Origin of the sequence: Thalassorhabdomicrobium marinisediminis, from assembly GCF_003072065.1 — a bacterium.
GTDB classification, from domain to species: domain Bacteria; phylum Pseudomonadota; class Alphaproteobacteria; order Rhodobacterales; family Rhodobacteraceae; genus Octadecabacter; species Octadecabacter marinisediminis.
The window spans coordinates 56,592-111,957 of record NZ_QCYG01000004.1; the positions used below are offsets into that span (position 1 = coordinate 56,592).

Annotated in this window: 60 protein-coding genes, 1 tRNA gene and 1 other RNA gene (2 of these 62 only partly in view); 41 read left to right on the forward strand and 21 right to left on the reverse strand. The window is 64.3% G+C overall.

The window, feature by feature from the left end:
- Both DC363_RS06725 and DC363_RS06730 read left to right on the forward strand, forming a co-directional pair.
- Positions 1-467: the 3' portion of an ATP-binding cassette domain-containing protein gene (locus DC363_RS06725; protein WP_108640375.1), read on the forward strand. The gene continues 298 nt to the left of window position 1, outside the view; 467 of the gene's 765 nt are visible here — the last part of the coding sequence; its start codon lies beyond the left edge, outside the window; its stop codon occupies positions 465-467.
- Entirely contained in the window at positions 464-1,258 is a 795-nt protein-coding gene (locus DC363_RS06730; protein ID WP_108640376.1) for a metal ABC transporter permease, read from the forward strand. The genes DC363_RS06725 and DC363_RS06730 overlap by 4 nt, the downstream gene beginning before the upstream one ends.
- Here DC363_RS06730 and dtd read toward each other — a convergent pair.
- From dtd to DC363_RS06765, 8 genes are all read right to left on the reverse strand, one after another.
- On the reverse strand, positions 1,255-1,695 hold the full coding sequence (dtd, locus tag DC363_RS06735; RefSeq protein WP_108640377.1) for a D-aminoacyl-tRNA deacylase: 441 nt from the start codon (positions 1,693-1,695) through the stop codon (positions 1,255-1,257). The two genes, DC363_RS06730 and dtd, sit on opposite strands and share 4 nt — an antisense overlap.
- A 55-nt stretch (positions 1,696-1,750) precedes the next feature.
- Positions 1,751-2,872 carry a TFIIB-type zinc ribbon-containing protein gene (locus DC363_RS06740; RefSeq protein WP_196778388.1) on the reverse strand — a complete coding sequence of 374 codons (1,122 nt, stop codon included), beginning with the start codon at positions 2,870-2,872 and terminating at the stop codon, positions 1,751-1,753.
- A 131-nt stretch (positions 2,873-3,003) separates the two neighbouring features.
- The gene (locus tag DC363_RS06745; RefSeq protein ID WP_108640378.1) at positions 3,004-4,107 is read right to left on the reverse strand and encodes an SPFH domain-containing protein; all 1,104 of its coding nucleotides are present in this window, start codon (positions 4,105-4,107) and stop codon (positions 3,004-3,006) included.
- A 45-nt stretch (positions 4,108-4,152) separates the two neighbouring features.
- The gene (locus DC363_RS06750; protein WP_241962946.1) at positions 4,153-5,130 is read right to left on the reverse strand and encodes a DUF2927 domain-containing protein; all 978 of its coding nucleotides are present in this window, start codon (positions 5,128-5,130) and stop codon (positions 4,153-4,155) included.
- 3 nt (positions 5,131-5,133) lie between these two features.
- Positions 5,134-6,333, reverse strand: a complete 1,200-nt coding sequence (locus tag DC363_RS06755; RefSeq protein WP_108640379.1) for a toxic anion resistance protein — start codon at positions 6,331-6,333, stop codon at positions 5,134-5,136.
- 21 nt (positions 6,334-6,354) lie between these two features.
- Positions 6,355-7,230: a 5-bromo-4-chloroindolyl phosphate hydrolysis family protein gene (locus DC363_RS06760; protein WP_108640639.1), complete on the reverse strand. Its 876-nt coding sequence runs from the start codon at positions 7,228-7,230 to the stop codon at positions 6,355-6,357.
- A gap of 2 nt (positions 7,231-7,232) precedes the next feature.
- Positions 7,233-7,415, reverse strand: coding sequence for a hypothetical protein (locus tag DC363_RS16670; RefSeq protein WP_146180757.1), 183 nt, complete (start codon positions 7,413-7,415; stop codon positions 7,233-7,235).
- A 188-nt stretch (positions 7,416-7,603) separates the two neighbouring features.
- Positions 7,604-8,443, reverse strand: a complete 840-nt coding sequence (locus DC363_RS06765; protein ID WP_108640380.1) for a pseudouridine synthase — start codon at positions 8,441-8,443, stop codon at positions 7,604-7,606.
- A 159-nt stretch (positions 8,444-8,602) separates the two neighbouring features.
- On the opposite strand from DC363_RS06765, the gene DC363_RS06770 reads away from it, so the two are divergent.
- Positions 8,603-9,052 carry a nucleoside deaminase gene (locus tag DC363_RS06770; RefSeq protein ID WP_108640381.1) on the forward strand — a complete coding sequence of 150 codons (450 nt, stop codon included), beginning with the start codon at positions 8,603-8,605 and terminating at the stop codon, positions 9,050-9,052.
- A gap of 11 nt (positions 9,053-9,063) precedes the next feature.
- Here DC363_RS06770 and DC363_RS06775 read toward each other — a convergent pair whose 3' ends face one another.
- Complete coding sequence (locus tag DC363_RS06775; RefSeq protein ID WP_108640382.1) at positions 9,064-9,747, reverse strand: metal-dependent hydrolase; 684 nt, start codon at positions 9,745-9,747, stop codon at positions 9,064-9,066.
- Between the two features lie 134 nt (positions 9,748-9,881).
- Between DC363_RS06775 and gatC the strand changes: the two genes are divergently transcribed.
- The 7 genes from gatC to rpmG all read left to right on the forward strand — a co-directional run bounded on the left by gatC (position 9,882) and on the right by rpmG (position 15,053).
- A complete protein-coding gene (gene gatC, locus DC363_RS06780) occupies positions 9,882-10,169 on the forward strand; it encodes an Asp-tRNA(Asn)/Glu-tRNA(Gln) amidotransferase subunit GatC (RefSeq protein WP_108640383.1) in 288 nt (95 codons plus the stop codon).
- Complete coding sequence (gene gatA / locus DC363_RS06785; RefSeq protein WP_108640384.1) at positions 10,169-11,650, forward strand: Asp-tRNA(Asn)/Glu-tRNA(Gln) amidotransferase subunit GatA; 1,482 nt, start codon at positions 10,169-10,171, stop codon at positions 11,648-11,650. The genes gatC and gatA overlap by 1 nt, the downstream gene beginning before the upstream one ends.
- A 60-nt stretch (positions 11,651-11,710) precedes the next feature.
- A complete protein-coding gene (locus DC363_RS06790; protein WP_108640385.1) occupies positions 11,711-12,472 on the forward strand; it encodes a hypothetical protein in 762 nt (253 codons plus the stop codon).
- Between the two features lie 5 nt (positions 12,473-12,477).
- Complete coding sequence (locus DC363_RS06795) at positions 12,478-13,155, forward strand: N-acetylmuramoyl-L-alanine amidase (RefSeq protein ID WP_108640386.1); 678 nt, start codon at positions 12,478-12,480, stop codon at positions 13,153-13,155.
- Positions 13,156-13,166: 11 nt separating this feature from the next.
- Positions 13,167-13,576: RNase P RNA component class A (rnpB, locus tag DC363_RS06800), an RNA gene on the forward strand.
- 177 nt (positions 13,577-13,753) lie between these two features.
- Positions 13,754-14,785 carry an L-glyceraldehyde 3-phosphate reductase gene (gene mgrA, locus DC363_RS06805; RefSeq protein WP_108640387.1) on the forward strand — a complete coding sequence of 344 codons (1,032 nt, stop codon included), beginning with the start codon at positions 13,754-13,756 and terminating at the stop codon, positions 14,783-14,785.
- Positions 14,786-14,885: 100 nt separating this feature from the next.
- A complete protein-coding gene (gene rpmG, locus DC363_RS06810; RefSeq protein WP_048597310.1) occupies positions 14,886-15,053 on the forward strand; it encodes a 50S ribosomal protein L33 in 168 nt (55 codons plus the stop codon).
- 203 nt (positions 15,054-15,256) lie between these two features.
- Here rpmG and DC363_RS06815 read toward each other — a convergent pair whose 3' ends face one another.
- A complete protein-coding gene (locus tag DC363_RS06815; protein ID WP_108640388.1) occupies positions 15,257-16,033 on the reverse strand; it encodes a Bax inhibitor-1/YccA family protein in 777 nt (258 codons plus the stop codon).
- A 160-nt stretch (positions 16,034-16,193) separates the two neighbouring features.
- Positions 16,194-16,388 (reverse strand): YjiS-like domain-containing protein, encoded by a 195-nt coding sequence (locus tag DC363_RS06820; protein WP_108640389.1) that lies wholly within the window; start codon positions 16,386-16,388, stop codon positions 16,194-16,196.
- A 114-nt stretch (positions 16,389-16,502) separates the two neighbouring features.
- Between DC363_RS06820 and DC363_RS06825 the strand changes: the two genes are divergently transcribed.
- On the forward strand, positions 16,503-17,387 hold the full coding sequence (locus tag DC363_RS06825) for a LysR family transcriptional regulator (RefSeq protein ID WP_108640390.1): 885 nt from the start codon (positions 16,503-16,505) through the stop codon (positions 17,385-17,387).
- On the opposite strand, the gene DC363_RS06830 is transcribed toward DC363_RS06825, so the two are convergent.
- On the reverse strand, positions 17,384-18,340 hold the full coding sequence (locus DC363_RS06830) for an NADPH:quinone oxidoreductase family protein (RefSeq protein ID WP_108640640.1): 957 nt from the start codon (positions 18,338-18,340) through the stop codon (positions 17,384-17,386). The genes DC363_RS06825 and DC363_RS06830 overlap by 4 nt on opposite strands.
- Positions 18,341-18,615: 275 nt before the next feature.
- Here DC363_RS06830 and DC363_RS06835 point away from each other — a divergent pair, with 275 nt between their 5' ends.
- The 4 genes from DC363_RS06835 (at position 18,616) to DC363_RS06850 (ending at position 21,935) form a co-directional block, all read left to right on the forward strand.
- Entirely contained in the window at positions 18,616-18,984 is a 369-nt protein-coding gene (locus DC363_RS06835) for a helix-turn-helix domain-containing protein (protein ID WP_108640391.1), read from the forward strand.
- 116 nt (positions 18,985-19,100) lie between these two features.
- A complete protein-coding gene (gene hisN / locus DC363_RS06840) occupies positions 19,101-19,913 on the forward strand; it encodes a histidinol-phosphatase (RefSeq protein ID WP_241962947.1) in 813 nt (270 codons plus the stop codon).
- Positions 19,914-20,097: 184 nt separating this feature from the next.
- Positions 20,098-21,444 (forward strand): 8-oxoguanine deaminase, encoded by a 1,347-nt coding sequence (locus DC363_RS06845; protein ID WP_108640392.1) that lies wholly within the window; start codon positions 20,098-20,100, stop codon positions 21,442-21,444.
- Between the two features lie 26 nt (positions 21,445-21,470).
- Complete coding sequence (locus tag DC363_RS06850) at positions 21,471-21,935, forward strand: CAP domain-containing protein (RefSeq protein ID WP_108640393.1); 465 nt, start codon at positions 21,471-21,473, stop codon at positions 21,933-21,935.
- Here the strand turns inward: DC363_RS06850 and guaD are convergent.
- Positions 21,932-23,224 carry a guanine deaminase gene (guaD, locus tag DC363_RS06855; RefSeq protein WP_108640394.1) on the reverse strand — a complete coding sequence of 431 codons (1,293 nt, stop codon included), beginning with the start codon at positions 23,222-23,224 and terminating at the stop codon, positions 21,932-21,934. The genes DC363_RS06850 and guaD overlap by 4 nt on opposite strands.
- Before the next feature lie 108 nt (positions 23,225-23,332).
- Between guaD and mgtE the strand changes: the two genes are divergently transcribed.
- From mgtE to DC363_RS06875, 4 genes are all read left to right on the forward strand, one after another.
- Positions 23,333-24,709 carry a magnesium transporter gene (gene mgtE / locus DC363_RS06860; protein ID WP_108640395.1) on the forward strand — a complete coding sequence of 459 codons (1,377 nt, stop codon included), beginning with the start codon at positions 23,333-23,335 and terminating at the stop codon, positions 24,707-24,709.
- Positions 24,706-25,260, forward strand: a complete 555-nt coding sequence (locus tag DC363_RS06865) for a 5-formyltetrahydrofolate cyclo-ligase (RefSeq protein WP_108640396.1) — start codon at positions 24,706-24,708, stop codon at positions 25,258-25,260. The genes mgtE and DC363_RS06865 overlap by 4 nt, the downstream gene beginning before the upstream one ends.
- Positions 25,261-25,362: 102 nt before the next feature.
- Positions 25,363-26,178 carry a TIGR00282 family metallophosphoesterase gene (locus DC363_RS06870; RefSeq protein WP_108640397.1) on the forward strand — a complete coding sequence of 272 codons (816 nt, stop codon included), beginning with the start codon at positions 25,363-25,365 and terminating at the stop codon, positions 26,176-26,178.
- Between the two features lie 92 nt (positions 26,179-26,270).
- Entirely contained in the window at positions 26,271-28,052 is a 1,782-nt protein-coding gene (locus DC363_RS06875; RefSeq protein ID WP_108640398.1) for an SLC13 family permease, read from the forward strand.
- Positions 28,053-28,062: 10 nt separating this feature from the next.
- Here DC363_RS06875 and DC363_RS06880 read toward each other — a convergent pair whose 3' ends face one another.
- Complete coding sequence (locus DC363_RS06880) at positions 28,063-28,797, reverse strand: glutamine amidotransferase (RefSeq protein WP_108640399.1); 735 nt, start codon at positions 28,795-28,797, stop codon at positions 28,063-28,065.
- 171 nt (positions 28,798-28,968) lie between these two features.
- Between DC363_RS06880 and DC363_RS06885 the strand changes: the two genes are divergently transcribed.
- The 9 genes from DC363_RS06885 to ribD all read left to right on the forward strand — a co-directional run bounded on the left by DC363_RS06885 (position 28,969) and on the right by ribD (position 39,453).
- Positions 28,969-29,724 carry a YebC/PmpR family DNA-binding transcriptional regulator gene (locus DC363_RS06885; RefSeq protein ID WP_108640400.1) on the forward strand — a complete coding sequence of 252 codons (756 nt, stop codon included), beginning with the start codon at positions 28,969-28,971 and terminating at the stop codon, positions 29,722-29,724.
- A gap of 99 nt (positions 29,725-29,823) precedes the next feature.
- Positions 29,824-30,429: a LysE/ArgO family amino acid transporter gene (locus DC363_RS06890; RefSeq protein ID WP_196778389.1), complete on the forward strand. Its 606-nt coding sequence runs from the start codon at positions 29,824-29,826 to the stop codon at positions 30,427-30,429.
- Positions 30,430-30,446: 17 nt separating this feature from the next.
- Positions 30,447-31,343 (forward strand): DMT family transporter, encoded by an 897-nt coding sequence (locus tag DC363_RS06895; RefSeq protein ID WP_108640401.1) that lies wholly within the window; start codon positions 30,447-30,449, stop codon positions 31,341-31,343.
- Positions 31,344-31,379: 36 nt separating this feature from the next.
- Positions 31,380-33,350 carry a DNA primase gene (gene dnaG, locus DC363_RS06900; RefSeq protein WP_108640402.1) on the forward strand — a complete coding sequence of 657 codons (1,971 nt, stop codon included), beginning with the start codon at positions 31,380-31,382 and terminating at the stop codon, positions 33,348-33,350.
- A 164-nt stretch (positions 33,351-33,514) separates the two neighbouring features.
- Positions 33,515-35,488: an RNA polymerase sigma factor RpoD gene (gene rpoD / locus DC363_RS06905; protein ID WP_108640403.1), complete on the forward strand. Its 1,974-nt coding sequence runs from the start codon at positions 33,515-33,517 to the stop codon at positions 35,486-35,488.
- Between the two features lie 277 nt (positions 35,489-35,765).
- Positions 35,766-36,164, forward strand: coding sequence for a secondary thiamine-phosphate synthase enzyme YjbQ (locus DC363_RS06910; RefSeq protein ID WP_108640404.1), 399 nt, complete (start codon positions 35,766-35,768; stop codon positions 36,162-36,164).
- Positions 36,161-37,702 carry a zinc-binding metallopeptidase family protein gene (locus DC363_RS06915; protein ID WP_108640405.1) on the forward strand — a complete coding sequence of 514 codons (1,542 nt, stop codon included), beginning with the start codon at positions 36,161-36,163 and terminating at the stop codon, positions 37,700-37,702. The genes DC363_RS06910 and DC363_RS06915 overlap by 4 nt, the downstream gene beginning before the upstream one ends.
- Positions 37,703-37,903: 201 nt before the next feature.
- A complete protein-coding gene (nrdR, locus tag DC363_RS06920; RefSeq protein ID WP_108640406.1) occupies positions 37,904-38,371 on the forward strand; it encodes a transcriptional regulator NrdR in 468 nt (155 codons plus the stop codon).
- Positions 38,372-38,394: 23 nt separating this feature from the next.
- Complete coding sequence (gene ribD, locus DC363_RS06925) at positions 38,395-39,453, forward strand: bifunctional diaminohydroxyphosphoribosylaminopyrimidine deaminase/5-amino-6-(5-phosphoribosylamino)uracil reductase RibD (protein ID WP_108640643.1); 1,059 nt, start codon at positions 38,395-38,397, stop codon at positions 39,451-39,453.
- Here the strand turns inward: ribD and DC363_RS06930 are convergent.
- The 3 genes from DC363_RS06930 to DC363_RS06940 form a co-directional block, all read right to left on the reverse strand.
- The gene (locus DC363_RS06930) at positions 39,450-41,480 is read right to left on the reverse strand and encodes a capsular polysaccharide biosynthesis protein (RefSeq protein WP_108640407.1); all 2,031 of its coding nucleotides are present in this window, start codon (positions 41,478-41,480) and stop codon (positions 39,450-39,452) included. The two genes, ribD and DC363_RS06930, sit on opposite strands and share 4 nt — an antisense overlap.
- 9 nt (positions 41,481-41,489) lie before the next feature.
- A complete protein-coding gene (locus DC363_RS06935; RefSeq protein WP_108640408.1) occupies positions 41,490-42,623 on the reverse strand; it encodes a polysaccharide biosynthesis/export family protein in 1,134 nt (377 codons plus the stop codon).
- A gap of 173 nt (positions 42,624-42,796) precedes the next feature.
- Positions 42,797-44,083: a capsule biosynthesis protein gene (locus DC363_RS06940; RefSeq protein ID WP_108640409.1), complete on the reverse strand. Its 1,287-nt coding sequence runs from the start codon at positions 44,081-44,083 to the stop codon at positions 42,797-42,799.
- 179 nt (positions 44,084-44,262) lie between these two features.
- On the opposite strand from DC363_RS06940, the gene DC363_RS06945 reads away from it, so the two are divergent.
- From DC363_RS06945 to DC363_RS06975, 7 genes are all read left to right on the forward strand, one after another.
- On the forward strand, positions 44,263-44,859 hold the full coding sequence (locus DC363_RS06945) for a riboflavin synthase (RefSeq protein WP_108640410.1): 597 nt from the start codon (positions 44,263-44,265) through the stop codon (positions 44,857-44,859).
- Entirely contained in the window at positions 44,856-45,086 is a 231-nt protein-coding gene (locus DC363_RS06950; RefSeq protein WP_108640411.1) for a hypothetical protein, read from the forward strand. The genes DC363_RS06945 and DC363_RS06950 overlap by 4 nt, the downstream gene beginning before the upstream one ends.
- A gap of 90 nt (positions 45,087-45,176) precedes the next feature.
- On the forward strand, positions 45,177-46,307 hold the full coding sequence (gene ribB, locus DC363_RS06955; protein WP_108640412.1) for a 3,4-dihydroxy-2-butanone-4-phosphate synthase: 1,131 nt from the start codon (positions 45,177-45,179) through the stop codon (positions 46,305-46,307).
- Positions 46,307-46,846 carry a 6,7-dimethyl-8-ribityllumazine synthase gene (locus DC363_RS06960; protein ID WP_108640413.1) on the forward strand — a complete coding sequence of 180 codons (540 nt, stop codon included), beginning with the start codon at positions 46,307-46,309 and terminating at the stop codon, positions 46,844-46,846. The genes ribB and DC363_RS06960 overlap by 1 nt, the downstream gene beginning before the upstream one ends.
- On the forward strand, positions 46,843-47,325 hold the full coding sequence (nusB, locus tag DC363_RS06965) for a transcription antitermination factor NusB (RefSeq protein WP_108640414.1): 483 nt from the start codon (positions 46,843-46,845) through the stop codon (positions 47,323-47,325). Before DC363_RS06960 ends, nusB begins: the two co-directional genes overlap by 4 nt.
- A gap of 70 nt (positions 47,326-47,395) precedes the next feature.
- Positions 47,396-47,722 carry a hypothetical protein gene (locus tag DC363_RS06970; RefSeq protein ID WP_108640415.1) on the forward strand — a complete coding sequence of 109 codons (327 nt, stop codon included), beginning with the start codon at positions 47,396-47,398 and terminating at the stop codon, positions 47,720-47,722.
- A 326-nt stretch (positions 47,723-48,048) separates the two neighbouring features.
- Positions 48,049-48,528 (forward strand): MmcB family DNA repair protein, encoded by a 480-nt coding sequence (locus tag DC363_RS06975; RefSeq protein ID WP_108640416.1) that lies wholly within the window; start codon positions 48,049-48,051, stop codon positions 48,526-48,528.
- A gap of 192 nt (positions 48,529-48,720) precedes the next feature.
- Here the strand turns inward: DC363_RS06975 and DC363_RS06980 are convergent, their stop codons facing one another.
- Positions 48,721-48,912 (reverse strand): DUF6324 family protein, encoded by a 192-nt coding sequence (locus DC363_RS06980; RefSeq protein WP_108640417.1) that lies wholly within the window; start codon positions 48,910-48,912, stop codon positions 48,721-48,723.
- 179 nt (positions 48,913-49,091) lie between these two features.
- Here DC363_RS06980 and DC363_RS06985 point away from each other — a divergent pair.
- From DC363_RS06985 to DC363_RS07010, 6 genes are all read left to right on the forward strand, one after another.
- Positions 49,092-49,168: transfer RNA gene (locus tag DC363_RS06985), tRNA-His, on the forward strand.
- Positions 49,169-49,212: 44 nt separating this feature from the next.
- Positions 49,213-50,238, forward strand: coding sequence for an AbrB family transcriptional regulator (locus DC363_RS06990; protein ID WP_241962948.1), 1,026 nt, complete (start codon positions 49,213-49,215; stop codon positions 50,236-50,238).
- A gap of 83 nt (positions 50,239-50,321) precedes the next feature.
- A complete protein-coding gene (locus DC363_RS06995; RefSeq protein WP_108640419.1) occupies positions 50,322-51,356 on the forward strand; it encodes an RluA family pseudouridine synthase in 1,035 nt (344 codons plus the stop codon).
- A gap of 233 nt (positions 51,357-51,589) precedes the next feature.
- Positions 51,590-52,486 carry an RNA polymerase sigma factor RpoH gene (gene rpoH, locus DC363_RS07000; protein ID WP_108640420.1) on the forward strand — a complete coding sequence of 299 codons (897 nt, stop codon included), beginning with the start codon at positions 51,590-51,592 and terminating at the stop codon, positions 52,484-52,486.
- Between the two features lie 122 nt (positions 52,487-52,608).
- Complete coding sequence (locus tag DC363_RS07005; RefSeq protein ID WP_108640421.1) at positions 52,609-52,923, forward strand: DUF4389 domain-containing protein; 315 nt, start codon at positions 52,609-52,611, stop codon at positions 52,921-52,923.
- Positions 52,923-53,192, forward strand: a complete 270-nt coding sequence (locus DC363_RS07010; protein ID WP_108640422.1) for a DksA/TraR family C4-type zinc finger protein — start codon at positions 52,923-52,925, stop codon at positions 53,190-53,192. Before DC363_RS07005 ends, DC363_RS07010 begins: the two co-directional genes overlap by 1 nt.
- On the opposite strand, the gene DC363_RS07015 is transcribed toward DC363_RS07010, so the two are convergent.
- The 3 genes in view from DC363_RS07015 to DC363_RS07025 are tightly spaced (at most 58 nt apart) and all read right to left on the reverse strand, a layout consistent with a single transcriptional unit that may run on beyond the window.
- Complete coding sequence (locus DC363_RS07015) at positions 53,193-53,426, reverse strand: hypothetical protein (RefSeq protein ID WP_241962949.1); 234 nt, start codon at positions 53,424-53,426, stop codon at positions 53,193-53,195.
- A gap of 4 nt (positions 53,427-53,430) precedes the next feature.
- Positions 53,431-55,269, reverse strand: a complete 1,839-nt coding sequence (locus tag DC363_RS07020) for a M3 family oligoendopeptidase (RefSeq protein WP_108640423.1) — start codon at positions 55,267-55,269, stop codon at positions 53,431-53,433.
- Between the two features lie 58 nt (positions 55,270-55,327).
- On the reverse strand, positions 55,328-55,366 hold the final stretch of the coding sequence (locus DC363_RS07025) for an ATP-dependent DNA ligase (RefSeq protein WP_108640424.1). Its footprint extends 1,551 nt past the window's final position; only the last 39 of its 1,590 coding nucleotides appear in the window; its start codon lies beyond the right edge, outside the window — the gene reads right to left on this strand; the stop codon is at positions 55,328-55,330.

Here is a 55,366-nt window from a genome sequence, read left to right on the forward strand (position 1 = left end):
CGCGGGCCGCTTTGGCGCGCACCGGGGTCGAAGCTCTGGAGCAGCGCCAGCTTGCGGGCCTCTCGGGGGGGCAGTTGCAACGGGTGCTGCTGGCGCGGGCCATCCTGAACGCGCCGCACCTGCTGGTGCTGGATGAGCCGACGCAGGGGTTGGATCAACCGGCGTCTGCGTCCTTTTACCGGCTGATCGAAGCGCTGCGCGATGAGATGGGCTGCGCAGTGCTGATGGTCAGTCACGAATTGCACGTTGTGATGTCGGCCACGGACCGGGTGATCTGTCTCAACGGGCACATCTGCTGCGAAGGCACGCCCGATGTGGTCACCGCTGCGCCCGCCTACCGCGAGCTGTTCGGCACGGGGACAGGCGGGGCGCTGGCGCTGTATCGGCACGAGCATGACCACGCGCACGATCATCCCCATGGGCACGCGGACGCCCCCTGCCACGATCACGGAGACCACGGCGCATGAGCTTGCTGGACGATTTCATGGTGCGCGCGGTGCTGGCTGCCGTGGGCACGGCGCTGGCCTGCGGCGCGCTGGGCTGTTTCGTGGTCTGGCGGCGCATGGCCTATTTCGGCGATGCGACGGCTCATGCCGCCATTCTGGGCGTAGCACTGGCGCTTGCGTTCTCGGTCTGGGTGCCGCTGGGCGTTCTGATCGTGGCGCTGGCGATGGGGGTGCTGGTGGGCACCTATGCCAGTGACACGATCACGCCGGACAGTCTTTTGGGGGTCCTGTCGCACAGTGCGTTGGCGCTGGGGCTGGTGACGGTCTCTCTCTTGCCGCAGGCGCGGGTGAACCTTGACGCCTATCTGTTCGGGGACATTCTGGTGGTCCGGCCGCTGGACCTTGCGGTGATCTGGATCGGGGCGGCGGTGGTTCTGGGCCTGCTGGCGTGGCGCTGGCAGGCGCTGCTGGCGGAGGTGCTGTCAGGCGATCTTGCCTATGCCTCGGGGTTGAACCCGAAGCGCGACCGGTTGATGCTCACGCTGTTGATCGCCGCCGTGGTGGCCGTGTCGATCAAGGTCGTCGGGGCCTTGCTGATCACGGCGATGCTGGTGATCCCGGCTGCCGCCGCGCGGCTCATCGCCCGGGGGCCCGAAGCGATGGCGGCTTTGGCCACCCTGATCGGCATCGCGGCCGCTATCGGCGGGTTGTTCGCGGCGCGGACGCTGGGCACCCCGGCAGGGCCGTCGATTATTTGCGGTGCAGCTGCGTTGTTTCTGGTGATGTCGATGGTCGCGCGGCTGCGCGGTTAGGTATCGGTGTCCAGCCAGATCGTGACGGGGCCGTCGTTCACAAGGCTCACCGCCATGTCGGCGCCGAACCGACCGGTCTGGGTCGGGACATGCTTGCCAAGTTCGGCGGCGAAGGCTTCATAAAGACGTTCGCCCTCGGCCGGGGCGGCGGCCGCAGAAAAGCCGGGGCGGTTGCCGCGTGACGTGTCGGCGGCCAGCGTGAACTGGCTGATGACCAGAGCTTCGCCGCCTATGTCCACAAGCGAGCGGTTCATGCGGCCTTCATCGTCCTTGAAGATGCGCAGTTTGGAGATTTTCGCGGCGAGTTTGGCGGGCAGCGCGTCCCCGTCGCCCTGCATTGCGCAGACCAGAACCAGAACGCCCGGGCCGCATTGCCCGACCAGCGCGCCATCCACATGCACCTGCGCCTGCGTGACCCGTTGGATCAGCGCCCTCATGCCCGGACCCCTGTCGCACCGCGCTGCAAGACGCGGGCTTTGTCGACGGTTCGGGTCATTGGCTGTTCGCCATGACGAACCCGACCGCACCGGCGACGATCAGCCCGAGGATCACGGCAAAAGCGATCTTGACCGCCGAGTAGGGGCGTTCGCCCTGCACCAGTCCCGTGCGCCCGTTGACGACGAAGCGGTAGGTCTTGCCCTGATATTTGTAAGCCGCCATCCAGACCGGCAGGAGCACGTGCTTGAAGGTGAGCGTGCCGATCCGCGTGTCGACCGAGGCCACGCGCTGGGTGTCGCCGCCGATGTCGAACTTCACGTCACGATGAATGATCTGGTCCATCTTCACGCGGGCCTCCTTGAAGGCCTCTTCCAGCTCGACCTGATAGCCTTCGGCGCGGAAGCCGGCGAGAAATTCCGGCTGATAGGGCTCCATCGCCGAGAGGTCCCAAGGCTCGAGCGCGTCGGTGTATTGTTTGGGCAGGCTGTGTGAGCCGAGGACAAGCACATCGTCAAAGAACCGCGCCACGCGTCCGGTCACGCTGCGCCAGCGGGTCTTGCGCACGCGGACCTGCTGGCGTTTGCCGTCGCGCATGACCGTGCGCGTCTGGTAGTAGTAGGTGCCGCGCTGGCCGCTGTATTGGCTTTGGGTGTCGGCATCGAAGGTCCAGTAGGGGACATAGATGCCGTTCATCCGCCGCCCCTTGCGCGCGTATTGCTGCACGCCATTCGGCGCAAACCACAGCCCACCAAGCCAGTCGGTCAGATGTTTGCGTGCTTGCGCTTCGTCAAAGGCAAAGGGCAGCAGGCCCTTGGGCTTAATGTGTCGGTGAATGCCCGTGTCGGCCACCAGCGGGGTCGCACAGAAGGGGCATTCGGTGCTGTGGACATCGGCCTCGAACTCGATCTGGGCGCCGCAGTTGGGGCATTGGGTGACGCGGGTTTCCTCGATCTCGGCTTCGGGGACGTTGCCGTCGATGGCGCTGCGAAAGTCCAGCTCGACAAGGCTGCCGCCGCGCCAGGGCCCTTCGGTGATTTCATGTGTGTTGCCGCAGTGGTCGCAGATCAAGCGGTCCTGACCGGGATCAAAGCGCATGTCCGCGCCACAATTGTCGCAGGGAAACCGGTATTCCTTGGTCGGGGCGGGGGGCGCATCGGGCGTGTCGAACGTTTCCATGGGCAGACGATAGCGGTGAATGGGCGGCGGGGCCACTGGTTGGAGCGCACGGGCGGGGTGATTTTAGCGGCGCGCCGGTTCAGGACGGGCAACGCCACCCCCGGCGGGGCGGCGTTGCCTTAGCAGACTCTTCAAGCGCCCGGGGGCGGCGGTGGCATCACGGTGAACAGTTGCGCCAGTTCCGGCACCTCGTTGGCGGTCTTCCAGCCGTCCTGCCCGGCGGTCCAGACGTGGGTGCCGCGGGTCAGCGTGCCTTCGGCGGCCATCCGGCCCATATCCGCTTTCGAGAATGGCCCCTTGGTCTTGCCACCCTCGGCGGTGTGCCAGACGTGTTCGACCGGCGGCGGCGGCGGGGCCGCAGCGGCGGGGGCGCCGCCGGCTGCACGGGCCCAAGGGTTCGCCATCTGCCCGGCCATCGCCATGCCCATCCCCGCGCCCAGTCCCGCGCCCATCGCGCCCGATGCCTCGCCCCCTTTGCGCAGGGCCTCGGCGGCTGCGTATTGCATATGCGCGTCCAGATCGCCCGTCAGCCCGCGCGAAGTGCGCGTGTCCAGCGCCGCTTCGACTGCCGGCGGGAGACTGATGTTCTCGATATAGAGCTCGGGGATCGTGATGCCGTATTGCGCGACCGTATCGGCGATGGCCCCGGCCACGAGCTTGCCCAGATCGCGGGTGTTCGCAGCCATGTCCAGCACCGGAATACCGCTTGCGGCGATCACGCGACTGAACTCCTGCACGATGATATTGCGCACCTGAAAGCTGATCTCGTCCATGGTGAATTCGCCATCGGTGCCAACGATTTCCGTCAGGAAGCGGGCGGGATCGCTGACCTTGACCGAATAGGTGCCGAAGGCGCGAATGCGCGTGGGGCCGAATTCGGGATCGCGCAGCATGATCGGGTTCTTGGTGCCCCATTTGAGGTCATTGAACCGCGTGGTGTTGACGAAATAGATCTCGGACTTGAAGGGGCTCTGGAACCCGTGGTCCCAGTGCTGCAAGGTGGTCATGATCGGCATGTTGTTGGTCTCGAGCATATAAAGCCCGGGCGTGAACACATCCGCCAACTGCCCCTCATGCACGAAAACCGCCGCCTGACCTTCGCGCACGGTAAGCTTCGCGCCATACTTGATCTCGTGGCCGTGCCGCTCAAACCGCCAGACCATCGTGTCGCGGGTGTCGTCCGTCCAGTGAATGACATCGATGAATTGGCCTGAAAGAAAATCGAGAATGCCCATCTTTGGCGTCCCTCCTTGGTTGAAATATCACGCGGGTCCCGGGGGTCAGGACGGCCCGCTGTCCATCAGTTCCGCCGCGATCCTCCGGGCGATGGGGGCGGCTTCGGCCTCGGCCATGCCGGTCTTCAGGCGGTCATCGTAAAGCATCCGCAGCAGCAATTCATCGTGCGTCGTCAGCAGGCCGAATTCCTCATCATCGTTGAAGATGCTGGGGCGGGCGTGGGGGCTGTCGTTGGCCAGCCCGAGACCCTGTGCGAGTTCTTCGTGCACGCAGGCCAACCGCATCAGATCCGGATGCTCCCCCCGGATCAGCGCCACCGCGCGGGAATATTCGGGGCTGTTGTTCTGGCTGAAGGCCAGCACGAGGCACATGGTGTCGCGGGGCACGTCCATGAAGGCGCGCACGCTGGCCTCGTTGATGCCGGGGATCAGGGTGCGCAGACGTGCGTCGTAGTTCAGCCGGTCATCCTCATTGAGGATCAGCACGTGGAAGTTCGGATCGCTTTGGGTCACGCGCATGGGGTGCCCCGTGACCCGCGCCAGCCGCGATACGTAGCTGCCGATGGTGTTGCGGTCCTGTATGCGCTGGTCTTCGGGCACCGTGGCGCCGAACTCGACCGCGAATCGCACGGGCTGTTCCCAGCGCCGCAGCCGGCTCACGGTGGCCTCGGCCCGCAGACCCTGATCGGTCATGACGAATTCATCAAACAGCGCGATCTGCACGAAGTTGCGTGCGAGCGTGGTATCGGTAAAGGCCGTGTCCGGCCCGCCGCCATCCGTGCGCAACAGGCCCCGCGCCAAGAGGTCGTCCTGCACCCGTTGGAAATACGCCGAAAGGGCGCGGCTGTCCTCGGACCGGGTCGCGGGGCGGGCGGGGGGCTGGGGAGGTGTCACCGCAACCGGCGGGCGAGACGGTGGCACCGGTGATGAGACCTCGGGCGGGGTCGTGTCACAGCCGACCAGCGCCAGAAGGGCCGCGAAGGCCCAACCGTTCGTTGCTCTGCTGCGCCCCGCCGTGGTCACGCCTTAAGCCTCGCCCGCTGACGCCGCGATCGAATGGCCCGACGCGGTGCCGCTGGCCTTGGCCGAGGACAACGTCTTCTTCAATTCGGCTTCCATCGTCTCAAGCTCTTTCTCCGCCTCGGCCCGCTTGCGCTTGCCCTCGTCGGCGATCTGCAGGCTTTCCTCGATGGTGCCGATCAGGTCCGCGTTGGCCTGTTTGATCGCTTCGATGTCGAAGACGCCGCGCTCCATCTCGGTGCGGATCGTCTTGTTCGCCTGCCGCAGGTTCTCGGCATTGGCGGTCAACAGTTCATTGGTCAGATCGTTCGCCTCACGCACGGCGACGGCCGCCTCGGAGGAGCGCTGGATCGTGACCGCCTGCGCCAGCTGCGTCTCCCACAGGGGGACGGTGTTGAGCAGGGTCGAGTTGATCTTGGTCACCAGCGATTTGTCGTTCTCCTGCACCAGCCGGATGCTGGGCAGCGACTGCATGGTCACCTGACGGGTCAGTTTGAGGTCGTGGACGCGCCGCTCAAGGTCATCGCGGGCCGCGCGCAGATCGCGCAATTCCTGCGCCTTCATCACCCCTTCATCGGGGGCGGCTTCGACCTCGGCTTCCTTCGCAGGGATGGTCGTGGCGTCAAGCTCTTTGAGTTTTTCTTCACCGGCGGCGATGTAGAGCCCCAACTCATCATAGAAGCGCAGCGTCTTGTCGTAGAGCACATCAAGGCTTTCGATGTCTTTCAGCAACACGTGCTCATGCCGCAAAAGATCATCCGTTACCTTGTCGATCTGGCCCTGCACATCCTCGAACCGGGCGGCGAACTTGGCGGCCGGTGATACCCGCCCCAAAAGCTTTTCCCACCACGACAGCTTGCGCCGCACATCAAGCTCGTTGACGTTGAAGCCGCGGATCGTGGTCACAATCTCGCGCAGGCTGTCGCCCGCGGGGCCCACGTCCTTGTTGCGCACGCCTTGCAGCATCGATTGGCTGATTTCCTGCAATTCGGCCTGTGCGGCGGATCCGAACGAAATGATCGACGCGGTGTCGGTCATGTCGAGTTCGTTCATCCGCCGGGTGATCTCGGCGCTGGTCGGCGCGTCGGCCTCGTCCAGCGTGACAAGTTCGTTCTTCGGCTCGGCAAGCACCACGGCAGTCACCTTTTCCACTTCATTCATTTGCGCCTGCGCGGCTTCCATATTCTTTGCAACAGTCTCAGACATGATGTCCCCCTTGTTTGGCCGCTAAAGACCTTCACGCTGCAATCTGTCCCGCAGCACCTTGATTTCAATATCCATGTCGCTACGATCGTCCAGCAGCAGCTTGTCGGTCCGCGCGGCGAAATTTTCTTCCAGATCGGTGAGGAGCGCTTCGAACTCCGCGCGCGCGTCCGGGTCACGCTGACGTTTGTAGAGATCGGCGAATTTGGCCGCCGCATCCCGCGCGCCCATCAGATAGACGCCGAGAAACTTGCGTGCGCCGGTCAGGTCGCGGGGGTCTTCCTCGACGGTTCGGATCATCTTGCGGGCCGCGGCTTGAAACTGCGCCGTGCGTACAATGAGCGCTCGGTCGCCGATGCTGGCGATATGGTCACGCATGGCAGCCAAATGCGCTTCGGCCTGATCGACGACGCGGGCCACGCGATCCTGCTGGAAAGTGTCCACGCCCTCCATCCGCTTGTCGCGCATGGGATCGATGCCGAAGGCCAGCATGTGCAAGCCCCCCGCCGCCACGCCATAAAGCACGGCCGCGAGCACGGCTGGATCGTTCGACAAAGACGCAGCCGCGATGCCCGCCCCGGTCAAGACAGAGCCGAAGAGCTTGCGCGGAATGCTCGGCTTGCGGGCCACCTTGCGCTGGTCATAGGCCGCCGCCGCGCGCAACCCGTCCCGGGTGAGCCAGGCCGCGAGGGTCAAAACAGCCGCGCCGCCCAAGCCCAGCATCAAGCCCAATGCGCCTTCGTTCAACGACAGAAAGGCCAGCAGGATGCCGGGGGTGAACAGGATATTGGCCTTGGCCCCGGCGGCATCCACCTGCCGCGCCTCGGCCACAGCCTGCCGCGCGGTGCTGGTCCGCGCGTTGGTGTCAGGGCTGTATTTTCCGCCGAATTTCTGCGCCACGCTCAAAGCCCCCCAAGCCAGCCGGACACGACGCCAAGCATCAGGATGATCAACAGGACATAGGATATGGTCTTTGCGGTCGCGGGCACGTCAGCCTCCCGTGTGGATTGCAGGAACCGACCGGCGGCCACCGCCAGTCCGACGATGACCAGAACGAACAACAGTCCGATTACTACTCTTGCCACGCGGGCCACCTTTCCTTGCGTCGTGTAGCAGAAGAGATAGGGCGTGGAGCCGCCAATTGCGACCCCGATGACCGCAGCAAGGGGCCAGCGGTGCCGGCCGCGCCGTCGTCGCCTTGCGCACTTCCATGATCCCGACCCCTTGATTTGACACGGTATAACCATGCACAGGACCGGTCACGGGGCAAGGCTCATCTGCGGGGGGGCTTGCCCGTTGGGCGGCCCGCTGGCGGGCGTTTGCCGGCGCGCGGCGGCTTGGCGGGCTTGCGCGTGCGCTGCGGCTTCGGCGTCTCGCGCAGGCCAAGCTGGTCGCGCACCACGCGCTGCTTGACCTCTTCCACCTCACCCGGTTGCAGAGTGCCAAGCTGGAACGGGCCATAGCTGATCCGCAATAGACGGTTCACCACCACGCCCTGCGCCTCCATCAGGCGGCGAATCTCGCGGTTCTTGCCTTCGCGCAATCCCATGGTCAGCCAGGCATTCGCCCCTTGCTGGCGGTCGAACGTGACCTCGGCTCCGGCATAGCGCACGCCGTCCACCTCGATCCCCGCGCGCAATTCGTCCAGCTTGGCCTCCGACAAGGTGCCCTTGATCCGCACCCGGTAGCGGCGCAGCCAGCCGGTGGTGGGCAGTTCCATCTTGCGTTTCAATTCACCGTCGTTGGTGAGCAGCAACAACCCTTCCGAGTTCAGATCAAGCCGACCGACCGACATCACCCGCGGCATGTCCGGGGGCAGGGCGTCGAACACCGTTTTGCGGCCCTTCTCGTCGCGCTCGGTGGTCACCAACCCGGCGGGCTTGTGATACATCCAGATGCGCGGCGGCTCTTTCTCGGCCAGCGGTTTGCCGTCCACCAAAATCCGGTCCGTTGCCATGACGTTGAGGGCGGGGGTCAACACGGTCTTGCCGTTCACACTCACCCGACCCGCCTCAATGATCTTTTCGCATTCGCGGCGGCTGGCGACGCCCGCGCGGGCAAGCACTTTGGCGATCCGGTCGCCGGGCACGGGATTTTCGCTCTTATCTGTCATGCCATGGCCCTAGAGCCTCCGCGCCCCTCGCGCAACCGTCATCCGCCCGCGCAACCCGCGCAGCGGCCCGGCCGCGCGCGCGGTTCCCTGCTTCTCTGGTTCCCAAATACCTCAAATCCGCCCCTTGCCAAAACCACCACCCCCGGCCCATCTACCTGCATGAGTTTCCGCAGTCACATGGACACCGCCCTTGAGGAGGCCCGCGCCGCCGCCGCGCGGGGTGAGGTGCCGGTGGGGGCCGTCATCGTCGCCCCCACGGGGCAGGTGGTCGCCCGCGCCGGAAACCGCACGCGCGAGTTGCACGACCCCACCGCCCATGCGGAGATGCTCGCCATTCGGGCCGCCTGCGCCGCGTTGGGGCAAGAGCGGCTGACCGATCATGCGCTCTATGTGACGCTGGAACCCTGTCCCATGTGCGCGGCGGCGATTTCGAACGCGCGGATCGGGCGGCTCTATTATGGCGCGTCCGACCCAAAGTCTGGCGGCGTGGCACAGGGCCCGCGGGTGTTCGCGCATCCGCAATGCCACCACGCCCCCGAAGTCTATGACGGGTTGTCGGCGCCGGAGTGCGAGGCGCTTCTGACCGGGTTCTTCGCCGCTCGCCGCTGACCGGCGGTGCGTCAGAACGTCATCGGCTCCAGAACCTTGGGCGTGCGCACATCGACGCCGGACAGCGCGGCGGCCAAAGGCTCGACCGATTGCGCCAGCAGATCGAAGGTGCCGAAGTGGCACGGAATCACCGTTTTGAAATCGAAATACCGTTTCGCGGCATAGGCGGCGCGGTCCATGTCCATGGTGAAATGCCCGCCACAGGCCAGAATCCCGATGTCGGGTTTGTGATAATCCCCCATCCAGTCCATGTCGGCCATGATGTCGGTGTCGCCCGAGACATAAATCACATGACCATCGCCCGCGATCATGAAACCCGCTTCACCCCCTGCATAGCGCGGCCCGCCCTCGCCAAAGTCCAGCGAGGAGGAATGCGTCGCGTTGACCATCGTGACCTTCGCGCCGTTCAGATCAAGGGTGCCGCCCTTGCCGAAGCCCAGCGTCCCGTCGCCCCAGATTTCGGCGATCTCGTGGATGCAGGCGATGGGAATATCCAGCTCTGCACCGATCTTACGCGCGTCCGAGGCGTGGTCGCCGTGCCCGTGGGTCAGGCAGATATGCGTGGCACCATCGATTGCCTCGGCCCGCCGCTCTTGCGGAAAGGACGGATTGCCCGTCAGCCAGGGGTCGATCAACAGAACCGCGTCCTCGATCTCGATCCGGAATCCCGAATGGCCCAACCATGTGATTTGCATCTGATCCTCCTGTGATGACGTTCAGGACAGAATCATAGGCCGCTGCCCCGTCAAAGCCACCCCGCGCATGCCGGGTTGAAGCCGCGCCGCCCCGCAGGTAAAGCAAAGCCAACTTTTCAATGACGGAGACTCCCATGTCCATCGACACGGAAACCGCCCGCCGCGTGGCCAAACTGGCCCGCATTCAGGTGCCTGAGGATGACCTGCCGGAGCTGGCGCAGGAATTCGGTGCGATCCTCGATTTTGTCGAACAGCTGGCCGAGGTGGACGTGGACGGGGTCGAGCCGATGACCTCGGTCACGCCGCAGCGTCTGAAACGTCGCGATGACGTGGTCACGGACGGCAACCAGCAAGAAGCCGTGTTGGCCAATGCGCCCGATGCCCGTGAAGGATTTTTTGCCGTGCCGAAGGTGGTGGAATAATGAGCAACCTCAACAACATGACCATCGCCGCCGCCCGTGACGCCCTGCGCAAGGGCGAGGTGACGGCGGTCGAGCTGACCGAAAGCTGCCTGTCGCAAATCGAACAGGCGGATGCGTTGGGCGCATTCGTCCACAAGACCCCCGAAATCGCGCTGGAGCAGGCGAAGGCCGCCGACGCGCGGGGCCACGACGGGGCCGACCTCAACGGGATTCCGCTGGGGATCAAGGACCTGTTCTGCACCAAGGGCGTGCCGACGCAGGCGGCTTCGGGCATTCTGGACGGGTTCAAGCCGGAATATGAATCCACCGTGACCAACCAGTTGTTCAACGCGGGCGCGGTGATGCTGGGCAAGTTGAACATGGACGAATTCGCCATGGGCTCGTCCAATGAAACCAGCGTTTACGGCAATGCGGTGAACCCCTGGCGGCGCAGCGGGGATGAAGCGTATTTGACGCCCGGCGGCTCGTCCGGGGGCTCGGCTGCGGCGGTTGCGGCGGACCTGTGTCTGGGGGCCACGGGCACCGACACCGGCGGCTCGATCCGGCAGCCTGCGGCTTTCACCGGCATCACCGGCATCAAGCCGACCTATGGCCGGGTGTCGCGCTGGGGCATCGTCGCCTTTGCAAGCTCGCTGGATCAGGCGGGCCCGATGACCAAAGACGTGCGTGACGCGGCGATCCTGCTGGGCGCGATGTCCGGTCACGATCCCAAGGACAGCACCAGTGCCGACCTGCCGGTGCCGGATTTCGAAGCCATGCTGACCGGCGACATTCGCGGCAAGACCATCGGGATTCCCAAGGAATACCGCATGGAGGGCACCCCAGAAGCGATTGAAAAGTTGTGGGAAGATGGCACCGCGATGCTGAAGGACGCAGGCGCGAAGATCGTCGACATCTCGCTGCCGCATACCAAATACGCGCTGCCGGCCTATTACGTGATCGCGCCGGCCGAAGCTTCGTCCAACCTTGCCCGCTATGACGGGGTGCGCTTTGGCCACCGCGCCAAGCTGGACGCGGGCGACGGCATCACCGAGATGTACGAAAAGACCCGCGCCGAAGGCTTCGGGGATGAGGTCAAGCGCCGCGTCATGGTCGGGACCTATGTGCTCAGCGCCGGGTTCTACGACGCCTACTACAACCGCGCCCGCAAAGTGCGCGCGCTGATCAAACGCGACTTCGAGGCGGTCTTCGCCGACGGGATCGACGCGATCCTGACGCCCGCCACGCCGTCAGCGGCCTTCGGCTTGGGTGAGATGATCGACGCCGACCCGATCCAGATGTACCTCAACGACGTCTTCACGGTGACGGTCAACCTTGCCGGTCTGCCGGGAATTTCGGTGCCCACCGGCGTCGACAAGGACGGATTGCCCCTTGGGCTGCAACTGATCGGTCGCCCGTGGGAAGAGGGTGATTTGCTGAATACTGCCTACGCGCTTGAGCAGGCAGCGCAATTTGTGGCCAAACCGGCCCGTTGGTGGTAAACCGCCCAATGCTGTCCCGTCAGGGGTGGCGGGAAACCGGTTCAGGCTTTGGATAAGCATATGAAAGCATTCGCTCTTCTTGGTGTTGGCATTGTCACGATGGCGGCCTGCGCGCCGCAGGTCCCGGACAGCGGCGCGGGCGTGGGTTTTGGCGATTATGCGCAATACGAGGTTGAGCGCGCACAGCGTGAAGCCGCGTTGCGCGGCGTCGAGCCGCCCGCAGGTCAGGCTATCGTGCCTCCGACGGCGACGTCTGCTCCAACGGCGCAATCCCAAGATGACGGGGGCGTCACAAGCGCCGACCTCGCCGCCGCGGGGATCAACACCCAAGCTGCGGCCTCTCCCACCCCTGCGGTGACGTCCGCCCCCGCCGCCACAGCCTCAGCGACAGCAGGGGCGACCGCACCAGCCGCACCCGTGGGATCAAACCCGCAGATCTCCGATGAGCAGGACTTCGAAGCGGTCACCGACCGCGAAAGCATCGAGTCCGACGCCGAGCGGCGCGCCCGCATGGCCGCTGCCTATCAGGTGCTCGAAGCCGAGGCGCTGCCGGTGCGCAACGGACAGGTTGAGCCGAACATCGTGCAATACGCGCTGCAGGCGCCCAACGAGAAAGGCCAGCCGGTGTTCAGCCGCTCGATTTTCTCGACCGAGGGCCGATTCGCGCGCAACTGTGCGAAATACCGGACCGCCGACGAAGCGCAGCGCGATTTCCTTGTGCGCGGCGGGCCGCAGCGCGACCGGTTGGGGCTGGACCCCGATGGCGACGGGTTCGCCTGTGGCTGGGACCCGCAAGCCTTCCGCACGGTCGTCCGGAACTGATCCCCTTGCACCGGTCCCCGAACTGCGGCGCCCGTCGCAACGGCGCGACCCCGGACATCATCGTCCTGCATTACACCGCCATGCCCGATTGGACCGCCGCGCGGGACTGGCTGTGCAACGAAGATGCCGAAGTCTCGGCCCATTATCTGATTTCCCCGCAGGGCGAGGTCGTGCAGCTGGTGGATGAGGACAAGCGCGCGTGGCACGCCGGTGCCGGGGCTTGGGGCGGGGTCGAGGATGTCAATTCCCGCTCCATCGGGATCGAGCTGTCCAACGACGGCGCCTCTCCGTTTTCGGCCCCGCTGATGGATGCGCTCGAAACCCTGTTGCCGGACATCATGGCGCGATGGTCGGTCCCGCCCGAACGGGTGATCGGCCATTCTGATCTTGCCCCCGGCCGCAAGGTGGACCCCGGCCCACGGTTCGATTGGGCGCGGCTGGCGCGGGGCGGCATGGCCATCGCCGTGGACCCGCCCGACGCCCGCACGGTCGACCTTCCTGCCTTCCTGTCCGACCTTGCCACGGCGGGCTACACCGCCAGCACAGACCCGGACGTCCTTTTGCCCGCGCTGCGGTTGCGCCACCGGCAGGGGCATGAGGGGCCGATCGACGGTTGGGATTGCGCAATCGCGGCACAGCTGGCCGCGCGCTTTCCTGTTGCGCTGGAGGCGCGGACCTCTTAGGTCGACTATGCGCGGAGGATTGGATGGCCGCGGGCGGGGCAACCCGTTCGAGGAAAGTCCGGACTCCATCAAGACACGGTGCCGGGTAACGCCCGGGCAGGGCAACCTGACGGAGAGCGCCACAGAGAACAGACCGCCTGTCACACCAGAGGTTCGCCGATGGAAACCTGTGGCAGGTCAGGGTGAAACGGTGGGGTAAGAGCCCACCGCGGCGGTGGCAACATCGCTGGCATGGCAAGCCCCACCGGGAGCAATGCCAAATAGGGGCCGCGCGTGGGCAACCACAGGATCGTCTTGATCCGAGCAGGTCCGGGTTGGCAGCTAGAGGGCGGCAGGCAACTGTCGCCTAAGATGAATGGTCATCGAATTGCGGGTTACGGCTCACAAGGAACAAAATCCGGCTTATAGATCCTCCGCGTTTTTCTGGACGAAGGTCCAGAAAAACGTGTGCGCAAAGCGCGTTTGCAAAGCAAATGCGCGGCGTACTCGGGTGTTAAGGCACAACCCACGTGCCCCAAGCCGACAACGGCGACCACACGCCGCCCAAGGTTGCACTTTGCCGCCCTCTGCCGCACAAGTCCTGCAAAGGAGACCACCTATGACCTATACCCCCGCCGCTGACCGCTATGACCGCATGATCTATCGCCGCTGTGGCAAATCCGGCCTCAAGCTGCCGGCCGTGTCCTTCGGCCTGTGGCACAACTTCGGAGAGGGCACGCCGCACCAGATCAAGCGCGAGATGTGCCAGACCGCGTTCGATCACGGCATCACCCATTTCGACCTTGCCAACAACTACGGCCCCCCCGCAGGCAGCGCTGAAGAGGCTTTTGGCGAGATCCTGCGCACGGATTTCGCGGGCTACCGGGATGAACTGATCATCTCGTCCAAGGCGGGCTATGACATGTGGGAAGGGCCCTATGGCGAATGGGGGAGCCGCAAGTATCTGATCGCGTCCTGTGACCAGTCCTTGGACCGGCTGGGCGTCGATTACGTCGACATCTTCTACTCGCACCGGTTCGACCCCGAGACCCCGCTGGAAGAGACCATGGGCGCGCTGGATCATATCGTGAAGTCGGGTCGTGCGCTTTATGTGGGCATCTCGTCCTACAATTCCGAACGCACCCGCGAAGCGGCTGCGATTCTCAAGGACCTCGGGACACCTTGCTTGATTCACCAGCCCGCCTACAACATGCTCAACCGCTGGGTCGAACGGGACGGGTTGAAAGAAACGCTTCAGGAGTTGGGCATCGGCTCTATCGCGTTCACGCCGCTGGCGCAGGGGCTGCTGACGAAGAAATACCTTGGCGGCATCCCCGAGGGCAGCCGCGCGGCGCAGGACAGCTCATTGGATGCGGACATGATCACCGAGGAGATGATCGAGGCGCTCAAGGGCCTGAACCGGATCGCAGAGGCGCGCGGCCAGACCCTTGCGCAAATGGCGGTGGCCTGGGTGCTGCGCAACGAAGGCATCACCACGGCGCTGATCGGCGCGTCGAAACCCAGCCAGATCGAGGATTGCGCAGGCGCGGTGATGAACCTCGAATTCTCCGCTGCGGAGCTGGAAGAAATCGACACATACGCCAGCGATAAGGGGCTCAATCTTTGGGCATCCTCATCCGAAGGCGTCTAACGCGCCGTTTGCTGTTGACTCACCCGCCAAACCGCTTAGAAGGCGGGCTTCAGATGAATTCACGCGGGCGACAGTCGCGCGCAAAACCCGGAGAGAGACCATGGCGAAGCCAACCACGATCAAAATCCGCCTGAACTCCACCGCAGGCACCGGCCACTTCTATGTGACCAAGAAGAACGCGCGCACGATGACCGAGAAGATGGTCGTCAACAAGTATGACCCCGTCATCCGCAAGCACGTTGAATACAAGGAAGGCAAGATCAAGTAAGATCGCTTTCACCCTTACGAGACGGGTCGCCCAGATGGACATCTGCGGCGGCCCGTTTTCGTTGTGGGGTGGTTTATGCAGGAAGGAGGGGGCGCTGCCCCCGTCGCTTGCGCGACTCCCCCGGGATATTTCTAAAACAAAGATGGGGCTGAACGAAAAAGGGCCGCCCGAAGGCGACCCTTTGGAATGCGGATGGTCCGGCTTTATTCGCGGCTGCCGAGCATTTGCAGCAGGAACATGAACATGTTGATGAAGTTGATGTAGAGGCTCAACGAGCCCATGATCGCGGATTTCGCCAGCCATTCCTGATCGCCATGCGCCGCATGGGCCACATATTCGCCCTTGATGCGCTGGGTGTCATAGGCGGTCAGGCCCGCGAAGATCAACAGGCCGATGATCGACACGGCCCAGCCAAGCGCATCCGACTGCAGCCAGATGTTGACGATGGAGGCCACGATCAGACCGATCACGCCCATGATCAGGAAGCTGCCCCAGCCGGAGATGTCACGTTTTGTGGTGTAGCCCCAGAGCGACAGGCCCGCGAAGGCGATCGAGGTGATCAGGAAGACCTGCGCGATGGATGTGCCGGTGAAGGCCACGAAGATCCAGGAGATCGACACGCCCATGGCGGCCGCGAAGGTGTAGAAGAACAGCTGAGCGCCGGCGGCGGAGATACGGTTGATCATCGCGCCGAACAGAAACACCATGGCGAGCGGCAGGAACATCAGCACCCATTTGAGCGGGCTAAGATAGAGTGTCGCCCCCAGGTCGGTGAGGTACTGGTTCGCGCCGATCTGGTATTCCGTCGGGATGGTCGAAACCGTCATCGAGCCGATGGCCCAGGCGGCAAGGAACGTAAGGAACAGGCCGCCGGACATCAGCCCGTAAACCTTGTTCATGTGGGCGCGCAGCCCTTCGTCGATCGCTGCCGTGCGGACGCCAGCAGCCGCTGTCATCTGCGGGTTTCTATAGTCAGCCATTTGGTCCCTCCAAGGGTGATATTGTTGTCTGAACAGATGCGACGCGCCACGGTGGACGCGCCATACCTTCCTTGGGTCCGATATTGGCATGTCTGCCCCGATTTTCAATAGCAACCGGGCGGGTATAGGGCTGAATTTGTGCGGTTTCGTACAGGCTGTGTCAGGACAGATCCCAGAACGGGCGCGCGGCCTCGCGGGCGGCTTGCGCCGGCGTCAGGCCCAAATCCCGCAGCCGGTCGTCGTCCAGATCCGCAAGCACCCGACGTTGCTTCCAGACGGCGAGGTAGGTGGCCAGCGATGGGGTCAGACGGCCTATGCGTCTTCGTGTGACGGGGGGTGAGACTGTATGGCTCATTACGTGTCCTTCCGTGATGTAAGGGATCATTCATATTTCATGTCTTGATGTATGGCGCCGGGTGCGGCATTAGTAAAATGAATGATTTTTAGATAACCTATCAGGGATGGTGATATGTCGCGAAATCTGGATATGACGGCGCTGCGGTCTTTCGTCACCGTGGCGGACATGGGCGGGGTCACCAAGGCGGCGGGGGTGCTGAACCTGACGCAATCGGCGGTGTCGATGCAGCTCAAGCGGCTGGAAGAGAGCCTTGATGCGTCTTTGCTGGACCGGAGCGCGCGGCAGATCGGGGTCACGGCCGAGGGCGAGCAATTGCTGAGCTATGCGCGGCGGATGCTGGCGCTCAACGATGAGGCGCTGTCGCGGCTCACCGCGCAGGAATATGAGGGAGATATCACGCTGGGTGTGCCCCATGACATCATCCATCCTTATATCCCACAGGTGCTCCGCCGCTTCGCCGCCGATTTCCCCCGCGTGCAGATCAACCTCGTGTCCCACCCCAGCAAACGCCTGCGCGAGAAGTTCGGGCGTGGCGAGTGTGACGCCATCCTCACGACCGAGGACCAGCCCGGGCCGGGGGGCATCTCTCTTGTGACCCTGCCGCTGGTCTGGGTCGGGGCCGTGGGCGGCACGGCGTGGCGCAACCGTCCGTTGCCGGTGGCCTTTTGCAAGAACTGCATCTTCCGGTCCGGTGTGCTCAAGCGGATGGACGAGGCCGGGTTCGATTGGCAGATGGTCGTGGAATCGGAATACGACAGCGCGGTGGAGGCCGTGGTGACGGCGGATCTGGCGGTGCATGCGCTGATCAAGGGGGTCTATCCCCAGCATACGGCGCCGGTGCCCCACGAAGGCGCGCTGCCGGACCCGGGGAAAAGTCAGATCGTTCTGTACATGCAGGATCGCGACGACCCCGTGCTGGCCGCGCTGCGCGACATGATCCGACACGCCTATATGTCGCAATGGTCGGTGTCCGACGCGCCGCGCCTTCGGGCCTAGGGGGTGACGACGACCTTGCCGGTGCTTTGCCGGCTGCGCAGAAGCTCCAGCGCCGCGGCGGCTTGATCCAGAGGCAGCACGTGGCTGACATGGGGCCGCAGCTGGCCCGCCTCGAACATCGCGAAAAGCGCGCCCATGCTGTCAGCCAGCGCGGTCGGGTTGAACGACAGGTAGCCGCCCCAGTAAAACCCGATAACCGAGATGTTCTTGACCAGCAGGTGGTTCGCCGGGATCTGCGGCACCTCTCCGCTCGCAAAGCCGATGCTCAGGATGCGGCCTTCGCGGTTGGTGGCACGCAGGGCGGCGGTGAAGGCCGCGCCGCCCACCGGGTCATAAACGACATCCGCCCCGCCCAAGGCGCGGACCTCCGCCGTGAGGTCAGCGTTAGCGTCGAAAACATGATCCGCTCCGGCGGCCCGTGCCACGGCGCATTTCGCCTCACCGCGGGCCACGGCGATCACAGTTGCGCCCAAAGCTTTGCCGATCTCGACCGCGGTGAGCCCGACACCGCCCGCCGCACCCAGCGCCAGCAAGGTTTCACCCGGTTGCAACCGTGCGCGGCGGGTCAGGGCAAGGTGCGATGTGCCATAAGCGACCTGAAATCCTGCAGCCTGTGGCGCGGTCATGGTGGCGGGCACAGGGCGGCACAGGGCTGCTGGAAAGACGCCGGCCTCCGCCAGACCGCCCTGACCGCCAAACACGGCCACGCGGGCCCCCACGGCGGGGGAGGTGACGCCCGGTCCTTGCTCGAGAACCGTGCCGCAAACCTCCATGCCAAGGGTGAAGGGTGCGGCTGGCGTGTCCTGATAGGTTCCCTTCGCCATCAGCAGGTCGGCGAAGTTGAGGCCGCACGCCTCAATCCCGATCAGGACTTCGCCTTGGGCGGGTGAGGGGCGCGCAACCTCTGACAGGGACGGGGTGGCCCCGTCGGAGGGAACCCGGAAGGCCCGCATGGTCGTCATAAGCTGAATTAACCTTGATTTTTCGTATAGATGCGTTGCCAGAGAAGTCTAAAAGATGCCGCGCCCCAGCGCAATCGCGCGGTTGACCTGACCCTTTCGACAGGTCGCGCGCGGCGGAACCTGTCCTAAAGGACAGGGGAACCCATGCAACCCTTGCGTGTTTAGGGGTACATCGTTTGATAGCAAACAACGCAGGGCGACCTGCGACTATGAAGGCCCCCGAACAATCCGGGCAACCGGGTTCGGGCAAATAACAGGAATAGAATATGAAACACCCCGTCGACGTCCATGTGGGCAAACGTATCCGTCACCGTCGCTGGATCAGCGGCACGACGCAGCAACAACTGGCCGATCAGGTGGGGATCAAGTTTCAGCAGATCCAGAAATACGAAACCGGCATGAACCGGGTCAGCGCGTCGCGTTTGTGGGATATTGCCCATGCGCTGGGGGTTGACGTGTCGTTCTTTTTCGAGGGACTCGATGCCGCGTTGATCGAGGGGGACGGAACCTCGATGCCCAGCGATATCCTTTCCGACAAGGAAGCGCTGGATTTGCTGCGGTCCTATTACGCCATCCCCGAGAACCAGCGCCGACGTCTGTTCGATCTGGCCCGCGTGCTCAGCGAAGCCGCCTGACAGGGGCCGCCGGGCGTTGGGCAACAGGGGCGATAGGGGCGGCGGCGTTTTGCAGCTTGACCTTCGCACCGGCGCAACGCTACCGCAGGGCCAATTGCGGCCAGAGGATGCGGTAGATGAGCTTTACGACGGAAATGCCCGACAGCACCGAGCAGGTCGCGCTGCGCCGCTGCGCCCATGCCATGGCGGACGCGGCCCGCGCCGCCATCCTGCCGCTGTTTCGCACGGCGCTTGTCTCTGACAACAAGGATCTGGCCGGGTTTGACCCGGTGACCGAGGCTGACCGGGGCGCGGAGCGTGCAATGCGCGACGTGCTTGCCCGGCTGCGGCCCGACGATGCGATTCTGGGTGAGGAATACGGCGAGACCGGGGGCACGTCGGGAATGCAATGGGTACTGGACCCGATTGACGGCACCCGCGCCTTCATCAGCGGCACGCCAACTTGGGGGGTGTTGATCTCTGTGCGCAACGCCGGTGGGCCGCTCTTCGGCCTGATCGACCAGCCCTACGTTGGTGAGCGGTTCGAGGGGGGCTTTGGTCTGTCAGAAATGACCGGCCCGCGGGGCACGGTGCCGCTTGCGGTGTCGGGCGTGGCGCGGCTGGATGAGGCAACGATCCTCACGACCTTTCCGGAGGTCGGGACCGAGGCGGAGGGTGAGGGGTTCCGCCGCGTCGCGCGCCGGTGCCAGCTTGCCCGCTATGGCATGGATTGCTACGCCTACGCGCTTTTGGCGGCAGGCCACGTGGATCTGGTCGTCGAAGCGGGGTTGAGCGCCTATGACGTGCAGGCCCCCATCGCGGTAATCGAAGCCGCCGGCGGGCGCGTCACCGATTGGCAGGGGCGCCCGGCCCATGAAGGGGGCCGCGTGCTGGCCGCAGCGACAGAAGATTTACACGCGCAGGCCCTGGACATCCTTTCGGCCGTTTGATCGGGGGGGCGCGGGCTGGTGCGCAGAGTTGGGCGGTGTCGGTTCTCGATCCCTCTCACACTATAGGTATTTTTGAACCAGAGAAGGGTTGAACCGAAGGGGTGTGCGCCGCTACGGTGGTTCTACCGCGTCCTTTCCCGTTCTGGCGGCCCCTTTTGAACGAACGGCATCAAAAGGAGTGCCCATGTCCGATATTCTGATCCGCAATGCCCTGTCCGTGGTGACCATGGACGAGACGCGCCGCGAACTTGCAGGCGCCGATGTGCATCTGCGAAACGGAGTGATCGTCGCGGTGGGTGCGGGGCTGGAAATCGGCGGTGCGCAGATCGTCGACGCCTCCGGGTGCGTGGTGACACCGGGCTTGGTGAACACCCATCATCACCTTTACCAGACCTTGACGCGCGCGGTGCCCGGGGCGCAGGACGCGCTGTTGTTTGGCTGGCTGCAAAGACTTTACCCGATCTGGGCCCGCTTCGGGCCGGAGGAGATGTTCGTCTCGGCCCAGGTGGGGCTGGCAGAACTGGCGCTTTCGGGCTGCACAATGACCTCGGACCATTTGTATCTTTACCCCAACGGCGCGCGGCTGGACGACACGATTGCCGCAGCGGGCGAGGTCGGCCTGCGGTTTCATCCCACGCGCGGGGCCATGAGCATCGGCGAGAGCGACGGCGGCTTGCCGCCGGATGCGCTGGTCGAGGCTGAGGCTGGCATTCTTGAGGATTGCATCCGCGTGATCGACGCCTTCCACGATGCATCCGAGGGGGCCATGGTGCGGGTTGGCGTCGCGCCCTGTTCCCCGTTCTCGGTCAGCCGTGATCTGATGCGCGACGCGGCTCTTCTGGCGCGGGACAAAGGGGTCATGCTGCACACCCATCTGGCCGAAAATGGCGAGGATGTCGCCTATTCGCTTGCGACATTCGGCTGCCGTCCGGGCCAATATGCCGAGGATCTGGGTTGGACCGGTCCGGACGTGTGGCACGCCCACTGCGTCAAACTGGACGGGCAAGAGATTGACCTTTTCGCCCGGTCACGCACCGGCGTGGCCCATTGCCCCTGTTCCAATTGCCGTCTTGGCTCGGGGATCGCGCCGGTGCGCGAAATGCGGGATGCGGGCGTGCCCGTGGGGCTGGGCGTTGACGGGTCGGCGTCGAACGATATGGGGTCACTGATCGGCGAGGCACGACAGGCGATGCTGTTGCAGCGCGTCGCGCGCGGGGCTGACGCCATGTCCGCGCGCGAGGCGTTGGAGATCGCGACCCGGGGCGGGGCCGAGGTGCTGGGCCGCGACGATTGCGGCCAGATCGCCCCGGGCAAACGTGCGGATATTGCCATTTGGGACACGACCCGCGCCGTTGAAAACGCAGGATCCTGGGATCCGGCGGCGCTGTTGCTGGCCGGTCCCACGCGGGTGCGGGATCTGTTTGTTGAGGGGCGGCGGATCGTCACCGATCACCGGGTGACCAGCTTCGACCTTGAGCGTGCTCTTGTGCGGCAGAGCCAGTTGGTGCGAGGGTTGCAGGACAAGTTGTAACGTCTGCCTGTCGGAGGAGGGGCGCGATGAAATACCTTGCAGGGTTTGCCATGCTCGCGCTGATGGCCTGTCAGCCCGGGGGCGAGTCGGTGTCCACCGGGGGCGGGGCCGCCCCGGCGACAGCGGTGCCCGCGGGCGCCTTCGTGGCCATGTTGAACGCGGCACGAACGGCGCAGGGGCGCGGCGCCGTGACCGAAGACTCTCGTCTGACGCGGGCCGCACAGGCCCATGCGCAGGACATGGCGACGGGGGGCTTTTTCTCGCACCGAAGCCCGAACGGGGCCACCTTCACCGATCGCGCCCGCGCCGCGGGCTATGGGTGTGTCGCGGCCGAGAACATCGCCGCGGGACAGCGGTCCGAAGCCGAGGTCATGGCCGAATGGATGGCGTCAGCCGGCCACCGGCGCAACATCCTGCTGCCCGCTGCGACCGAGTTCGGGTTGGGCCGCAGCGGCACGTATTGGGTGTTGATGCTGGGGCGCGGCTGCTAGGGGCGCGCGGCCTCCCCGGCCACATAAACTTGCGCCACAGCGCGGTCGTCGCCCATCATGATGGTCGGGAACAGGGCCTCCCACAGGGTGTCGGCCTCGGCCTCACGCTGGGCGATGGCCGGGGTCGAGGCGAGGTCGAGCACCGTGATATCCGCCATCGCCCCCACGGACAGCGACCCGATCTGCCCGCCCATGTGCAACGCCTGCGCCGAGCCTTCCGTCGCCAGCCACATCAGCTGCGCAGGATGCAGCGCAGTGCCCCGCAACTGGCCGACCTCATAGGCGGCGGCCATGGTCCGCAACATCGAGAAGGACGAGCCACCACCGGTGTCCGTCGCCAGCCCGCAGCGGATGCCCCGCGCCTTGAGCCCGGTCGTGTCGAACAGGCCCGAGCCGATGAAGGTGTTCGAGGTCGGGCAGTGGATCAACGCGCCGTTCACCTCGGCCAGCCGATCGATCTCGCGCGGTTCCAGATGGATCGAATGGCCGTAAAGGCCGCGTTCGCCCAGCAGGCCGAATTGCTCATAGGTATCAAGGTAGTCGCGGGCCTGCGGGAACAGATCGCGCACCCAGGCGATCTCATCGACCTGTTCGCTCAGGTGGGTCTGCATGAGCGCATCGGGATGTTCGGCCCAAAGCGCACCCAGCGCTGCAAGCTGGTCCGGCGTCGAGGTGGGCGAAAAGCGCGGCGTGATCGCATAGGTCGCGCGGCCCGTGCCCTGCCATTTCTGCAAGAGCGCCTTGGACTGGTCATAGGCTGCCTGCACCGTGTCACGCAGCCCGTCCGGCGCGTTGCGGTCCATGCAGGTCTTGCCGCCGACCACGGCCATGTTGCGCGCGGCCGCCGCGCCGAAATAGGCCTCCACGCTTTCGGGATGGATCGTGCAGAAGCTGGTCAGCGTCGTCGTCCCATGGGCCAGCGCCAGATCAAGGGTGCGGTCGGCGATCGTCCGGGCATAGTCGGGATCGGCAAAACGCATCTCTTCGGGGAAGGTGTAGGTGTTCAGCCAGTCGATAAGCCGCAGCCCCCAGGACGCGATCATCGCCGTCTGCGGGTAGTGCATATGGGCGTCAACGAAGCCGGCGGTGATCAGGTGGCGGCCGTGATCGACAACCTCGGCCTGGGGATGGCGGGCGCGCAGGTCGTCTGCCTCCCCCACGGCGGCGATGCGCCCGTCTTGCACAAGAACAGCCCCACGGCTGCTGACAATCGCCGCGTCATCCACGGCGGTCTCAAACGGGTCGGCGCCAAACCGCAAAGTCTGGCCAAGCAAAAGTTTTTCAGTCATCCCGCATGCATAGCCAAGGGCACCGGACTGGTAAATCACTAAAACCGCGATCGGACTTGAGGGCGCTTCGCGCCGCGTTATGTTGCGATGCAGCAAGGGATAGCGATTATGGCTGAACAGGCGACACAGGTCGAGGAAGACGACGAAGGCTTGCCGCGCAATCTGGTGGCGCAGGTCATCGAGGCGGTTGATGCGCGTGACGGGGCGGCCCTTGCCGCGCTGCTGTCGCCCCTGCACGCCGCCGACATCGCCGACCTTCTTGAGCAGATCGACCAACGCGACCGGAACGGGCTGCTGGCGCTGTGGACGGGCGGAATGGATGGCGAAATCCTGTCCGAGCTGGGCGACGATCTGCGCGAAGAGGTGATTGACCGGCTTGGCCCGCGTGAGCTGGCCGAAGCGGTGCGCGATCTGGAATCCGACGACGTGGTCGATCTGGTCGAGGATCTGGACCGCGACCAGCAGGATCAGGTGCTGGACGCGCTGGCGGCGGGCGACCGGCTGGTGGTCGAAAAGGCGCTGGCCTATCCGGACGAATCCGCCGGCCGTCTGATGCAGATGGAGGTGGTGCGCGCACCGTCGCACTGGACCGTGGGCGAGGCGATCGACTACCTGCGCGCGAGCGACGATCTGCCCGAGCAATTCTACCACGTGATCCTTGTGGACCCGCGTATGAAGCCTGTGGGCTATGTGACGCTGGGGCGGCTGCTGGGCACGCCGCGCTCGATCCATCTGACCGAGCTGATGGAAGACAGCTTCCGCACCTTCCGCGTCGATCAGGACGAGGCCGACGTGGCCTATGCGTTCAATCAGTATCACCTGATTTCCGCGCCCGTGGTGGATGAGGACGAGCGCCTTGTCGGCGTCATCACCATCGACGATGCGATGATCGTGCTCGACGAAGAGCATGAAGAAGACATCCTGCGTCTGGCCGGCGTGGACGAGGAATCGAGCCTGACCGACCGGGTCATGGCCACCACCCGGCGGCGGTTTCCCTGGCTGGCGGTAAATCTGGTCACCGCCATTCTCGCCTCAATGGTGATTTCCCTGTTCGAAGACGTGATCGCGGCCCTTGTGGCGCTGGCGGTGCTGATGCCCATCGTGGCCTCCATGGGGGGCAACGCGGGGACACAATCGCTCACCGTGGCTGTGCGCTCGATTGCCACGCGCGACCTCACAGGGGCGAACGTCTGGCGGGTGATCCGGCGCGAGGTTCTTGTCGGGTTGATCAATGGCATGGCCTTCGCGGTCGTCATGGGGCTGGTGGGGTATCTGTGGTTCGGGCAGCCGTTGCTCGGGCTGGTGATCGCGCTGGCGATGGTGATCAATCTGGTGGTGGCCGGACTGGCCGGCACCGCCATTCCTGTCGTTCTTGAACGGTTGGGCGTCGATCCCGCGCTTGCCTCGGGCGCATTTGTGACCACAGTGACAGATGTTGTCGGTTTTTTCGCATTTCTGGGGCTCGCAGCGGTGATCTTGCTATGACCATATCCGAACGCAAAGCCGCCGCGCGGCAGGCGGCCTTCGCCGCCCGTGCCGCGGCCCATGACGGGGCGGGGTCCCATGCGGGGCATCTGTCCTCGGTTCTTGCGGGCTATCGCGGCGTGCCGCTGTCGGGCTACGCGCAGATGCGCACCGAAATCGACCCCACCCCCGCCATGGCCGAGGCTGCCGCCCACGGGCCCGTCTGCATGCCCATCATCGTCGGCAAGGGCAAACCCTTGCGGTTCCGCGAATGGACCCCCGATTGCGCCATGCAGGACGGCCCTTTTGGTGCGCAGGTGCCTGCCAAGGGCGCATGGATCACGCCGGAGATTCTCATCGTGCCGCTCTTGGCTTTCTCCCGCGCGGGCGGGCGGCTGGGCTATGGCGGCGGTTTCTATGATCGCACGCTCGAACAGCTCCGCGCGCAGAAGCCGACCCTCGCCGTGGGGTTTGCCTATGCGGCACAGGAAATGCCCGATCTGCCGCTCGAGCCCACCGACCAGCCGCTTGACCTGATCGTGACGGAACAGGGCGTGATCGAGCCGTCCTAAGCCTTCTTTGGTTCAAAAATACCTCGGGGGAGTCCGCAGGACGGGGGCTGGCCCCCATTTCCACCCTTGCAACAGAGGCCGCTGCTTGATCTACCGGCCCTCATGAAACTACTCTTTCTTGGCGATGTCATGGGCCGCGCCGGTCGCACGGCAATCATCGACCGGCTGACCCGGCTGCGCGCCGATTGGGCGCTCGATTTCGTGGTGGTCAACGGCGAGAATGCAAGCAACGGCGCGGGGCTGACCGCCGCCCATGCCAAGGCGCTGCTGGACGCGGGCGCCGATGTGCTCACTTTGGGCGATCACGCCTTCGACCAGAAGGACATGCTGCAATTCTGCGAGGCCGAGCCGCGCATCATCCGGCCGCTGAACTTTTCCAAGGCCGCGCCGGGTAAGGGGGCCCGCGTGTTCGAGGCGACCCGCGGCCGCAAGGTGCTGGTGGCACAGGTGCTGGGTCAGGTCTTCATGAAACGCGCCTTCGACGATCCCTTCTCTGCAGTGGATGCGGTGCTGCGCGCCCATCCCATGGGCGGCACGGTGAACGCCAGTCTGATCGACGTGCACTGTGAAGCCACGTCCGAGAAGATGGCGATGGGCCATTTCTGCGACGGGCGGGCCAGCGTCGTCGTCGGCACCCACACCCATGTGCCCACCGCCGACACGATGATCCTTGAGCGCGGCACGGCGTTCCAGTCCGACGCGGGCATGTGCGGTGACTACGATTCCGTCATCGGCATGCAGAAAGAGGAACCCCTGCGCCGTTTCATCACCGGCATGCCCAAGGCGCGGTTCGAACCCGCGAAGGGCGAGGCCACGCTGTCGGGTCTTTACGTCGAGACCGACGATCGCACAGGCCGCGCCACGCGTGTGGAACCGGTGCGGCAAGGCGGTCGGCTCAGCCAGCAGGGACCGGTCTAAGCTGTCGATCCACCCCACAGGATGCGCACGCGCCGCTTGCACGCGGACCCGCGGCACGCGACACTGCATTGAACCAGACACAGGGGCAGACCTTGGTTGAACTTCTCGGGATATCGCAAAACGGGCAGGCGATCCTGACGCTGACCGTCGTGGGCATCATGTTCGTGATGTTCCTGCGCGAAACCTACCCGACCGAGGTGGTCGCCATCGCCGGTGTGGCCTTGTTGCTGATCTCGGGCGTGCTGCCCTATGATCAGGCGCTGGCGGTCCTGTCCAACCCGGCGCCGTGGACCATCGCGGCCATGTTCATCGTCATGGGCGCGCTGGTGCGCACTGGCGCGCTGGAAAGCCTGACGGCGCTGGCCGAACGCAACGCCAAGGATCGCCCGTTCATGGCGCTGGCGGCGCTGATGGGCTTCGTGGTGCTGGCGTCTGCCATCGTGTCGAACACTCCGGTGGTCGTGGTGATGATCCCGATCTTCGTACAGATGGCCAAGATCATGGGCGTCTCGGCCTCCAAACTGCTGATTCCGCTGTCCTACGGCGCCATTCTGGGCGGCACGCTGACGCTGATCGGCACCTCGACCAACCTGCTGGTGGATGGCGTGGCCCGCGCCGAGGGGCTGGCCCCGTTCACAATTTTCGAGGTGACGCCGTTGGGGCTGGTGATCGTCGCCTGGGGCATGTTCTATCTCGCCGTGATCGCGCCACGGCTGTTGCCGGACCGCGACAGCATGGCCAACCTGCTCAGCGACCGCAGCAAGATGCGGTTCTTCACCGAGGCGGTGATCCCCCCTGACAGCAACCTGATCGGGCGCGAGGTGACCGGCGTGCAATTGTTCAAACGCGAAGGCGTGCGGTTGATCGACGTGGTGCGCGGGGACGACTCCCTGCGTCGCAATCTCGAAGGGGTCGAACTGGCCGTGGGCGACCGCGTGGTGCTGCGCACCGCTATGACCGAACTGCTCTCCCTTCAGGCCAACAAGGAGTTGCGCCGCGTTGATCAGCTTTCGGCGGTCGAAACCCAGACGGTCGAAGTGTTGATCACCCCGGGCTGCCGCATGGTCGGTCGCACCCTGGGCTCCATGCGACTGCGCCGCCGTTACGGGGTTTACGTTCTGGCGGTGCACCGCCGGAACCAGAACATTGGTCGGCAACTCGACAACCTTGTGGTGCGAATCGGGGATACCCTGTTGCTGGAAGGCTCGGCCGAGGACATCCAGCGTCTGGCGGCCGACATGGACCTTGTCGATGTCTCGCACCCCTCGGCGCGGGCCTTCCGCCGGTCGCATACGCCCATTGCCGTGGGCGCGCTTCTGGGGATCGTGGGACTCGCGGCTTTTGGTGTGGCGCCGATCTTTCTGCTGTCGGTCCTTGCGGTCGCGACAGTGCTGGTCACCCGGTGCATCGACGCGGATGAGGCGTTCTCCTTCATCGACGGCCGCCTGCTGGCGTTGATTTTTTCGATGCTGGCCATTGGCGCGGCGCTGCAGGCCTCGGGCGCGGTGACGCTGATCGTCGAGGCCGCCGCCCCCGCGCTGGCTGTGTTGCCGCCCTTCCTGATCCTCTGGGCGATCTACCTTCTGACCTCGGTGCTGACGGAACTGGTCAGCAACAACGCAGTGGCGGTGGTTGTCACGCCCATTGCCATCGGTCTGGCGCAGGCACTGGGCGTCGATCCGCGCCCGCTGGTGGTCGCCGTGATGGTCGCTGCCTCGGCCAGTTTCGCCACGCCCATCGGCTATCAGACGAACACGCTGGTTTACGGGCCGGGGGGCTACAAGTTCAACGACTTCCTCAAGGTGGGCGTGCCACTCAACCTCAGCGTCGGGCTGATCGCCTCGGCGGTGATTCCCCTGATCTGGCCGCTCTAGGTCCCGTCGTTTAGGTCCCGTAGCGCGCGACGAAATTGCGCAGGATCTGCGGCGGTGTCGTCACATCCGCGGCCCGCACCATTTCCGTCAGGGCCGCAGCGTCATCGGGCGGGAAATATCCCTTGTTGCGATAGATGCGGATGCGCGTGGCGAAGCCGTCGCCGTCCGCCTCAGGGTGGAACTGCGTGGCGTAGACGTTCGCGCCATAGCGGATCATCTGGAACGGGCACGCTTCACCGGCGAGCAGGTGCGTGGCCCCCCGTGGCAGGTTTTGCAGCGCTTCCTTGTGGCCAACGAAGGCATCGAACGCCGGCGGCAGGTCAGCGAGCAAAGGGTCGGCGCGGCCGGCGTCGGTCACGGTGCAGCGCGCAGCACTCACCGGTTCGCCGAAGCGTGCTTTCGAGACTTCCGCGCCCAGATGGTGGCCCAGAATGCCGATCCCGTAGCAACAGCCCAGAAAGGGCAGATCGCCCTCGGTGATCTGCGGCATCAGCGACAGGCAGGCGGCTTCGGCGCGGGCGTCGGTCGCGGTCTTGTCGGCCGGGGCGTCGGACACGCAGCCGGGCCCGCCGCCGACGATGGTGCCGGCGAAGTCCGACAGGCGCAGCTCGGGCAGCGGATCGCGGTCGAGGCGGATGCGCAGCGTCCGAGACGCCTCAAGCCCGCCGAAGCGCAAGAAGGCCGCGTATTCGTCATCGCTGGCCTCGTCCTCAGGGCGCAATTGCAGGATCAGGAAGGGTTTCAACGGCAGGGTGCCTCCGGCGGGAGTTTAGGGGTCAGATGAAGGTGGACCCGGGTGAACGGTAAGGGCGCGGCGGCGCAAAGGAAAGGCTGCGATGCAGGCGGGATTGCGGGCGCGGCCCTCTGTGCCTTATAGAGAGCGCAAATTCACATAGCGATCAACAGGAGGCGACCCATGGCCGGCCATTCCAAGTGGGCAAACATCCAGCACCGCAAGGGGCGTCAGGACAAGTTGCGCGGCAAGCTGTTCAGCAAGCTGAGCAAGGAAATCACCATCGCGGCCAAGATGGGCGATCCGGACCCCGACAAGAACCCGCGGCTGCGTCTGGCGGTGAAGGAAGCCAAGGGGCAGTCGATGCCCAAGGACAACATCGAACGGGCGATCAAGAAGGCGATGGGCGGCGATGCGGAGGATTATGACGAGATCCGCTATGAAGGCTATGCGCCCGGCGGCGTGGCGGTGATCGTCGAGACGATGACCGACAACAAGAACCGCACCGCTTCGACCGTGCGGTCCACGTTCTCCAAGGCCGGGGGCAATCTGGGTGAGACTGGAAGCGTCGGTTTCATGTTCGACCGCAAGGGGCAAATCATCTATCCCGCCGACGCGGGCGATGCGGATACGGTGATGATGGCGGCGATCGAAGCGGGGGCCGAGGACTGCGAAAGTTCCGACGACGGCCATGTGATCATCTGTGCTGACACCGACCTGCACGAGGTGTCCAACGCGCTGGAAGCGGAACTCGGCGAGAGCGAGAGCGCCAAGTTGATCTGGCAGCCGAACATCCAGTCTGAAGTGGATCTGGAAGGGCTCGAAAAGGTCATGCGGCTGGTCGATGCGCTTGAGGATGACGATGACGTGCAGACGGTCACGACCAATCTGGATGCCCCCGACGAGGTGATGCAGGCCTACGCCGAAAGCGAGGGGTGAGCCGTCGCGGGCGGGCGTTCGGTCTTTGCGGGCGTGCCAGCCGGTGAGCTGCGCCTCCGGCGGGGATATTTCTGAAGCAAAGATAAGGGGCTTTGCGTCATGCTGACGGCCTTTCTCAATGGTTTCGGCGTGGCGTTTTCGCTGATCCTCGCCATCGGGGCGCAGAACGCCTTTGTGCTCAAACAGGGGTTGCGGCGCGAACATGTGCTGCCCGTGGTTCTGGTCTGTGCGCTCTCCGATGCGGTGTTGATCAGCGTGGGTGTCTTCGGCTTTGCGGCGTTGACCGATGTCCTGCCCGCGCTGGCGCCGGTGATGGTCTGGCTGGGCGCGGCGTTCCTGTTCGCCTATGGCGCGATCAGTTTCTGGCGCGCGTGGCGCGGCGGCGCGGCGCTGGATCCCGCGCGGGGGGCCGGGGTGTCGCGGCGGGCGGCGGTTCTGACATGCCTCGCTATTACCTGGCTGAACCCCCATGTCTATCTTGATACGGTGCTGTTGATCGGCTCGGTTGCCACGCGCTTCGCGGGCGCCGAAGGGGCGTTCTGGGCGGGGGCCGTGAGTTCGTCCTTCACGTTCTTCTTCGCCCTTGGCTACGGTGCGCGGCTTCTGGCGCCGGTGATGGCGCGGCCCCTGTCGTGGCGCGTGCTTGAGGGGCTGATCGGCTGCGTCATGTGGGCCATCGCTTTGGGCTTGATCTTTAGCCACTAGCAGCGTTGTCTGCCGCCATGGCAGAGCAGAACCGACCCCTTGCCGGCGTGATCTGGATGATCGTGACGGGCCTGAATTTCGTCGCCGTGACCGCGATCGTGAAGCACGTAGGCTCGGATGTGCCCGCCGCCCAAGGTGCGTTTCTTCGGTATCTGCTGGGGCTGGTGTTTCTGCTGCCGATGATCCGGCCGATCCTCGCTGCGCGGCTGACCTCGCGCCAGTTGAAGCTGTTCGCAGGGCGTGGGCTGGCGCATACCCTGGGCGTGATCCTGTGGTTCTATGCCATGATGCGGATCCCCCTCGCCGATGTGACGGCGATGAACTACCTCTCGCCGGTCTATGTGACGCTGGGGGCGGCGCTGTTGCTGAAAGAGCCGCTGCCGCCGCGCCGTCTCGCGGCGGTGGTGGCCGCGCTGGTGGGGGCCGTGATCATCCTGCGCCCCGGCTTCCGTGAGATCGACCCGGGCCACATCGCCATGCTGGCCACGGCGCTGTTGTTCGCCACCGGCTACCTGATCGCCAAGCAACTTAGCGGAGAGGTCAGCGCGGCGGTGGTCGTGGGCATGTTGTCGATCACCGTGACCATCGGGCTGGCCCCCTTCGCTTGGGCTGTCTGGGTGCCGGTGAGCCTTGAAAACCTCGGTTGGCTGTTCCTCGTCGCCTGTTTCGCCACGGCGGGGCATTATTCGATGACGCTGGCCTTCACGGCGGCGCCGCTGACCGTGACCCAGCCGGTGACCTTCCTGCAGCTCATCTGGGCGGTGCTGCTGGGGGCGGTGGTCTTTTCCGAAGCCGTTGATGGCTGGGTCGTGCTGGGCGGTGCGGTGATTATGGGATCGGTCAGTTTCATCACCTGGCGCGAGGCGCGGGCGAAGGCGCAGATCACCCCCGCCGCGCCGCAGACCAAAGGCTAGCTGGACTCTGGCCCGACCAGCCCCGATATAAGAGCCATGTCACTTCCACCGGGATTCCTAGACGAGCTTCGCAACCGGCTGTCCATCGGGCAGGTCGTGGGCCGAAAGGTCATGTGGGATCAGCGGAAATCCAATCAGGGCAAGGGCGACCTTTGGGCGCCGTGCCCCTTCCATCAGGAAAAATCCGCCAGTTTCCATGTCGATGACCGCAAGGGCTATTACTATTGCTTTGGCTGTCACGCCAAGGGCGACGCAATCTCTTTCGTGCGCGAGACCGAGAATGTGGGCTTCATGGAAGCCGTCGAAATCCTTGCCGGAGAGGCGGGGATGACCCTGCCCAAGCGTGACCCGCAAGCGCAGCAGAAGGCCGACCGGCGCACACAGCTGGCCGAGGTTATGGAGATGGCGGTGCAGTTCTTCCGGCTGCAGTTGAAGACCGGGGCAGGGGCCGAGGCGCGGTCCTATCTTGCGGGGCGCGGGCTCGATGCCGGCGCACTCGACCGGTGGGAAATCGGCCTTGCCCCGCCGGGATGGCAGAACCTGTGGGACCACCTGACCGGCAAGGGCGTGGCGGAGAATCTGATCCTTGGCGCGGGCCTCGCCAAAGCCAGCCAGCAGGGCCGTAAGCCTTATGACACTTTCCGGCACCGGATCATGTTCCCGATCCGCGACGCGCGCGGGCGGGCCATTGCTTTTGGCGGGCGGGCAATGGACCCGGACGACAACGCGAAATATCTGAACTCTCCGGAAACGGAACTCTTCGACAAGGGGCGCAACCTGTTTAACCTCAAGCCCGCGCGCGAAGCGGCGGGCAAGGGCCAGCCCCTTGTGGTGGCCGAGGGTTACATGGACGTAATCGCGCTGAGCGAGGCGGGGTTCGAGGCGGCGGTGGCCCCCTTGGGTACGGCGGTGACCGACACGCAGCTGCAGATGATGTGGCGGGCGGCCGCAGAGCCGGTGATCATGCTCGACGGGGATGCGGCAGGCCAGAAAGCCGCCATGCGGGTGATCGATCTGGCTTTGCCGCTGCTGGAGGCGGGCCAATCGGTGCGCTTTGCGATGATGCCCGAGGGGCAGGACCCGGACGATCTGTTGAAGTCCGCCGGATCCGCCGCCCTGCGCGAGCGGATCGAAGGTGCCGTGCCGATGGTGCAGCTTTTGTGGCAGCGCGAGGTCGAGGGCCGGGTGTTTGACAGCCCTGAACGCCGCGCCGCGCTGGACAAGGCGCTGCGCGAGAAGATCTCGCAGATCAAGGACCCGTCGATCCGCAGCCATTACGGGCAGGCGATCAAGGATCTGAGGTGGGAGCTGTTCGGACAGTCCCGGCGCTCCGGCGCGGGGGGCGGCGGCGGCTTCGGCGGGCCCAGGCCCCAATGGGTGCCGAAAGGGGCGAAACCCACCGCGTTGGCCAGCACGAAAACCTCACTGCTTGTGGCGTCCGACGTCTCGGAAGATCATCTGCGTGAAGCTGTTATTTTAGCCGTCCTGATCCGCAACCCGCTGATTTTGGATGATTTCTACTCAGCGCTTGAGCGGATGCGCTGTTCGGGCGCGGACAACAGCGCCATTTGCGCAGCCCTGTTGCGCCACGACAGCGGGGACGGGCTTGAGACGCGACTGGCCGAGGATATCGGCACCGCGCCCCTTGAAAAGCTCTTCGCGCAGGCCCACGTGGCGATCACACCTGCCGTGCGCAGGCCCGACAACGGCGATCTGGCGCGGATGTGTCTGATTGAGGAATTCGCCAAGCTGACGGCCCGTCGCGGTCACGCCCATGAAGTGGAAGACGCCATTGCGGAATTGTCCTCGGACATGGCTGACGAACGCCTCACCGCACGGCTGGCCCAGTCGATCGCGGCGATGAACAACGCCGGACGGCAGGATGACGACGACAGCGCCGAATACGACACCAGCAACAACGGCGCCCGGATCAAGAAGGAAGAGCGCAGCGCCTTTGACACACTTTTGGGCAAGATCGACTTTGCCAAAGGTGGTCGCGGTCACTAGATGAAGCTCTAAACAGATGCAACGGGCTGGCAACAGCCCAAAGAAACAAGCGGCTGAACCATTGCGAATCACTCAACACATTGATTGATTCGACGACAGCCGAATTACAGCGAATCACGTGCCGTCCGATTCGGCGCTGCACGGGGTAGTCAAAGGGAAGACAGATGGCCGCTAAAGACACCGACGATCGCCGCGCAGATGCTGACGGGGCCCATTCGCTCGACATGAGCCAGGCGGCGGTCAAGAAAATGATCGCCGAGGCGCGTGAGCGTGGCACCATCACCTACGATCAACTCAACGCGGTTCTGCCGCCCGATCAGGTCAGCTCGGACCAGATCGAGGACGTGATGTCGATGCTCAACGAGATGGGCATCCAGGTCACCGAGGAAGAAGAATCCGAAGAGGTTGAGGACGACGGCAAGGGCAAGGAGGTTGCCACCGTCGCCGGTGGGCGCGAGGTGACGCTGGGCGGCGCCGAAAGCGAAAAGCTCGACCGCACCGACGACCCGGTGCGCATGTATCTGCGCGAAATGGGCAGTGTTGAGCTCCTTTCGCGCGAGGGTGAGATCGCCATCGCCAAGCGCATCGAAGCGGGCCGCAACACGATGATTCTGGGGCTGTGCGAAAGCCCTCTGACGTTCCAGGCCATCACCATCTGGCGCGACGAACTTCTGTCGGAAGACATTCTACTGCGCGACGTGATCGACCTTGAAACCACCTTCGGCGACCAGCTGAACGAGGAAACCGAGACCGAGAATGTCGTCGCCGCCGCGGGCACTGCGGAAAAGACCGAAGACAAGCAAGAGCTTGACGCGGATGGCAACCCGATCACCAAGGACGATGACGACGACGAGGAAGACGCCGCAAACCTGTCGCTTGCCGCGATGGAAGCGCAGCTCAAGCCGCAGGTTCTCGATACGCTCGACCTGATCGCGCGGGACTTTGCCAAGCTGAGCGAGATGCAGGACGCGCGCATGTCCGCGACCCTGAACGAGGATGGGTCCTTCTCCGACAAGGAAGAAAAGAAGTATCAAAAGCTGCGCTCCGAGATTGTTGAGCTGGTGAATTCGCTGCACCTGCACAACAACCGGATCGAAGCGCTGATCGACCAGCTTTACGGCATCAACCGCCGGATCATGCAGATCGACAGCAATATGGTGAAGCTTGCCGACCAAGCCCGTATCAACCGCCGTGAGTTTGTCGAAGCCTACAAGGGGCGCGAGCTTGACCCCAACTGGCTGGAAGAAATGGGCGAAAAGTCCGGCCGCGGCTGGCAGGCGCTGATCGAACGGTCCACCGGAAAAATCGAAGACCTGCGGGCGGAAATGGCGCAGGTGGGGCAATACGTCGGCGTCGACATTCCCGAATTCCGCCGCATCGTGCAGCAGGTTCAAAAGGGTGAGAAAGAGGCCCGTCAGGCCAAGAAGGAAATGGTCGAGGCGAACCTGCGTCTGGTGATTTCCATCGCTAAGAAATACACCAACCGCGGCCTGCAATTCCTTGATCTCATTCAGGAAGGCAACATCGGTCTGATGAAGGCCGTGGACAAATTCGAATACCGCCGTGGCTACAAGTTCTCGACCTATGCGACCTGGTGGATCCGGCAGGCGATCACGCGTTCCATCGCGGATCAGGCCCGCACGATCCGGATTCCGGTCCACATGATCGAGACGATCAACAAGCTGGTGCGCACCGGCCGCCAGATGCTGCACGAAATCGGCCGTGAGCCGACCCCGGAAGAGCTGGCCGCCAAGTTGCAGATGCCGCTGGAAAAGGTCCGCAAGGTGATGAAAATCGCCAAAGAACCAATCTCGCTTGAGACGCCCATCGGCGATGAGGAAGACAGCCAGCTTGGCGATTTCATTGAGGACAAGAACGCGGTCCTGCCGCTGGATTCCGCCATTCAGGAGAATCTAAAGGAAACCACGACCCGGGTCCTCGCCTCGCTCACCCCGCGGGAAGAGCGTGTGCTGCGGATGCGCTTCGGCATCGGCATGAACACCGACCACACCCTTGAAGAGGTGGGTCAGCAATTCAGCGTCACGCGGGAACGGATTCGCCAGATCGAAGCGAAAGCCCTGCGCAAGTTGAAGCACCCAAGCCGGTCGCGCCGTTTGCGATCGTTCCTTGACCAATAACTCGTAGAACTCGGATCACGGGTGCGACCGCGCAAACGACCGGCACCAACAAAGTCCTCCGCCCGAGCGCACGTATCAATTTCGGGCGGAGCGGACCCCCCTCGGGCGGGGTTCTTAGATGACCCTGCAGCGCCAAAAGCCCGAATGCGATTACGGAAGAGTATTGCCAAGTTTGGCATAAGGCACTGAAAATACTCGAGAAGACCGGCTATAAGGGGGTTGAGAAGACCTCCGACTAAGGCTTGCGTTCTCCGGCTGCGGCGGTAACAGTCCGCTCATGGATTGGCGGATTCAGACATCAGGCGCGGGGCTTTATGAATTCACCCGTGAGGTGGCCGAACAGGTGCGCGACACGGGGGTGCTGACGCTTTTTGTCCGGCACACCTCATGTTCTTTGCTGATACAGGAAAACGCGGACCCCGAGGTGCAAACCGACCTCGAAGCGTTTTTTGCGCGTCTCGTGCCCCCCGCCGATCACCCCTCGATGGCCTACCTTCAGCACATCTATGAAGGTCCAGACGATATGCCCGCCCATATCAAGGCGGCGCTTCTGCCAACCAGCTTGCAAATTCCTGTCGTTGACGGGCGCTTGCAGCTCGGAACTTGGCAGGGAATTTACCTTTTCGAACATCGCGCGGCCCCTCACGTGCGGACAGTGACAGGAATGATCAGATGACACACAGCGCCGCGCAAACCACTGCACGCCACTGGGTTGAGCGCCATAGGGACAGGTTGTCCGCCGATTGTGCCAGGATTTTCGACTTCGGTGAACCGGCTTGGCGCGAGTATCGCTCGGCCGGCTGGTATGTCGAACGTCTGCGCGCCGAAGGGTTCACCGTTGAGGAAGGCAGCGGTGGCATGCCGACGGCCTTCTGCGCGGAGTGGTCGAACGGAGAGGGGCCGGTGGTCGGCATGTATGCCGAATACGACGCGGTGCCGGGAAACAGTCAGGCGGCGGTACCGCATGAGGCTCCGCGCGACGGGGTGGGGGCTCATGCCGCTGGCCATACCGATCCGCATTCCGCTCTGGGGATCAGTGGCTTGGGTGGGCTTCTTGCGACCAAGGCCGCAATGGAGCACCACGGGATCAAGGGCGGGCTGCGGTTCACCGGCGAGCCTGCGGAAAAGGTGCGCGGCTCCAAGCCCTTGCACGCCGCGGCGGGGTATTATGACGGGCTGGCGGGCATGCTGTCGTTCCACCCGTTCTACATGCTTCCCATGTGCAACACCGTGCGTTGGGACACCCACTGCGGCGCGGCCTATTCGATGATCTACCGTTTCATCTGCGACGCGCCGCACCTGTTCGGCGCCGAGGATGGCGCCCCGATCCCGCAAAGCCACAGCGATATTCGCGCACCGGGGGCCAATGACGCGCTGGTCATGATGTATGCCCAAGGCCGGATGCTGCGCGATTCCATGGCCTCGCACGTGGGCGGCTGGTCGATCTCGGAAGCGATCCTGAGCACCGGTCAGGCGACCGCCGACAACCTGCCCGCCGGGCTGGCCGATCTGCAATATATGATGCGCGTGCCGACCGTCGAGATGGCGGAACGGATCACTGCGCGGCTCGATGCGCTGGCCGATTCCGTGGCCGCCCAAACCGGATGCCGGGTTGAGCGGCACTGGGTCTGCAAATCCCGCCCCGGCCTTGCCAATCACGCCATGGCGGAGATGGTCTGGCAGAACATCCAGCAGGTCGGCGCACCGGTCTGGGATGACGAGGCAAAGGCGCTTATGCGGGAGGTCCAGAAGAACTGCGGTGTCACGCCGTACGCCGACCCGATCCTGCCGGCTTGCGAAGAGCTGATCGCACCGCAGGACGCCGAAGCGATCCTGCGCGAGAGCCTGCCGCCGAACCAGCGCAATTCGACCTCCGACGATTATACCGACATGACGTGGCACGCGCCCACCGCGCGGTTCTATATCGCGCGCCCGGCGCTTAAGGGCGGACCCTATCCGGCTTGGGCGATGAACGCCCTGGGGGGCATGCCCCAGACCATCGATCCCATGGTGCAGGTGGCGGCGAAAGTGCTGGCGACCTCCGCGCTGCGCCTGCTTGAGGATGAGCATATTCGCGACGCCGCCATGGCCGAGTTCAAGACCCGAACGGCGAACCCCATTCAGCCACTGGCCGACTATCCCGCGCCCACGCAGTTCAAATGGCCGGAATACGTCCAGACGGCACGCGGTTTCGATTGGCATATTCCAACCTGACACTCGCAGTCTGCGAGGAAAAAATCGGCAGAACTTGCACAAATGCAACCTTGCCCACTTGGCCGTTGAGCGGGGACTGTGGCGCATCCGACTCATGATCTTGTAGAGTGGATTGCGCACTACCCAAAACTTGCGCTGCCTCCTATAGTGGCTGTGGATAAATGGGGCAAAGACCCCAGAGGCAGAAGACGAGGACAGGACATGCGTTGCCCCTTTTGTGGAAACGTCGACACCCAGGTGAAAGATTCGCGCCCTGCGGAAGACCACGTCGCCATTCGGCGGCGGCGGTTCTGTCCCGCCTGTGGCGGGCGTTTCACGACCTATGAACGTGTGCAATTGCGCGATCTGGTGGTGATCAAATCCAATGGCCGGCGTGAGGATTTCGACCGCGACAAGCTTGAGCGGTCCGTGCGCATCTCGATGCAGAAACGCCCGGTTGAGCCAGAGCGCGTGGATCAGATGATCTCGGGCATCGTGCGCCGGCTGGAAAGCATGGGCGAGACGGACATCAACTCAAAGCAGATCGGTGAGATCGTGATGGAGGCTTTGGCCCGGATCGACACCGTAGCCTATGTCCGTTTTGCCAGCGTTTATAAGAACTTCCAGGCTGCTGACGACTTCGACAAGTTCGTGAGCGAGCTCAGGCCGCCTGAAAAAGCAGACGATTGACCGCCCCAGCCGATCAAACCTTCATGCGGCAGGCCCTGTCGCTCGGGCGGCGGGGCTTGGGCCGGGTCTGGCCGAACCCCAACGTCGGCTGCGTCATCGTGCGCAATGGCCGCGTGATCGGGCGCGGCTGGACGGCGGATGGCGGGCGCCCCCATGCCGAAACCCGCGCGTTGGACGGGATCGATGCGCGAGGCGCCACTGCCTATGTCACCCTTGAACCCTGCGCCCATCACGGGCGAACACCCCCCTGCGCTGAAGCGTTGATTGCCGCTGGCGTGGCCCGCGTCGTGATCGCGACCGGCGATCCGGACCCGCGCGTGGCCGGGCGCGGCATTGCCATGCTCGGGGCGGCGGGGATCGAGGTCACACGCGGAGTGTGCGAGGCCGAGGCCCGCCACGATCTGCAGGGGTTCCTGTTGCGTGTGACCGAAGCGCGCCCCTTCGTGACGCTTAAACTCGCCGCATCCTTCGATGGCCGCATCGCGACCGCCACCGGCGAAAGCCAATGGATCACCGGCCCGTCCGCGCGCCGCGCGGTTCACGCCATGCGCGCCCGGCACGATGCCGTTCTGGTCGGCGCAGGCACGGTCCGCGCCGATGATCCCAGCCTGACCGTGCGCGATCTGGGCATCGACCGCCAGCCGGTGCGCATCGTCGCCTCCGGGCGGTTGAACATCGACGGCTCTGCTCTGGTGCGCAGCATCCCGCAGGCGCCGCTTTGGCTGTGTCACGGCCCCGATGCCCCCGCGCACGACTGGGTCGCGACCGGGGCCACGATTATCCCTTGCGAGATGCAGGGCCGGCAGGTCGATCCCGTTGATATGATGGCAAAACTTGCCGGGCGTGGGCTAACGCGGATCTTTTGTGAAGGCGGCGGCACCCTTGCGGCATCGCTGCTGAACGCCGGGCTGGTGGATGAGCTTGTGGGCTTCACCGCCGGGGTCTTGGTAGGGGCCGAGGGCACGCCGTCGCTCGGGGCGCTGGGGGTCGAACGTCTGTCCGAAGCGCCGCGCTTCCAGTTGGCCGAAGTGACGCCGGTCGGGGGCGACATCCTGCATCGGTGGCGGCGTCTGCCCGCCTAACGCCACAGATGCGCGTAGCTCGCCAATGCGCCTTGCAGTTTGGCCAGCAGCCGGTTCGCCCGTGAGGGTTGCGGGACCGTGCCCGCCGCCAACCGCTCAACCACCACTTCCACAGGGCAGGGCAGGCCGGTGACGGGGTCGAAATAGCGCGGGTAATCGATCAGCACCGCATGGGCGAATTGTGCCAGCGTCGGGCGCGCGCTGCGGCGGGGCAGGGGCATCACCCGGTCGTCCGTCAGCCCCCAGCCCGCATAGAAGGGCGTGCCCAGACAGGTGACGGACACCCCGCGCAACAGGGCCTCAAACCCCAAGGTGGAGGTCATGGTCCAGACCGCGTCCACGGCGTCCAACGCGGCCAGCGGTGACGCGCGGTCGAGCACGATGTCGGCCAGATCCTGCGCGTCGGGCACGGCTCCGTCCCGCAGGCCCGCCTCAACATCCGGGTGCGGTTTGTAAAGGATCACCGCGGCGGGATTGGCGGCACGGGTGGCCTCCAGAAGGGCGCGGTTGGTCGCGACCTCTGCCGTGCCCAGCCGGATCGATGCGTCATCGGCGACCTGTCCGGGCACGAGGATGCGGCGGCCGGGGGGCAGGTCGTGGGGCAGGCCGTCTGCCCTTAGATTGTATTTCGTCAATTGCGCGGCGCGGATCCGGTCGATCAGTGCCTCGGCCCGCCGGATGGCGCTGTCGGGCAGCGTCGTGCTTGCCTCGATCAGCGCTTCCAGCCGACTGGGGCGGGTCGGGTCGTAGTAGATCCCGAGGTCATCGAGCACCAAAGACAGGGGCGGCGCCAGATCGGCCCCCAGCCCCCGAGACCGCAGGAACCCGTCCTCCACGCGCACGGCGCCCGGGTGCGCCTCGGCCTTGCCCGCCCAAGCCATCTGCCGGCGTCCGGTTTTCGCAGCAAGAGCGCGGGCCTTCGTGGGATCGTCTTGGAAGACGATTTTCCGGCTGCCGCCGAAGGCCTTTTGCAGCGGCGCGCGTTTCCACAGCCGCATCCCCGAGGCGACCCAGCCGCGGTGATCGTCCCGCCAGGCGCGGGCCGCGGCATCAAGGGTCTGCACGGCGGTCTCGAAGTCGCACAAACGGTCGTGGAACGGATCATACCAGCGGGGATAAAGCATCATCGCCCCGGCAAAAAGCTGCGCCCGCGTCAGTTTGCGTTGCCGCCGATCCAGCGGCGTGCGGTCGTCGGTCAGGCCCCAGCCGATGTAGAAGGGCTGTCCGAACACCACCGGCCTGTGCCCCGCCAGTATCGCCTCGAACCCGAACTGTGACGACACGGTATAGACCGCGATGGCCCCTTCGAGCAGGCGCTGCGGCGGCACAGGGTCGCTGTAAAAGCGCACGTTCCCTCCCAGATCCGTGTCGCGGTAATGCCCCCCGCGATGGCCACGCTGGGTTTCCGGATGGGTCTTGATCAGGATCGGCGCGGCGGGGTGCTCTTCCCGGGCGACAAAAAGCATCTCGAGAAAGGTGTTGCGATCCGCGCGCGAGGCGCTCACCGAGGCGTCCCCCTCGGTCTGGTCGATCACCAGCACGTAGCCCGGATCGGGGGGCGCGAGCGTTAGGTCGAAGGCGTTGTATTTGCTCAGGTGTCTGTGCGCCAGCGTGGCGATCCCGTCGCGGGCGCGGTCCAGCAGGGCGGTGTCATCCAGCGGCGCGTCGCGCAGGATCACCTCAAGATCCGAGGGGGTCGACGGGTCGAAATGCACCCCCCGCCGGTCCAGCAGCAGACCCAGGGGCGGCTCGCCCTCGCGGCCCGGACGGACGGAGCGCAGGAAGGCATCTTCAACCCGCAGAACCGGCGCTTTGGTGCGTCCGGCTACGGCTTCGCCCCGCCACGCGGTAGGCGATTGCCCCCAGACCCCGACAAGGTCTTCGGCGCCGGGTTTGCCAAGGGACACGTCATAGCCAGAGAGCGCAAGGATGCGCTTGATCCGGGGTTGGGTCAGGAAACCGCCGTTATAGACGAAAAGCCGCCGCGAAGCGGACTTCGCGGCGGGCTCTGAATCGGAATGGGTCATTGCCAGCGGTCAGCGGCCAACAGCGGCGGCGGCCGAATTGACCTGTCCCAGCGTGCCGAAGGCGGCGGAAATCGTCTTGTTGAACTGGCTGAACGGCGCTTCGGTGACATAAACGGTGTCTTCGTCGCGGATCGCGAAATCCCGGGCGAGGAACATGCCGTTGGGCCGCGTCAGATCAAGCACATAGACGACCCGCTGCGTTCCGACGAGGTCGGTGCGCCCCACAAGCTGGTTGGCGATCTCCTCGGGCTCGTTGCGGAAGACGAAAACGCCCGTCGGATCGGCCAGATTGGTGTTCAGACCGCCCACTTGCGCGATGGCTTCGATGGCCGAAATGGTCTGGCTTTCAAAGGGCACGCGGTTCTGGCTGCCGGTCGCGCCCAATGCGGTGAAGCTGCGCGTGTCCTGTTCGACGAAAATCTTGTCGCCCGCGCGCAGGGCGATGTCGTGGCCGGGATGGGCGTAAAGATCCTCGAACCAGATGGCATCGGAATGATCGCCGCGCACCACGCGCACCTGCGCAATCTCTGGCGGAACCGTCACGCCGCCCGCCCGTGCCAGCATCGAGGACAGCGTGCGGGTGGGGCGTTCGATCGCATAGACCCCTTGCGCGCTCACAGCTCCGACGACGGAGACGGTCGCGCCGTCCCCGGCCAGTCGCCGCACCTGAACCTGCGGATCGGGGGTTTGTTCTTCAAGCTTGTTGGTGATGATCCGGCGGATCGCCTCGGGGGTGTTGCCCGCCGCACGGATGCGGCCGGCGTAGGGCACGAAGATGAAGCCCGACCCGTCGACCTGCACCTCTTCCAGCACGGTGGCGTTCTGGCCCGAGGGCACAAGCAACGGATCGCGCACGTTTTCCCAGATCGTCAGGCCAAGCACGTCGCCCGCGCGGATCGTATCGCTGCCCAACGCTCCGGCGTTGCGGAAGCCCGCCGAGAACCCCAACGCGGGGGTGACGCTGGCGACCAGATTGACGCGATCATCGACCAGCAACACGAAGGCATCGCCGCTTTCCATGACCGAGCCGGAGAAGATTTCGGTTTTCGTCGGACCGGACCGGGGCAGGCCACAGGATGCAACCACGGCCAATGCCGTCACGAGGGCCGCGCCCTTAAACAGGCGCCATCTATTGGATTTCACTGCTTCGGTCTCCTCGACCTGTTATTTCTGCCTCATCGTCGTGCGGGCGAATTTCAATTCACCTCACCTTTTGCAGGCAAGCTACGGGAATCGTGATGCAAAATCCAGTCCTGCCGTCGTGCGCCGTGGGGGTGTGACCGTGATGCCACCGCCCACGCTAGGTTTTGTGGTCCCTACTTCACCACACGCAACTGCTGGCGCGGCGGCGCCTTGCCGCTGCGCAGCGCGTCATAGGGATCGTGGGGGTCCAGCATCATATCGACCACCTGCCGCAAAAGCTGCCGCCGCCCCCGTGCCGAGTAGAAACCGCCCGGCACTTGCGAAGTTTCCAGCAGGTAGCGGCGGTAATCCTTGAACGCGCGGTTGTCGGGCCGCGTGGGCTGGGCGAAGAAGGTCTCGACCGGCAGGTCCGAGACGAATTCGGGCTTGGAATAGACCGCATCGCCAAAGACCTTCAGCGGGATGCCCCTGTGCAGCACCTGTTGACCGGCGGTGGAATTGACCGTGACGGCGGTGCGCGCGTGATCCAGCAGTGCGGCCAGCTTGCCCCCGCGCACGTAATGCACCCGGTCGAACACGCCCTGTTGCGTGGCCACGCGCCGGATGATCTGCCGCAGCGGACTGCGCCCGTTTTCCAGCGGGTGCGCCTTGAAGACAAGGTGGTGGTGTTTGGGGGCGCCCCGCGCGAAGCCTTCGATCACCTCGGTCAGAAACTCTTCCATGCGGGTGAAGGGGGAATGCATCTGGAAGCTGGAATCGTGCTCCAGCTGCAGCAGGGCGATATGATAGGGAAAGCCGCCCGTCTTGATGCGTCGCGTCGCAAGGATCCGGTCCACAGCGATATAGGGCATGAGCAACAGGCGCCGCGTATAAAGCGCCGCTTCGGCCAGAACGGACAGCTCGCGGTGGGTCTCGAACCCGCGATACTCGCCGTTCCGGAACAGCACGAACCAGTGATAGAGCGCGCCATAGAACACGTGGTGGCGCATGTCGCCCCAATGGGCCGGCGCTTCGGGCACGTCGAGGTCGGTCTGCGCCAGTGCCGTGCGCATGTCTTCGACGCTGGTGCGCATCAGCTTGGAATGCCCGTTCGCGCCGTCGCGTTCATAGGTGACCCAAAAGGGCCGCAGATACCCTTCTTCGAACACATGCACCGTGAGGCCAAGGGCCTTCGCGGCGTCGATAGCGTGGGCGTGGATCGGGCGGGTGTCGCCGTAAAGCACGATATCGGTGATGCCGTGCTCCGCCACAAGGCCGCGGAAGGTCGCCGGCCAGTCGTCCGGCGTTCCGCGATAGGGGATATAACCCGCGCCTCCGAACCAGAACGCCCTGTCGCCTGCGTTGAACCCCACGCGCTGCACCTTGGCCCCTGCCGCGCGCAGCATCTTGCCCAGCCGGTGGAAAAACGGCCCGTGCGGGCCCTGCAAAAATAGAAAGGATTTCGCGGTATGGTCTGTCAAAACACGTCCGTTCCCTTGATCCTGCGCCTGCGAAACAGCTCAGGCTTCACGCCCGTATAGCCCCTTCAGGCGGCAAAAATATGACGCGGATCGCAGGGTCTTGCCACCTAGTCAGCTTGCCCCAGCCGGATCAAGGGGCTAGGGCGTAGGAAACCAGAGTTTCCGAAAGGAGAATTGCCATGTTCACGGGTATCGTCACCGACGTCGGTGAAATCCTTGCACTTGACCATCGCGGCGACCTGCGGGCGCGCATCGGCACCAGCTACGATATCTCGGGCATCGAGATTGGCGCCTCGATCGCGTCTGACGGTGTCTGTCTGACCGTGGTCGACAAGGGCACTGATCCGCAGGGCTGGTATGACGTGGACATTTCCGCCGAAACCGTCAGTCTGACCAACCTTGGCGGCTGGACCGTGGGCAGTCGTGTCAATCTGGAACGGCCGCTGAAGGTCGGGGATGAGCTGGGCGGGCACATCGTCTCGGGCCATGTGGATGGTGTCGCGCGGATCGTCGCCATGGAAGACGAAGGCGACAGCACGCGGGTGACGCTTGAGGCGCCCGCCGATCTGGCCCGCTTCATTGCCCCCAAGGGCTCGGTCGCGCTCAACGGCACTTCCTTGACGGTGAACGAGGTGGACGGCCCCCGCTTCGGCATCAACTTCATCCCCCACACCAAGGCCGTGACCACGTGGGGCGCGGCGCAGGTGGGGGATCTGGTCAACCTCGAGGTGGACACCATGGCGCGCTACGTCGCCCGCCTGCAGGACGCATCATGAGCGCGGACGGCGAAGAGGTCGTCGCAACGCTTGAGGATGACACCGGTGCTTACTGCGTCGATATCATCAAACAGGCTGACGGGCGGTTTACCTACGTAGAATACGCCCGCAACGCGGACGACGAAGACGCATGGCACCCGCGTGAGGATGCGACCGCTGCAACCTATCCCAGCGAATTCGCCGCCTATACCGCCGCCATGCGCGATGTGGCCTGGCTGGGCGACTGACGCGGCGGCGCTGCGGGCCGCCCCGCGTCGCGCACCCTTTCCAATCAGGCCGCAAAGGGCTATCCCCGCCCCAAAGCGCAGAGGATTCCCATGACCGAGATGTTCGAAAACCCCGGCCCCGTCGAAGCAGACTGGAAAGACGCGATTTCCAGCGTTGAGGACATCATCGACGATGCCCGCAATGGCCGGATGTTCATCCTTGTCGATCATGAGGACCGCGAGAACGAGGGCGATCTGGTGATCCCCGCGCAAATGGCCACGCCCGATGCGATCAACTTCATGGCGACCCACGGGCGCGGGTTGATCTGTCTGGCCCTGCCGGCGGACCGGCTTGATGCGCTCGGCCTTACGTTGATGTCCACGCACAATTCCAGCCGTCATGAGACTGCCTTCACCGTCTCGATCGAGGCCCGCGAAGGGGTCACCACAGGCATCTCGGCCGCCGACCGGGCGCGCACCGTTTCGGTCGCTATCGACCCCACCAAGGGCGCGCAGGACATCGCCACGCCGGGCCATGTGTTCCCGTTGCGGGCGCGGGCCGGGGGCGTGCTGGTGCGGGCGGGCCATACGGAAGCAGCTGTCGATATCTCGCGGCTTGCCGGGCTCAACCCCTCGGGCGTGATTTGCGAGATCATGAAGGACGACGGGGAAATGGCGCGCCTGCCGGACCTCGTGGCCTTCGCGCAGTTGCATAACCTCAAGATCGGCACAATTTCGGACCTGATCGCCTATCGCCGCCGCCATGACAATCTGGTGCGCGTCCAGCAGGAAGACACGATCACCTCGGAGTTCGGCGGCGAGTGGCAGATGAAAATCTACGCCGACGAGACCCACGGCGACGAACATATCGTGCTGATCAAGGGCGATATCTCGGGCGATGAACCGGTGCTGGTGCGCATGCATTCCATGGACCCGATGCTTGATGTGGTGGGCGTCGGTCCCAAGGGGCGCACAAACGAATTCGGCGATGCCATGTTGCGCGTCGCGGAAGAGGGGCGCGGTGTGGTCGTGCTGTTGCGCGACACCTCGATGAAGATGATCGCGCAGGACGAAGTCTCGCCCCAGACGCTGCGGCAATACGGGCTTGGCGCGCAGATCCTCAGCTCGCTCGGCCTGCACGAGATCGAACTGCTTTCCAATTCCCCGCAACCCCGGATCGTCGGACTTGAGGCTTATGGCCTCGAGATCACCGGCACCCGCAAAATTTCGGAGCTTGGCTGATGGCTGGCACCTCGCACTACATCCTGCCCCGTCCCGACTTCGACGAGGCCCCGAAGCTGCTGATCGTGATCTCGCCCTATTACAAGGACATCGCGGATAACCTGCTGTCCGGGGCCCGGGCCGAGATCGAAGCCGCCGGTGGCCAGCACGAGACCATCGAGGTGCCCGGCGCGCTGGAAATCCCCACCGCCATCGGCATCGCCGAGCGGATGAGCAATTTTGACGGCTACGTCGCGCTGGGCTGCGTGATCCGCGGTGAGACGACGCATTACGAAACCGTCTGCAACGACAGCTCGCGCGCGCTGCAGCTTCTGGGGCTTCAGGGGCTGTGCATCGGCAACGGCATCCTGACCGTGGAGACGCAAAAACAGGCCGAAGTGCGCGCCGATCCGGCGGACCAGAACAAAGGTGGCGGAGCGGCCGCTGCGGCCTTGCACCTGATCGCGCTGAGCCGTAAGTGGGGCCGCTCAAAGCAGGGAGTCGGCTTCGCGCATGACATCCTGATGGCTGGCAACACGGATGGCACACCCACAGCATGACGCAAGCACACTCGAACCTTTCCGGCAACCAACGGCGCAAGATGCGCTCGGCCTCGCGGCTTTACGCGGTGCAGGCGCTGTTCCAGATGGAGCATTCCAGCCAGACCATCGAAGCGGTCACGCAGGAATTCCTGCACTACCGGTTTGGCGAAACCTATGAGGGCGAAGAGATGCTCGATGGGGACATCGGCCATTTCAAGATGCTGGTGGAAAAGGCTGTCGAGCAACAGGCGAAGATCGACCAGATGACCGACCGCGCCCTTGTGGCGCGCTGGCCGCTGGGCCGGATCGACCCGACCTTGCGCGCGCTGTTCCGCGCGGCCGGGGTCGAACTGATCGGCAAGGACACGCCGCCCAAGGTCGCCATCACCGAATATGTCGATGTGGCGAAAGCCTTTTTCGACGGCGGGGATGAACCGAAGTTCGTCAACGCGGTGCTGGATCACATGGCCCGCGAAGCCCGACCGGAGGCCTTTTGAGGGTCAGCGGCAATCTGTCCCTTGGACAGGGGGGGCTTGGCACCTACCTATAGTATAGGAGGCTGCCCCAATGGATATGAACAAGACCCCCGATCTGATCAAACTCTACATCAAAAGCTGCGCCATCGGCTTCGCCCTTTCGGTCGTATTCGTGGCCCTGCTGATCGGGTTTGACGTCATGGGTCTGCGACACCTTGTGTTGCACTCCAGCATGGGGATCCTGCCGCTGGTGATGATCTGGTTCTTCAACGGGATTGTGTTTGCCGGCGTCCAGTTCGCTTATGCCATCATGAGCATGGCCGACGACGATGACGACGACTCCGGCGGGGGGCATATGGCGCCAGTCTATCTGGCGGAACCGGTGCCCGTACGGGTCGATCGCAAGCCACGCCGGTAAGGCGTTTCACATTCAAGAAATAAGGTGGCGGGCCCCGCAGCAACCGTAGGGATCTAATTCCCGAGGACCTGTATGTACAGGTGGGCGCCGGATAACGAAGCCAGGGCTAAGACAGAGCCAGCTCCCTCGGATTTGCTTAAGGCCACTGGAATGTTGTCCCGTGTATACGAGAAGAGCAGAAGCCCGCCTCGACAACAGGTAGTGTGCCCCGTCGCCGGCGGCAAGGGGGGCAGGGCGGAGATTTCTGGCGCTGGATTTGGCTTCGCATCTTTAACGGAAAATTAACCACTCTTGACGAATGTTCCTGTAATGTTCATGTTCAGGGGATGCCGAATGACCTGCCGCACGCCGACCTCACGACCCTGCAACCGGGGCAGCTTCTGGCGCGTGGGGTGTGCCGCCACCTGCGCGCGCTCGATTTCGTCTGCGTTGAGGAGCTTGTGCCCACCCGGGGGCTGCGCGTCGATGTCATGGCGCTTGGCCCGAAGGGGGAGGTCTGGATCATCGAATGCAAATCGTCGCGGGCGGATTTCCAGTCGGACCACAAATGGCAGGGCTATCTGGAATGGTCGGACCGATTTTTCTGGGCGGTCGACAGCGATTTCCCGACCGAATTGCTCCCCGAAGGGACCGGGCTGATCCTTGCTGACGCCTATGACGGCGAGATCGTGCGCATGGGGCCAGAGACGAAATTGGCCGCCGCGCGGCGCAAGGTCATGGTGCAGAAGTTCGCCCGCCACGCGGCGATGCGCCTGCAAGCACTGCGGGATCCGACTCACCACCTGCGCAGCGGGTTGCTCACCTGATCTTTGACTGACCGGAACCGGCAGTCGCGGCGAATCAGGGGCTGGGCAGGGGGGTATCGTTCTAGTCGAGCCGCGCTGCAGAGGGCGGCATAGATGGGGGCTGAGCGAAGACCCCGCGGATACGACGGCCACGTTTTAACGAACGCTCGGTTTCAGGAGGCTGAGCTGTGGCGGCAAAGCACCGCGCGGGACCTAGCGGTCCGCAACAAGGCGGGCCGCCTTGGCCGCGGCGAGGATTTCCTCGGCGATCTCCTCGGCTTCTTCAGGGGCGAAATCCATCGGGATTTCGATGCCGTCGCCTTCGATGAACAGCCGCACCTGTCCCAGATCCGTCGGACCGATCTGCAAATTCGCCTCGATATCGCGTTCGGTGTTGATGCCCATGGTGTGATCCTTCCGTGATCTTCGGAACCTGTACGAATTTGCTCGCGTCCCGATTTACCCCGCGCCCATTACCAATGGCAAGACCGTGGCAAGTCCGGGCAAAATTATCGAATTTGAGGGGGGCGCAGACGCGGAAGATGCTTGCAATCGCCCGCCACGCTCGCTACATCGCCCCTGTTGCCGCCTTAGCTCAGTTGGTTAGAGCACTGGTTTGTGGAACCAGGGGTCCCCCGTTCGAGCCGGGGAGGCGGTACCACCCTCCCCCCTTTCCTTAGCGCCCCGGCCATGCGACGAAGCGCCATGACCGTTTTCGTCACATTGCTGATTTCTGCCGCCGGCGTTGCGGTCTTCATCCTGTTGCAACTGCCGCTGCCGTGGCTGCTCGGGCCCTTGGTGGGCTGCCTTGTCGCGGCACTTCTTGGGGTGCGGATGCAGGGGATGCCGCGCACGGGTCAGGTGATGCGCACCATTCTGGGCGTCGCGGTGGGCGCGACCATCACGCCGGCCCTGTTCGCGCAACTGGACGTTCTGGCCCGCACGCTGGCGCTGGTGCCGCTCTTGGTGATCTGCGTGGGCGCGGTCGGCTATCCGCTGTTCCGGCGCGGCTTCGGCTTCGACCACCCGACTGCGTTTTATGCCGCGATGCCCGGCGGACTGCAGGACATGCTCTTGTTCGGGGAAGAGGCAGGCGGCGACGTGCGGGCGCTGTCGCTGATTCATGCCACGCGGGTTCTGATCGTCGTCATCGTGCTGCCCTTTGTCTTCGCCTTCTTCTATGGGGTTGAGCTCAATCAGCCGATCGGCGCGCCGCTGTCGTCGGTGCCGCCGGACCAATTGCTCTGGATGGCGGCTGCCGGATTGGCCGGCTGGCGGATCGCCTCGCGGATCGGCCTGTTCGGCGCCTCTATCCTCGGGCCGCTGTTCCTGACCGCGGCGCTGGCCTTGGGCGGCGTGATCGAACATCGCCCCCCGGCCGAGGCGATACAGGCGGCGCAGTTCTTCATCGGCTTCACCGTCGGGGTGAAATACGCGGGCATGACCTGGCGCGAGCTGCGCGTCGATGTGACCGCCGGCGCGGTGTTCACCGTGCTGGGCCTTGCGGTGGCGGCGGTTTTCGCGGCGGGGATCCTGGAACTGGGCTGGTTGCCCTTCACCGAGACGGTGCTGTCCTTCTCCCCGGGTGGCCAGGCCGAGATGGCCATCGTCGCGCTGGTGGCCGGGGCGGATGCGGCGGTCGTCGTGGCGCATCATTTGTTGCGGATCGTCGTGGTGATCATCGGCGCGCCATTGGTCGACCGGGCTTTGGGACGGCGCGCGCGGTGCTAGCCGCCGCGATTTGGCCCCGACCGGGGGGTGACATGGCCCGGGCGCGGCCCTAAGAGCAAGGCCAGTCAGCCAAAGGATCCGTCATGTCCGCGACCACTGTTGAATTCGACATTGCCGAAGCGCCGCCGGCGCGGCTGGACAAGGCCCTCGCCCGGGATGTGCCCGAAGACGCGGCGCTCAGCCGGTCGCGGCTGGCCCGTCTGTTGGCCGAGGGCGCGGTGCGGGTCAATGGGGCCGTGGTCACCGATGCGCGGGCCAAACCCGCCCCCGGGGACCGGATCGAAATTCAGGTCGAGATCGCCGACGATTATCACGTCGCACCCGAAGCGATCCCCCTTGACGTGGTTTTCGAGGATGCGGACCTGATCGTGGTCAACAAGCCTGCGGGGATGGTGGTCCATCCCGCGCCGGGCACGCCGTCGGGCACGCTGGTCAACGCGCTTTTGCACCACTGCGGGGCCGAGCTGTCCGGCGTCGGAGGGGAGAAGCGCCCGGGCATCGTTCACCGGATCGACAAGGAGACCAGCGGCCTTCTGGTGGTCGCGAAAACCGACCGCGCCCATCATGGGCTGGCTGAGCAATTCGAGGCCCACAGTGTCGAGCGGCACTACCGCGCCATTTGCTACGGCGTGCCGGACAGTGCTGATCCGCGGGTGCGCGGCATCAAGGGCGCGTCCTTCGAGCCGGGCAATATCCTGAAACTGCAAACCCAGCTTGCGCGCCACAAACATGACCGCCAGAAGCAGCAGGTCGTCTGGCACAATGGCCGCCACGCAGTGACCCGCGCGCGGATCGTTCAGCCCCTCGGGGCGCCGCCGGTGGCGGCTTTGCTCGATTGCTGGCTCGAGACCGGGCGCACGCACCAGATCCGCGTGCATCTGGCCCATGCGGGGCATGGGTTGATCGGTGATCCGACCTATGGCGGCAAACGCAAACTGTCCGAGAAGGCCGTGGGCGAGGCCGGGCGCGACGCGGCCCGCGCCTTCCCAAGGCAGGCGCTGCACGCGGCGACCCTTGGGTTCGAACATCCCGCAAGCGGCGAGATGTTGCGATTCGAAGCACCGATGCCGCAAGATATGCAGGATCTGATCGAAACGCTCGGCGGCGCCAGAGACTGAAACACTTCGGTGCTTTTTGGCACATCTGCGTGAGGCGCCCGGCCGCTGTCCGGAACCGCCTTTAGACTTCGTTCATTATTCTTTATGAAAGTGGACCGCTCACCGCCCGGGGACGGGTGGGCTGGCGGACCGACGCCGGTACCCGATCAATCTTGTATTGACCGAGGCAAGCGCCCATATTGATGTTAAAGCCGTAAACATAACGCGGCGCAGCGAATGCAGAAGGGACGATCATGAGCTCTTATTCAAATCTTCCGGCCCCCTCGCCGGAACAGGGCCTGAACCGGTACATGCAGGAAATCCGCAAGTTTCCTATGCTGGAACCGGATGAGGAATACATGTTGGCAAAACGTTGGGTGGACCATGAGGATACCGAGGCCGCCCACAAACTGGTCACGTCGCACCTGCGTCTGGCCGCCAAAATCGCCATGGGTTACCGCGGCTATGGCCTGCCCCAGGCCGAAGTGATTTCCGAGGCCAACGTCGGTCTGATGCAGGCGGTCAAACGGTTCGACCCCGAAAAGGGCTTCCGTCTTGCGACCTATGCCATGTGGTGGATTCGCGCCTCGATCCAGGAATACGTCCTGCGGTCGTGGTCGATGGTTAAGCTTGGCACCACGAGTGCGCAGAAGAAGCTGTTCTTCAACCTGCGCAAGGCCAAAAACCGGATCGGCGCGTTGGAAGAGGGTGATTTGCGCCCCGAGAACGTCCAGCGGATCGCGAGCGATCTCGGCGTGACCGAGGAGGAGGTGATATCCATGAACCGGCGCATGTCCGGCGGGGATGCCTCTTTGAACGCGACGGTCGGCGCCGAAGGCGAAGGCACGATGCAATGGCAGGACTGGCTTGAGGATGAAAGCGCGGATCAGGCTGGCGATTACGAGGAACGTGACGAGCTGGAGCAGCGACGCGAGTTGATGGCCGAGGCGATGAACGTGCTCAACGACCGCGAGAAGGACATCCTGATCCAGCGCCGGTTGGCGGACCAGACAGTGACGTTGGAAGAGCTGAGCGGCCAGTATGACGTAAGCCGGGAACGGATTCGCCAGATCGAGGTGCGCGCGTTCGAGAAGCTGCAAAAGGAAATGCACGCCCTGGCGAAGGAACGCGGGATGCTGACGGTTGCATGACGCGATACAAGTGACCCCAAGGGGGCGCGCGTTTTGTTTTGCGGGTTCGAATAGGTATTTTTGAACCAGAGAAGCGCAAGCGTGCGCCCGGCTGGCGGGTGACGGGAGAAAAGGAGAGACGAATGGCGGATCCGCATGAGTTCGATGACGTGATGCCCGAGAATACCGCGCGCCGCGTGCCGCAAGAGCCGGTGCGCGAGAACCTGTTTTCGCGGCTGATCTACATGATCATCATCGCGATCATGATCTCTTTCGTTGGGACGTTGATCGGGGTTCTGGCGCTGTTGCAGTTTGTCATGATGTTGATCAGCAACAAGTCTCCCAATGAACGGTTGTCGGCGCTGGGCACCGATGTCGGGCTTTGGGTTGCCAAGGCCACGCGCTACCAGACCGCTGCCTCGGAAGAGAAGCCTTGGCCCTGGACGGATCTGGACTGATGGCCGGGGGATGGGCAAAGGACGGGGCCGTGTCCGAACAGATCGAAGCCTCCATCGGGGATGAACTGGCGCGCCTGAAGGCCCGCCGCCGGCCGGTGGGCGAGAGCTTTACCCATTGTGCGGAGTGCGAGGAACCCATTCCCGAAGCGCGCCGCAAGGCGGTGCCGGGGGTCAAGCTCTGCGTGGATTGCGTTACCGAGCGGGACGCGCGGGTGCAGCAGCGCGGCGGGATCAACCGGCGCGCGTCGAAAGACAGTCAGTTGAAGTGATCAGCGGCGGTTCTTGAACCGCCGCCACGCGGGTCCGATGTCGAGCATCATCACCGCGATGCCCAGGGGGATCATCCAGAAGCCCAGGATCGGCAGGAACCCAAGAATTCCGAAGCAGACCAGAATGAACCCGACCACCACGCGCATGCCGGGGGGGACCCGGGCCCGGATCCGCACCAGCATGCGATTAAATTCGGTCTTGAGCGACCGTTTGGCGCGGCGGGCGGGTTTCACCTGATCAGGACTCCATCTGCTCCAATTCGTCGATCATCCCTTCGATCATCGACAGACCCTTCGCCCAAAAGGCAGGGTCTGATGCATCAAGTCCGAAGGGCGCCAGAAGTTCCTTGTGATGTTTCGAACCACCCGCCTTGAGCATGTCGAAATACTTGTCCTTGAACGCCTCGCCCTGCTCTTCGTACACCGCGTAGAGCGCGTTCACGAGGCCGTCGCCAAAGGCATAGGCATAGACGTAGAAGGGCGAGTGGACGAAGTGGGGCACATAGGCCCAGAACGTCTCGTACCCGTCCATGAAATTGAACACCGGGCCAAGGCTTTCGCCCTGCACCGACATCCACAGCGCGTTAATATCGTCGGGGGTGAGTTCCCCCTTGGCGCGCGCATCGTGCAGTTTCACCTCGAAATCATAGAAGGCAATCTGACGCACGACGGTGTTGATCATGTCCTCGACCTTGCCGGCCAGCAGGACCTTGCGTTCCTGCTGGTCTTTCGCCTGATCGAGCAGCTTGCGGAAGGTGAGCATCTCGCCAAAAACGCTGGCGGTTTCCGCGAGGGTCAGCGGGGTCGAGGCGAGCAATTCCCCCTGACCGGCGGCCAGAACCTGATGCACGCCGTGACCCAGCTCATGGGCGAGGGTCATCACATCACGGGGTTTTCCAAGGTAATTCAACATGATGTAGGGGTGAACCGTGGTGACCGTCGGATGCGCGAAGGCACCGGGGGCCTTGCCCTCTTTCACGCCGGCGTCGATCCAACCCTCTTTGAAGAAAGGTTTCGCGAGGTCGGTCATGCGTGCATCGAAGGCCGTATAGGCGTCCATGACGGTAGATTCCGCCTCGTCCCACGGCACGATCCGTTCGCTTTCCATCGGCAGGGGCGCGTTGCGGTCCCAGACCTCCATGGTGTCAAGGCCGAGCCACTTGGCTTTGAGCGCATAGTAGCGGTGCGACAGGCGCGGATAGGCTTCGACCACCGCGTCGCGCAGGGCTTCGACCACCTCGGGTTCCACATGGTTCGACAGGTGCCGCGCGGTCTGGGGCGAGGGCATGCCCCGCCAGCGATCCTCAACCTCTTTTTCCTTAGCAAGCGTGTTGTGGACGCGGGCAAACAGGCCGACGTTTTCCTTGAACACGCGGGCCAGCTCACGGGCGGCGGCTTCGCGTTTGGCGCGGTCCTGCTCGGAGAGAAGGTTCAGCGTGCCCTCGATGTTGAGTTCTTCACCGTCGACGGTGAAGGTCAGACCCGCGATCGTCTCATCGAACAGCTTGTTCCAGGCAGAGGCGCCGACAACGGATTGATCGTGCAGGAACTTTTCCAGCTCATCGGAAAGCTGATAGGGGCGCATGGCGCGCATCCGTTCCAGCACGGGGCGGTAGCGGGCCAATTCGGCACTGGCGGCAAGGAGGTTTTCGACATGTTCGTCGCTAAGGCGATTGAACTCGAGCCCGAAGAACACCAGAGGCGTGGTGAAGGTCGTCACCCGGTCCTGCATGTCCGACAGGAACTGCGCGCGTTTCGGGTCGGTCGTGTGCTGGTAATACCGCAGCCCCGCATAGGACATCAGACGGCCGGCCACAGTGTCGATCTTTTCATACCGGCGCACGGCGTCGAGGAAGTCCTCGGCCTCAAGCGACGCAAGATTGCCTTCGTAATCGGCGGCGAAGGTCCGACAGGATTCTTCCAGCCAATCCTGATCGCGTTTGATTTCTTTCGCATCGGGCGCAGGGTAAAGATCGGTCAGGTCCCATTCCGGAAGGTCCCCGAGGTCGGAGGATCCGGAGGCGTTGGCGTCGAACATGCGGGGGTCGCGGGCGAAATCTGGCTTGAAATGTGTCATGGGGCCTCTTGTTTGCTTTGCTCTTATGTAGGCGCGCTGGGGGCGTATTGCCAGCGGATCAGCCATAGGTGGCGAGCATGTCCTTGAGATCGTCAAG

Coding starts and splice junctions, on each gene's coding strand:
- rpoH (WP_108640420.1), top strand. CDS start 51,590: ATGAGCTCTTATTCAAATCTTCCGGCCCCCTCGCCGGAACAGGGCCTG.
- DC363_RS07005 (WP_108640421.1), top strand. CDS start 52,609: ATGGCGGATCCGCATGAGTTCGATGACGTGATGCCCGAGAATACCGCG.
- DC363_RS06770 (WP_108640381.1), top strand. CDS start 8,603: ATGAGTTTCCGCAGTCACATGGACACCGCCCTTGAGGAGGCCCGCGCC.
- nusB (WP_108640414.1), top strand. CDS start 46,843: ATGACGCAAGCACACTCGAACCTTTCCGGCAACCAACGGCGCAAGATG.
- DC363_RS06765 (WP_108640380.1), bottom strand. CDS start 8,443: ATGACAGATAAGAGCGAAAATCCCGTGCCCGGCGACCGGATCGCCAAA.
- DC363_RS06730 (WP_108640376.1), top strand. CDS start 464: ATGAGCTTGCTGGACGATTTCATGGTGCGCGCGGTGCTGGCTGCCGTG.
- guaD (WP_108640394.1), bottom strand. CDS start 23,224: ATGACTGAAAAACTTTTGCTTGGCCAGACTTTGCGGTTTGGCGCCGAC.
- DC363_RS06755 (WP_108640379.1), bottom strand. CDS start 6,333: ATGTCTGAGACTGTTGCAAAGAATATGGAAGCCGCGCAGGCGCAAATG.
- nrdR (WP_108640406.1), top strand. CDS start 37,904: ATGCGTTGCCCCTTTTGTGGAAACGTCGACACCCAGGTGAAAGATTCG.
- DC363_RS06820 (WP_108640389.1), bottom strand. CDS start 16,388: ATGAGCCATACAGTCTCACCCCCCGTCACACGAAGACGCATAGGCCGT.
- DC363_RS06845 (WP_108640392.1), top strand. CDS start 20,098: ATGTCCGATATTCTGATCCGCAATGCCCTGTCCGTGGTGACCATGGAC.
- mgtE (WP_108640395.1), top strand. CDS start 23,333: ATGGCTGAACAGGCGACACAGGTCGAGGAAGACGACGAAGGCTTGCCG.
- ribD (WP_108640643.1), top strand. CDS start 38,395: ATGCGGCAGGCCCTGTCGCTCGGGCGGCGGGGCTTGGGCCGGGTCTGG.
- DC363_RS06775 (WP_108640382.1), bottom strand. CDS start 9,747: ATGCAAATCACATGGTTGGGCCATTCGGGATTCCGGATCGAGATCGAG.
- DC363_RS06830 (WP_108640640.1), bottom strand. CDS start 18,340: ATGCGGGCCTTCCGGGTTCCCTCCGACGGGGCCACCCCGTCCCTGTCA.
- rpoD (WP_108640403.1), top strand. CDS start 33,515: ATGGCCGCTAAAGACACCGACGATCGCCGCGCAGATGCTGACGGGGCC.
- DC363_RS06995 (WP_108640419.1), top strand. CDS start 50,322: ATGTCCGCGACCACTGTTGAATTCGACATTGCCGAAGCGCCGCCGGCG.
- DC363_RS06950 (WP_108640411.1), top strand. CDS start 44,856: ATGAGCGCGGACGGCGAAGAGGTCGTCGCAACGCTTGAGGATGACACC.
- DC363_RS06885 (WP_108640400.1), top strand. CDS start 28,969: ATGGCCGGCCATTCCAAGTGGGCAAACATCCAGCACCGCAAGGGGCGT.
- DC363_RS06960 (WP_108640413.1), top strand. CDS start 46,307: ATGGCTGGCACCTCGCACTACATCCTGCCCCGTCCCGACTTCGACGAG.
- DC363_RS06915 (WP_108640405.1), top strand. CDS start 36,161: ATGACACACAGCGCCGCGCAAACCACTGCACGCCACTGGGTTGAGCGC.
- DC363_RS06970 (WP_108640415.1), top strand. CDS start 47,396: ATGGATATGAACAAGACCCCCGATCTGATCAAACTCTACATCAAAAGC.
- gatC (WP_108640383.1), top strand. CDS start 9,882: ATGTCCATCGACACGGAAACCGCCCGCCGCGTGGCCAAACTGGCCCGC.
- DC363_RS06890 (WP_196778389.1), top strand. CDS start 29,824: ATGCTGACGGCCTTTCTCAATGGTTTCGGCGTGGCGTTTTCGCTGATC.
- DC363_RS06815 (WP_108640388.1), bottom strand. CDS start 16,033: ATGGCTGACTATAGAAACCCGCAGATGACAGCGGCTGCTGGCGTCCGC.
- DC363_RS06910 (WP_108640404.1), top strand. CDS start 35,766: ATGGATTGGCGGATTCAGACATCAGGCGCGGGGCTTTATGAATTCACC.
- DC363_RS06870 (WP_108640397.1), top strand. CDS start 25,363: ATGAAACTACTCTTTCTTGGCGATGTCATGGGCCGCGCCGGTCGCACG.
- DC363_RS06740 (WP_196778388.1), bottom strand. CDS start 2,872: ATGGAAACGTTCGACACGCCCGATGCGCCCCCCGCCCCGACCAAGGAA.
- gatA (WP_108640384.1), top strand. CDS start 10,169: ATGAGCAACCTCAACAACATGACCATCGCCGCCGCCCGTGACGCCCTG.
- rpmG (WP_048597310.1), top strand. CDS start 14,886: ATGGCGAAGCCAACCACGATCAAAATCCGCCTGAACTCCACCGCAGGC.
- DC363_RS06895 (WP_108640401.1), top strand. CDS start 30,447: ATGGCAGAGCAGAACCGACCCCTTGCCGGCGTGATCTGGATGATCGTG.
- DC363_RS07020 (WP_108640423.1), bottom strand. CDS start 55,269: ATGACACATTTCAAGCCAGATTTCGCCCGCGACCCCCGCATGTTCGAC.
- DC363_RS06835 (WP_108640391.1), top strand. CDS start 18,616: ATGAAACACCCCGTCGACGTCCATGTGGGCAAACGTATCCGTCACCGT.
- hisN (WP_241962947.1), top strand. CDS start 19,101: ATGAGCTTTACGACGGAAATGCCCGACAGCACCGAGCAGGTCGCGCTG.
- DC363_RS06930 (WP_108640407.1), bottom strand. CDS start 41,480: ATGACCCATTCCGATTCAGAGCCCGCCGCGAAGTCCGCTTCGCGGCGG.
- DC363_RS06990 (WP_241962948.1), top strand. CDS start 49,213: ATGACCGTTTTCGTCACATTGCTGATTTCTGCCGCCGGCGTTGCGGTC.
- DC363_RS06790 (WP_108640385.1), top strand. CDS start 11,711: ATGAAAGCATTCGCTCTTCTTGGTGTTGGCATTGTCACGATGGCGGCC.
- DC363_RS06865 (WP_108640396.1), top strand. CDS start 24,706: ATGACCATATCCGAACGCAAAGCCGCCGCGCGGCAGGCGGCCTTCGCC.
- DC363_RS06945 (WP_108640410.1), top strand. CDS start 44,263: ATGTTCACGGGTATCGTCACCGACGTCGGTGAAATCCTTGCACTTGAC.
- DC363_RS06825 (WP_108640390.1), top strand. CDS start 16,503: ATGTCGCGAAATCTGGATATGACGGCGCTGCGGTCTTTCGTCACCGTG.
- DC363_RS06745 (WP_108640378.1), bottom strand. CDS start 4,107: ATGGGCATTCTCGATTTTCTTTCAGGCCAATTCATCGATGTCATTCAC.
- mgrA (WP_108640387.1), top strand. CDS start 13,754: ATGACCTATACCCCCGCCGCTGACCGCTATGACCGCATGATCTATCGC.
- ribB (WP_108640412.1), top strand. CDS start 45,177: ATGACCGAGATGTTCGAAAACCCCGGCCCCGTCGAAGCAGACTGGAAA.
- DC363_RS06975 (WP_108640416.1), top strand. CDS start 48,049: ATGCCGAATGACCTGCCGCACGCCGACCTCACGACCCTGCAACCGGGG.
- DC363_RS06850 (WP_108640393.1), top strand. CDS start 21,471: ATGAAATACCTTGCAGGGTTTGCCATGCTCGCGCTGATGGCCTGTCAG.
- dnaG (WP_108640402.1), top strand. CDS start 31,380: ATGTCACTTCCACCGGGATTCCTAGACGAGCTTCGCAACCGGCTGTCC.
- dtd (WP_108640377.1), bottom strand. CDS start 1,695: ATGAGGGCGCTGATCCAACGGGTCACGCAGGCGCAGGTGCATGTGGAT.
- DC363_RS06980 (WP_108640417.1), bottom strand. CDS start 48,912: ATGGGCATCAACACCGAACGCGATATCGAGGCGAATTTGCAGATCGGT.
- DC363_RS07010 (WP_108640422.1), top strand. CDS start 52,923: ATGGCCGGGGGATGGGCAAAGGACGGGGCCGTGTCCGAACAGATCGAA.